At 71.3% G+C, this 56,786-nt stretch carries 50 protein-coding genes and 1 pseudogene (2 of these 51 only partly in view); 16 read left to right on the forward strand and 35 right to left on the reverse strand.

Annotated features, from left to right (window positions below; genetic code table 11):
* Positions 1-179 carry the beginning of a glycine--tRNA ligase gene (locus tag ACIQGQ_RS05025; RefSeq protein ID WP_366291175.1) on the reverse strand. 1,204 nt of this gene lie to the left of the window's left edge, so 179 of the gene's 1,383 nt are visible here — the first part of the coding sequence; its start codon is at positions 177-179; the stop codon falls past the left edge of the window.
* A 154-nt stretch (positions 180-333) separates the two neighbouring features.
* Here ACIQGQ_RS05025 and ACIQGQ_RS05030 point away from each other — a divergent pair, with 154 nt between their 5' ends.
* The 4 genes from ACIQGQ_RS05030 to ACIQGQ_RS05045 are packed head-to-tail and all read left to right on the forward strand — an operon-like array spanning position 334 to position 3,516.
* A complete protein-coding gene (locus ACIQGQ_RS05030; protein ID WP_402390796.1) occupies positions 334-1,287 on the forward strand; it encodes a metal ABC transporter substrate-binding protein in 954 nt (317 codons plus the stop codon).
* Between the two features lie 38 nt (positions 1,288-1,325).
* Positions 1,326-2,108: a metal ABC transporter ATP-binding protein gene (locus tag ACIQGQ_RS05035; RefSeq protein ID WP_402391963.1), complete on the forward strand. Its 783-nt coding sequence runs from the start codon at positions 1,326-1,328 to the stop codon at positions 2,106-2,108.
* Between the two features lie 2 nt (positions 2,109-2,110).
* A complete protein-coding gene (locus ACIQGQ_RS05040) occupies positions 2,111-3,010 on the forward strand; it encodes a metal ABC transporter permease (protein WP_402390799.1) in 900 nt (299 codons plus the stop codon).
* 59 nt (positions 3,011-3,069) lie between these two features.
* Positions 3,070-3,516, forward strand: a complete 447-nt coding sequence (locus ACIQGQ_RS05045; protein ID WP_402390801.1) for a Fur family transcriptional regulator — start codon at positions 3,070-3,072, stop codon at positions 3,514-3,516.
* Between the two features lie 40 nt (positions 3,517-3,556).
* Here the strand turns inward: ACIQGQ_RS05045 and ACIQGQ_RS05050 are convergent, their stop codons facing one another.
* The 4 genes from ACIQGQ_RS05050 to leuA form a co-directional block, all read right to left on the reverse strand.
* A complete protein-coding gene (locus tag ACIQGQ_RS05050) occupies positions 3,557-4,375 on the reverse strand; it encodes an isoprenyl transferase (protein WP_402390804.1) in 819 nt (272 codons plus the stop codon).
* A 36-nt stretch (positions 4,376-4,411) separates the two neighbouring features.
* On the reverse strand, positions 4,412-5,158 hold the full coding sequence (gene recO, locus ACIQGQ_RS05055) for a DNA repair protein RecO (RefSeq protein ID WP_402390807.1): 747 nt from the start codon (positions 5,156-5,158) through the stop codon (positions 4,412-4,414).
* 46 nt (positions 5,159-5,204) lie between these two features.
* Entirely contained in the window at positions 5,205-5,903 is a 699-nt protein-coding gene (locus ACIQGQ_RS05060) for a TerB family tellurite resistance protein (RefSeq protein ID WP_366291156.1), read from the reverse strand.
* A 181-nt stretch (positions 5,904-6,084) separates the two neighbouring features.
* On the reverse strand, positions 6,085-7,836 hold the full coding sequence (leuA, locus tag ACIQGQ_RS05065) for a 2-isopropylmalate synthase (RefSeq protein ID WP_402390810.1): 1,752 nt from the start codon (positions 7,834-7,836) through the stop codon (positions 6,085-6,087).
* Between the two features lie 295 nt (positions 7,837-8,131).
* Between leuA and ACIQGQ_RS05070 the strand changes: the two genes are divergently transcribed.
* Both ACIQGQ_RS05070 and ACIQGQ_RS05075 read left to right on the forward strand, forming a co-directional pair.
* Complete coding sequence (locus ACIQGQ_RS05070) at positions 8,132-9,208, forward strand: M4 family metallopeptidase (RefSeq protein WP_402390813.1); 1,077 nt, start codon at positions 8,132-8,134, stop codon at positions 9,206-9,208.
* 35 nt (positions 9,209-9,243) lie between these two features.
* On the forward strand, positions 9,244-9,510 hold the full coding sequence (locus tag ACIQGQ_RS05075) for a protealysin inhibitor emfourin (protein WP_366291148.1): 267 nt from the start codon (positions 9,244-9,246) through the stop codon (positions 9,508-9,510).
* A 29-nt stretch (positions 9,511-9,539) separates the two neighbouring features.
* Here ACIQGQ_RS05075 and era read toward each other — a convergent pair whose 3' ends face one another.
* The 9 genes from era to ACIQGQ_RS05120 form a co-directional block, all read right to left on the reverse strand.
* The gene (gene era, locus ACIQGQ_RS05080) at positions 9,540-10,514 is read right to left on the reverse strand and encodes a GTPase Era (RefSeq protein WP_352275215.1); all 975 of its coding nucleotides are present in this window, start codon (positions 10,512-10,514) and stop codon (positions 9,540-9,542) included.
* A 72-nt stretch (positions 10,515-10,586) separates the two neighbouring features.
* Entirely contained in the window at positions 10,587-11,567 is a 981-nt protein-coding gene (locus ACIQGQ_RS05085) for a WxL protein peptidoglycan domain-containing protein (RefSeq protein ID WP_402390816.1), read from the reverse strand.
* 92 nt (positions 11,568-11,659) lie between these two features.
* Positions 11,660-13,042, reverse strand: coding sequence for a beta-xylosidase (locus ACIQGQ_RS05090; RefSeq protein WP_402390818.1), 1,383 nt, complete (start codon positions 13,040-13,042; stop codon positions 11,660-11,662).
* Between the two features lie 165 nt (positions 13,043-13,207).
* Positions 13,208-13,561, reverse strand: a complete 354-nt coding sequence (locus ACIQGQ_RS05095) for a cytidine deaminase (RefSeq protein ID WP_402390821.1) — start codon at positions 13,559-13,561, stop codon at positions 13,208-13,210.
* A 68-nt stretch (positions 13,562-13,629) separates the two neighbouring features.
* Positions 13,630-13,983, reverse strand: a complete 354-nt coding sequence (locus ACIQGQ_RS05100; protein ID WP_402390824.1) for an MmcQ/YjbR family DNA-binding protein — start codon at positions 13,981-13,983, stop codon at positions 13,630-13,632.
* Positions 13,980-15,272 (reverse strand): hemolysin family protein, encoded by a 1,293-nt coding sequence (locus tag ACIQGQ_RS05105; RefSeq protein ID WP_402390827.1) that lies wholly within the window; start codon positions 15,270-15,272, stop codon positions 13,980-13,982. The genes ACIQGQ_RS05100 and ACIQGQ_RS05105 overlap by 4 nt, the downstream gene beginning before the upstream one ends.
* Complete coding sequence (gene ybeY, locus ACIQGQ_RS05110; protein ID WP_402390829.1) at positions 15,269-15,766, reverse strand: rRNA maturation RNase YbeY; 498 nt, start codon at positions 15,764-15,766, stop codon at positions 15,269-15,271. The genes ACIQGQ_RS05105 and ybeY overlap by 4 nt, the downstream gene beginning before the upstream one ends.
* Positions 15,767-15,775: 9 nt before the next feature.
* Positions 15,776-17,884, reverse strand: a complete 2,109-nt coding sequence (locus tag ACIQGQ_RS05115) for a PhoH family protein (RefSeq protein WP_402390832.1) — start codon at positions 17,882-17,884, stop codon at positions 15,776-15,778.
* Positions 17,885-18,026: 142 nt separating this feature from the next.
* Complete coding sequence (locus ACIQGQ_RS05120; RefSeq protein ID WP_402390834.1) at positions 18,027-19,133, reverse strand: carbohydrate kinase family protein; 1,107 nt, start codon at positions 19,131-19,133, stop codon at positions 18,027-18,029.
* Positions 19,134-19,487: 354 nt separating this feature from the next.
* On the opposite strand from ACIQGQ_RS05120, the gene ACIQGQ_RS05125 reads away from it, so the two are divergent.
* Positions 19,488-20,843 (forward strand): MFS transporter, encoded by a 1,356-nt coding sequence (locus ACIQGQ_RS05125; protein ID WP_402390837.1) that lies wholly within the window; start codon positions 19,488-19,490, stop codon positions 20,841-20,843.
* Here ACIQGQ_RS05125 and ACIQGQ_RS05130 read toward each other — a convergent pair.
* From ACIQGQ_RS05130 to hrcA, 9 genes are all read right to left on the reverse strand, one after another.
* On the reverse strand, positions 20,807-21,799 hold the full coding sequence (locus tag ACIQGQ_RS05130) for an adenosine deaminase (RefSeq protein WP_352275227.1): 993 nt from the start codon (positions 21,797-21,799) through the stop codon (positions 20,807-20,809). The genes ACIQGQ_RS05125 and ACIQGQ_RS05130 overlap by 37 nt on opposite strands.
* Before the next feature lie 43 nt (positions 21,800-21,842).
* Positions 21,843-22,751: a ribonuclease Z gene (locus ACIQGQ_RS05135; RefSeq protein ID WP_402390839.1), complete on the reverse strand. Its 909-nt coding sequence runs from the start codon at positions 22,749-22,751 to the stop codon at positions 21,843-21,845.
* Between the two features lie 3 nt (positions 22,752-22,754).
* On the reverse strand, positions 22,755-23,114 hold the full coding sequence (locus tag ACIQGQ_RS05140; protein WP_402390842.1) for a histidine triad nucleotide-binding protein: 360 nt from the start codon (positions 23,112-23,114) through the stop codon (positions 22,755-22,757).
* Positions 23,115-23,188: 74 nt separating this feature from the next.
* Positions 23,189-26,431: a S41 family peptidase gene (locus tag ACIQGQ_RS05145; RefSeq protein WP_402390845.1), complete on the reverse strand. Its 3,243-nt coding sequence runs from the start codon at positions 26,429-26,431 to the stop codon at positions 23,189-23,191.
* Positions 26,432-26,513: 82 nt separating this feature from the next.
* Positions 26,514-27,050, reverse strand: a complete 537-nt coding sequence (locus tag ACIQGQ_RS05150) for a hypothetical protein (protein WP_402390848.1) — start codon at positions 27,048-27,050, stop codon at positions 26,514-26,516.
* A gap of 110 nt (positions 27,051-27,160) precedes the next feature.
* The gene (locus ACIQGQ_RS05155) at positions 27,161-27,907 is read right to left on the reverse strand and encodes a 16S rRNA (uracil(1498)-N(3))-methyltransferase (protein WP_402390851.1); all 747 of its coding nucleotides are present in this window, start codon (positions 27,905-27,907) and stop codon (positions 27,161-27,163) included.
* A complete protein-coding gene (locus ACIQGQ_RS05160; protein WP_366291108.1) occupies positions 27,904-28,977 on the reverse strand; it encodes a nitronate monooxygenase in 1,074 nt (357 codons plus the stop codon). The genes ACIQGQ_RS05155 and ACIQGQ_RS05160 overlap by 4 nt, the downstream gene beginning before the upstream one ends.
* A 123-nt stretch (positions 28,978-29,100) precedes the next feature.
* Positions 29,101-30,237 (reverse strand): molecular chaperone DnaJ, encoded by a 1,137-nt coding sequence (gene dnaJ, locus ACIQGQ_RS05165; RefSeq protein WP_376689498.1) that lies wholly within the window; start codon positions 30,235-30,237, stop codon positions 29,101-29,103.
* Positions 30,238-31,254 (reverse strand): heat-inducible transcriptional repressor HrcA, encoded by a 1,017-nt coding sequence (gene hrcA / locus ACIQGQ_RS05170; RefSeq protein ID WP_366291102.1) that lies wholly within the window; start codon positions 31,252-31,254, stop codon positions 30,238-30,240.
* Positions 31,255-31,465: 211 nt separating this feature from the next.
* Here hrcA and ACIQGQ_RS05175 point away from each other — a divergent pair, with 211 nt between their 5' ends.
* Together ACIQGQ_RS05175 and ACIQGQ_RS05180 are read left to right on the forward strand one after the other, a co-directional pair.
* Positions 31,466-32,200, forward strand: a complete 735-nt coding sequence (locus ACIQGQ_RS05175) for an MBL fold metallo-hydrolase (protein ID WP_402390855.1) — start codon at positions 31,466-31,468, stop codon at positions 32,198-32,200.
* Between the two features lie 32 nt (positions 32,201-32,232).
* Positions 32,233-33,057 carry a DUF3097 domain-containing protein gene (locus ACIQGQ_RS05180; protein ID WP_402390858.1) on the forward strand — a complete coding sequence of 275 codons (825 nt, stop codon included), beginning with the start codon at positions 32,233-32,235 and terminating at the stop codon, positions 33,055-33,057.
* Between the two features lie 15 nt (positions 33,058-33,072).
* Here the strand turns inward: ACIQGQ_RS05180 and hemW are convergent, their stop codons facing one another.
* The 4 genes from hemW to lepA form a co-directional block, all read right to left on the reverse strand.
* Complete coding sequence (gene hemW, locus ACIQGQ_RS05185; protein WP_402390861.1) at positions 33,073-34,305, reverse strand: radical SAM family heme chaperone HemW; 1,233 nt, start codon at positions 34,303-34,305, stop codon at positions 33,073-33,075.
* A 72-nt stretch (positions 34,306-34,377) separates the two neighbouring features.
* Positions 34,378-36,333 carry a SpoIIE family protein phosphatase gene (locus tag ACIQGQ_RS05190; protein ID WP_402391966.1) on the reverse strand — a complete coding sequence of 652 codons (1,956 nt, stop codon included), beginning with the start codon at positions 36,331-36,333 and terminating at the stop codon, positions 34,378-34,380.
* A 254-nt stretch (positions 36,334-36,587) separates the two neighbouring features.
* On the reverse strand, positions 36,588-38,477 hold the full coding sequence (locus tag ACIQGQ_RS05195; RefSeq protein WP_402390863.1) for an AMP-dependent synthetase/ligase: 1,890 nt from the start codon (positions 38,475-38,477) through the stop codon (positions 36,588-36,590).
* A 330-nt stretch (positions 38,478-38,807) separates the two neighbouring features.
* Complete coding sequence (gene lepA / locus ACIQGQ_RS05200) at positions 38,808-40,682, reverse strand: translation elongation factor 4 (protein WP_352275247.1); 1,875 nt, start codon at positions 40,680-40,682, stop codon at positions 38,808-38,810.
* A 217-nt stretch (positions 40,683-40,899) separates the two neighbouring features.
* On the opposite strand from lepA, the gene rpsT reads away from it, so the two are divergent.
* Complete coding sequence (gene rpsT, locus ACIQGQ_RS05205; RefSeq protein WP_352275249.1) at positions 40,900-41,166, forward strand: 30S ribosomal protein S20; 267 nt, start codon at positions 40,900-40,902, stop codon at positions 41,164-41,166.
* Positions 41,167-41,443: 277 nt separating this feature from the next.
* Here rpsT and ACIQGQ_RS05210 read toward each other — a convergent pair whose 3' ends face one another.
* On the reverse strand, positions 41,444-42,145 hold the full coding sequence (locus ACIQGQ_RS05210) for an SDR family oxidoreductase (protein ID WP_402390866.1): 702 nt from the start codon (positions 42,143-42,145) through the stop codon (positions 41,444-41,446).
* A gap of 55 nt (positions 42,146-42,200) precedes the next feature.
* On the opposite strand from ACIQGQ_RS05210, the gene ACIQGQ_RS05215 reads away from it, so the two are divergent.
* Positions 42,201-42,638 carry a MerR family transcriptional regulator gene (locus tag ACIQGQ_RS05215; protein WP_402390869.1) on the forward strand — a complete coding sequence of 146 codons (438 nt, stop codon included), beginning with the start codon at positions 42,201-42,203 and terminating at the stop codon, positions 42,636-42,638.
* 38 nt (positions 42,639-42,676) lie between these two features.
* On the opposite strand, the gene holA is transcribed toward ACIQGQ_RS05215, so the two are convergent.
* The gene (gene holA, locus ACIQGQ_RS05220) at positions 42,677-43,663 is read right to left on the reverse strand and encodes a DNA polymerase III subunit delta (RefSeq protein WP_402390872.1); all 987 of its coding nucleotides are present in this window, start codon (positions 43,661-43,663) and stop codon (positions 42,677-42,679) included.
* Positions 43,664-43,757: 94 nt separating this feature from the next.
* Between holA and ACIQGQ_RS05225 the strand changes: the two genes are divergently transcribed.
* Positions 43,758-44,003: a hypothetical protein gene (locus ACIQGQ_RS05225; RefSeq protein WP_366291079.1), complete on the forward strand. Its 246-nt coding sequence runs from the start codon at positions 43,758-43,760 to the stop codon at positions 44,001-44,003.
* A 35-nt stretch (positions 44,004-44,038) separates the two neighbouring features.
* On the opposite strand, the gene ACIQGQ_RS05230 is transcribed toward ACIQGQ_RS05225, so the two are convergent.
* Together ACIQGQ_RS05230 and ACIQGQ_RS05235 are read right to left on the reverse strand one after the other, a co-directional pair.
* Positions 44,039-44,920, reverse strand: coding sequence for a YceI family protein (locus tag ACIQGQ_RS05230; protein WP_366291077.1), 882 nt, complete (start codon positions 44,918-44,920; stop codon positions 44,039-44,041).
* Positions 44,921-45,066: 146 nt separating this feature from the next.
* Positions 45,067-45,846: pseudogene (locus ACIQGQ_RS05235) on the reverse strand (ComEC/Rec2 family competence protein); the annotation flags it as partial.
* Between the two features lie 199 nt (positions 45,847-46,045).
* On the opposite strand from ACIQGQ_RS05235, the gene ACIQGQ_RS05240 reads away from it, so the two are divergent.
* Positions 46,046-47,236, forward strand: coding sequence for a hypothetical protein (locus tag ACIQGQ_RS05240; protein ID WP_402390876.1), 1,191 nt, complete (start codon positions 46,046-46,048; stop codon positions 47,234-47,236).
* Positions 47,237-47,655: 419 nt separating this feature from the next.
* Here the strand turns inward: ACIQGQ_RS05240 and ACIQGQ_RS05245 are convergent, their stop codons facing one another.
* A complete protein-coding gene (locus ACIQGQ_RS05245; protein WP_402390879.1) occupies positions 47,656-48,762 on the reverse strand; it encodes a hypothetical protein in 1,107 nt (368 codons plus the stop codon).
* 463 nt (positions 48,763-49,225) lie between these two features.
* On the opposite strand from ACIQGQ_RS05245, the gene ACIQGQ_RS05250 reads away from it, so the two are divergent.
* The 3 genes from ACIQGQ_RS05250 to ACIQGQ_RS05260 are packed head-to-tail and all read left to right on the forward strand — an operon-like array spanning position 49,226 to position 52,555.
* Entirely contained in the window at positions 49,226-50,242 is a 1,017-nt protein-coding gene (locus ACIQGQ_RS05250) for an ABC-three component system protein (protein ID WP_402390882.1), read from the forward strand.
* A complete protein-coding gene (locus ACIQGQ_RS05255; protein WP_402390885.1) occupies positions 50,185-50,700 on the forward strand; it encodes an ABC-three component system middle component 2 in 516 nt (171 codons plus the stop codon). The genes ACIQGQ_RS05250 and ACIQGQ_RS05255 overlap by 58 nt, the downstream gene beginning before the upstream one ends.
* Positions 50,693-52,555 carry a hypothetical protein gene (locus tag ACIQGQ_RS05260; protein WP_402390887.1) on the forward strand — a complete coding sequence of 621 codons (1,863 nt, stop codon included), beginning with the start codon at positions 50,693-50,695 and terminating at the stop codon, positions 52,553-52,555. The genes ACIQGQ_RS05255 and ACIQGQ_RS05260 overlap by 8 nt, the downstream gene beginning before the upstream one ends.
* Before the next feature lie 79 nt (positions 52,556-52,634).
* On the opposite strand, the gene ACIQGQ_RS05265 is transcribed toward ACIQGQ_RS05260, so the two are convergent.
* The 3 genes in view from ACIQGQ_RS05265 to ACIQGQ_RS05275 are tightly spaced (each overlapping or abutting the next) and all read right to left on the reverse strand, a layout consistent with a single transcriptional unit that may run on beyond the window.
* Complete coding sequence (locus tag ACIQGQ_RS05265) at positions 52,635-53,066, reverse strand: hypothetical protein (protein WP_402390889.1); 432 nt, start codon at positions 53,064-53,066, stop codon at positions 52,635-52,637.
* Positions 53,063-55,162, reverse strand: coding sequence for an integrase (locus ACIQGQ_RS05270; RefSeq protein ID WP_402390892.1), 2,100 nt, complete (start codon positions 55,160-55,162; stop codon positions 53,063-53,065). The genes ACIQGQ_RS05265 and ACIQGQ_RS05270 overlap by 4 nt, the downstream gene beginning before the upstream one ends.
* Positions 55,159-56,786 carry the 3' portion of a hypothetical protein gene (locus tag ACIQGQ_RS05275; protein ID WP_402390895.1) on the reverse strand. The gene runs 127 nt beyond the window's last position, so 1,628 of the gene's 1,755 nt are visible here — the last part of the coding sequence; the start codon falls outside the window, past its right edge; its stop codon occupies positions 55,159-55,161. Before ACIQGQ_RS05275 ends, ACIQGQ_RS05270 begins: the two co-directional genes overlap by 4 nt.

A 56,786-nucleotide genomic window follows, 5' to 3' on the forward strand; every position in this document is an offset into this window, starting at 1 on the left:
TCCTCGCGGGAGGTGACCATGTAGCGCCACCACTGGCGCTTCAGGTTCTCCTTCATCTCGACACCCAGCGGCCCGTAGTCCCAGGCGGCTCGCTGACCACCGTAGATCTCACTACAGGGATAGACGAAGCCTCGGCGCTTGCTCAGGCTGACGATGGAGTCGATCTTGTCGGCGGCCACGGTGCTCTCTTCTACGACGGCGTGCTGCTCCTGCGGGCTTCAGATTACCGGCGGGCACGCCCTGTCGAACAAATTGGGACCGGCCCCGCCGGTCGCGCGGTCATCTCATCATCCTTGTTGACAATCGTTTCCAGCTTTGTTGAAAATGACTGTCATGAACATAAGCCGCCTCGTCCCCGTCTCCGCCGCCGCCACGGCGGCCGCCCTCGGTCTCGCCGCGCTCACCGGCTGCTCCACCGCCGACGGCGCGGACGCCAAGAAGGGCGACGGGCTGGACGTGGTGGCCTCCTTCTATCCGATGCAGTTCCTCGCCGAACGGATCGGCGGCGAGCACGTCTCCGTCACCACGCTCACCAAGCCCGGCCAGGAACCGCACGACCTGGAGCTCAGCCCGCGGCAGATCGGCGGCCTCACCGACGCCGGCCTCGTCCTCTACCTCAAGGGCATCCAGCCGGCCGTCGACGACGCCATCGGGCTCTCCGGCGCCAAGCACGTCCTCGACGCCTCCACGCTCACCACGCTGGAGGACCACGGCACCGAGGTGGGCGCGGACGACCACGGCCACGAGCACCACGGCGACGGGGCCGGGGCCGACCCCCACGTCTGGCTGGACCCGGTCAAGTACGCCGAGGTCGCCAAGGGCGTCGGCAAGAGCCTGGAGAAGGCCGACCCGGCCCACGCCGCGGACTACCGGAAGAACACCACCGCCCTGGTCACCGACCTCGACGAGCTGAACACCGCCTTCGAGGACGGCCTGCGGTCCACCGCGACCCGGACGTTCATCACCACCCACTCCGCCTTCGGCTACCTCGCCGAGCGCTACGGCCTCACCCAGGAGGGCATCGCCGGCGTCGACCCGGAGGCCGACCCCAGCCCCGCCCGGATCAACGAGATCCACGCCATAGCCAAGAAGGACAAGGCCACCACCGTGTTCTTCGAGACGCTCGCCAGCGACCGGACCGCCAGGACGCTCGCCAAGGACACCGGCCTGCGCACCGACGTCCTGGACCCGCTCGAAGGCATCACCAAGCAGTCCAAGGGCACCGACTACCTGGAGGTCATGCGGTCCAACCTCGCCGCCCTCCAGAAGGCGCTCGGCACGAAGTGACGTCCACCACCCCCACCCCCGCAGCACCGGAGGCCCCCATGCCCGCGACCGGGAGCACCACCCCCGAACCCGTCATAGCCCTGCGCGGCGCCTCCGCCACGCTGGGCGCCCGCCGGGTGCTGCGGGGCATCGACTTCACCGTGCACCGGGGCGAGGTCGCCGCCCTCCTCGGCGCCAACGGCTCCGGCAAGTCCACCGCGGTGCGCTCCGTCATCGGCCAGGTCCCGCTCACCGGCGGCTCCGTCGAACTGTTCGGCACCCCGCTGCGCCGCTTCCGGCAGTGGGCGCGGATCGGCTACGTGCCCCAGCGCACCACGGCGTCCGGCGGCGTCCCCGCCACGATCCGCGAGGTCGTCACCTCCGGACGGCTGTCCCGCACCCGGCTCGGGCTGCTGCGCCGGGCCGACCGGGCCGCCGTCGACCGGGCCATCGGGCTGGTCGGCCTCGCCGACCGGGCCGGGGACCCGGTGGAGGCGCTCTCCGGCGGGCAGCACCAGCGGGTGCTGATCGCCCGCGCGCTGGCCGCCGAACCGGAGCTGCTGATCATGGACGAACCGATGGCCGGCGTCGACCTGGCCAGCCAGGAGATCCTCGCCGCCACCCTGCGCGAGCAGGTCGCGGCCGGCACCACGGTCCTGCTCGTCCTGCACGAACTCGGCCCGCTGGAGCCGCTGATCGACCGCGCGATCGTGCTGCGCGACGGCTGCGTACTGCACGACGGGCCGCCCCCGGAGGCGCGGGGCCAGCACGCCCTGCCCGGCCACGACCACGTACACCCCCACGCGGCCTACGAGCCCGCCCGGACGGGACTGCTGAGCTGACCATGGAATTCCTGAACCCCCCCTTCATGCAGCGGGCCCTGCTCGCCGCCGTTCTCGTCGGCGTCATCGCCCCCGCCGTCGGCGTCTACCTCGTCCAGCGCCGCCAGGCCCTGATGGGCGACGGCATCGGCCACATCGCCATGACCGGTGTCGGCCTCGGCTTCCTCCTCTCCACCAGCCCGGTCTGGATGGCCACGGCGGTCGCGGTGGCCGGCGCGGTCGTCATGGAGCTGATCCGCTGGTACGGCCGCACCCGCGGCGACATCGCGCTGGCCATGCTCTTCTACGGCGGCATGGCAGGCGGGGTGCTGCTGATCAACCTCTCCGACACCGGTTCCAGCGCCAACCTCACCTCGTACCTCTTCGGCTCGCTGTCCACCGTCTCCACCGGCGACATCACCTCGATCTGCCTGCTGGCCGCCTTCGTGCTGCTGGTGACCCTGGGGCTGCGCCGCCAGCTCTTCGCGGTCAGCCAGGACGAGGAGTTCGCCCGGGTCACCGGTCTGCCGGTGCGCGCGCTGAACCTGCTGGTCGCGGTCACCGCGGCGGTGACCGTGACCGTCGCGATGCGGGTCGTCGGACTGCTGCTGGTCAGCGCGCTGATGGTGGTGCCGGTCGCCGCCGCGCAGCAGATCGCCCGCTCCTTCCGGGTGACGTTCGTCCTCGCCGTCGTCATCGGTACGGCGGTGACCCTGGCGGGCACCGTCACCTCCTACTACCAGGACGTCCCGCCCGGGGCGACGATCGTGCTGCTGGCCATCGCCGTCTTCGTCGGACTGACGGCGGTGGCCGCCCCGCTGGCCCGGCGCCGTGCCCGGCGGGACGAGGCGGACACCGGCGGATGCACCCTGGAAGTACCGGCCACCCGGGCCGCCGGGGACGATCTCGTGGTTCGGCCCTGAGACCGGGCCGGGCTGGCACAATGGCCCGACACAGGTACGGGCGACACGAGGAGGCTGCTGTGGCGACGGCGCCGATCAGTGGAACGAACGCGGCCCCGGTACGCGGCCGGTCGACCCGACAGCGGGCGGCGGTGGCCGCGGCGCTCGACGAGGTGGACGAGTTCCGCAGCGCCCAGGAGCTGCACGACGTGCTCAAGCACCGCGGCGACTCGGTCGGCCTGACCACCGTCTACCGCACCCTCCAGTCCCTCGCCGACGCGGGCGAGGTGGACGTGCTGCGCACCACGGAGGGCGAGTCCGTGTACCGCCGCTGCTCGACCGGGGACCACCATCACCACCTGGTCTGCCGGCTGTGCGGCAAGGCCGTGGAGGTCGAGGGCCCTGCGGTCGAGCAGTGGGCGGAGACCATCGCCGCCCAGCACGGCTACGTCAACGTGGCGCACACCGTGGAGATCTTCGGCACCTGCGCCGAGTGCGCTGGCAAGCAGGACGCCCAGAAGGCATGAGCGACGAGGTCCGGGGGCACCGCCCCCGGACCTCCCGCCGTCACTGCGCGGACTGCTGCGTCTCCACCGCACCGCCGAAGCGCCGGTCCCGCTGGGCGAACTCCAGGCAGGCCCGCCACAGGTCGCGGCGGTCGAAGTCCGGCCAGAGCACGTCCTGGAAGACCATCTCGGCGTAGGCGCTCTGCCAGATCAGGTAGTTCGAGGTGCGCTGCTCCCCGCTGGGGCGGACGAACAGGTCCACGTCCGGCATGTCCGGGTAGTAGATGTACTTCTGGAAGGTCTTCTCGTTGACCTTCGACGGGTCGAGCCTCCCGGCCGCCACGTCCTGGGCGATCCGCTGCGCGGCATCGGCGATCTCGGCCCGGCCGCCGTAGTTGACGCAGAAGTACAGCGTCATCCTGTCGTTGTCCTTGGTCTGCTCCTGGGCGACCTGGAGCTCCTGGACCACGGACTTCCACAGCTTGGGCATCCGGCCCACCCAGCGGATGCGGATGCCCAGCGCGTCCATCTCGTCGCGGCGGCGGCGGATCACGTCCCGGTTGAAGTTCATCAGGAACTTCACCTCTTCCGGGGACCGCTTCCAGTTCTCCGTGGAGAACGCGTACAGCGAGAGGTTCTTGACGCCCATCTCGATGCAGCCCTTGAGCACGTCCATGACGACGCCCTCGCCGACCTTGTGGCCCTCCGTGCGCGGCAGACCGCGCTCCTTGGCCCAGCGGCCGTTGCCGTCCATCACGACGGCGACGTGCTTGGGCACCAGCTCGCCGGGGATTCTCGGGGGCGTGGCACCGGACGGGTGCGGTTCCGGGGTCTTGTAGTCGCGCTTGTTACGGCCGCCGAGCATCCCGCGTACTGCCATGAAACTGTCCCGCTCCCTGTGCCTGATCCGCCTGTGTCACTTCTCTACATACCGCAGTGAGCGCAGCCCGCGCTCCAGATGCCAGTGCAGATACGCGGACACCAGCCCGCTCGCCTCCCTGGCATGACGCGTCTCGCACGCGTCCGCCGTCCCCCAGTCGCCGCTGAGCAGCGCGCTGAGCAGCGTGACGGCCTCAGCCGAGGGTACGACGCTGCCGGGCACCCGGCAGTCGCCGCACACCACTCCGCCCGCCGCGACGGAGAAGAACCGATTCGGCCCCGGCAGTCCGCACCGGGCGCAGTCCTCGAAGCTGGGGGCGTAGCCGTTGACGGCGAGCGAGCGCAGCAGGAACGCGTCGAGGATGAGATGCGGTTCGTGCTCGCCGCGGGCCAGGGTGCGCAGCCCGCCGACGAGCAGCAGGTACTGCTGGACCGCGGGCTCGCCCTCGTGGTCGGTGAACCGCTCGGCGGTCTCCAGCATCGCGGTGCCGGCGGTGTAGCGGGCGTAGTCGGTGACGATGCCGCCGCCGTACGGGGCGATCGTCTCGCTCTGGGTGCAGAGCGGCAGCCCGCGGCCGACCAGCTCGCTGCCCCGGGCGAAGAACTGCACGTCGACGTGGGAGAAGGGTTCCAGCCGGGCGCCGAACTTGGACTTGGTGCGCCGCACCCCGCGGGCGACGGCGCGCACCCGGCCGTGGCCTCGGGTCAGGATCGTGATGATCCGGTCGGCCTCGCCCAGCTTCTGCGTGCGCAGCACCACGCCGTCGTCCCGGAACAAGCTCATGCGTCCATTGTCCGGTACGGGGACGGGGTGCGGGGCCGCCGGGCGGTCAGGAAGGGGTGCGGGCGGCCTCGGCGAGGAGCCGGGCGGTGTCCTCGGCGCGGAGCTGGAGGGCGCCGCCGATGGTGGTCAGCACCTCGCGCTCGGCCGGTCCGTACGGGCCGTCGGCGAGCGCGATCCGGGCGCCCTGGAGCAGGACCGCCTCGCGCCCGGCGGGGGCCAGGTGCGGGGCGAGGGGCTCCAGCGCCTCGTGGAGTTCGATGGCGAGGGCCGCGCCGCACGCCTCGGCGGCCGGTCCCGTGCCGTCCCCGACGTCGGCGGCGAGGACCTCGGCGACGGTACGGAGCTGCTCCTCGGTGCAGTCGTCGAACCCGGCGCCGCGCACGGTGGCGGTCGCGGCCTCCAGGACGGGGCGGGAGGCGGTGCCGCCGGCCACCAGGACGCCGAGCGCCACGGTGTGGACGGCGTCCCGGAGCATGGTGGAGAGCCGGGTGGTGGTGGGGTGGTCGAGCGCGTCGATGCCGAAGTGCTCCCGGCAGGCGGCGCATTCGACGACGGGGCCCACGGTGCCGCGGCCCACCATCGGCACGCCGAGCACCGCGAAGCGCCGACGGCCGGTGAGACGGCGGTAGTTCCGGTCGCCGCCGCAGCCGGGGCAGAAGAACTCCCCGTCGCCGACCGGGTCCCAGGTGGTGCGGATGCCGCAGATGCGCAGCTTCCTGGCGCGTCGTCCCAGCGCTGACCGCACGTCGCACACCTCCGTAACACTCCGGCAACATTGCCGTGTGCACGTGATGTTAACCACAGTCATGAGGCGGCGTCAGCACCTCGCCCGCCACAACCGCCGCGGAGATGGCCGAACCCCGCCCTCCTGGTACGGGAGGACGGGGTCCGGGCGGTGCTCCCGCGCGCCCCGTGGGGCGCCGGGGTCAGCGGCTGGCGCGGTTGACGGCGGAGACGACGGCCTTGAGCGAGGCCCGGGTGGTGTTGGCGTCGATGCCGATGCCCCACAGGACCTTTCCGTCGATGGCGCACTCGATGTACGAGGCGGCCTGGGAGCTGGCGCCCTCGCTCATGGTGTGCTCGGTGTAGTCCAGCAGCCGGGCGTCGATGCCGATGGCCTGCAGCGCTTCGAAGAACGCGGAGATCGGGCCGTTGCCGGTGCCGCTCAGCACCGTGTCGGTGCCGTCCACGGTCGCCTCGACGGTGATCGTGTCGCGGCCGTCGGTGCCGGTGGTGGTCTGGCCGGTGCGCAGCTGCACGCGGCCCCAGGCGTCGTCCGGGTTGGGCAGGTACTCGTCGTGGAACGTGGACCAGATCTGCGTCGGCGTGACCTCGCCGCCCTCGGCGTCGGTCTTGGCCTGAATGATCCGGGAGAACTCGATCTGCATCCGGCGCGGCAGGTCCAGCTTGTGGTCGTTCTTCAGGACGTAGGCGATCCCGCCCTTGCCGGACTGCGAGTTGACCCGGATGACGGCCTCGTAGCTGCGGCCGACGTCCTTCGGGTCGATCGGCAGGTACGGCACCGCCCACTCGATGTCGTCGACCGTCCGCCCCTGGGCGGCCGCGTCGGCCTCCATGGCGTCGAAGCCCTTCTTGATGGCGTCCTGGTGGGAGCCGGAGAAGGCGGTGTAGACCAGGTCGCCCGCGTAGGGGTGGCGCGGGTGGACCTCCATCTGGTTGCAGTACTCGCTGGTGCGGCGGACCTCGTCGATCTGCGAGAAGTCGATCTGCGGGTCGACGCCCTGGGAGAACAGGTTCATGCCCAGGGTGACCAGGTCGACGTTGCCGGTGCGCTCGCCCTGGCCGAACAGGCAGCCCTCGATCCGGTCGGCCCCGGCCATCAGGGCCAGCTCGGCGGCGGCCACGGCGGTGCCGCGGTCGTTGTGCGGGTGGACGGAGAGGCAGACGTGCTCGCGGCGGGTCAGGTTGCGCGACATCCACTCGAACCGGTCCGCGTGCGTGGACGGCGTCGAGCGCTCCACGGTGGCGGGCAGGTTGAGGATGATCTCGCGGCCCTCCTCGGGCTGCCAGACGTCGCAGACGGCCTCGCAGACCTCCAGGGCGAAGTCCAGCTCGGTGTCGGTGAAGATCTCCGGGCTGTACTGGTAGCCGAAGATCGTCTCCGGGCCCAGCAGCTTCTCCGCGTACTCCATGACCAGCCGGGTGCCGTCCACGGCGATCTGCTTGATGTCGTCCTTGGAGCCGCGGAAGACGACCCGGCGGAAGGTCGGCGCGGTGGCGTTGTACAGGTGGACGGTGGCGCGGCGGGCGCCGACCAGGGACTCCACGGTCCGCTCGATCAGGTCCTCGCGGGCCTGGGTCAGGACGGAGATCGTCACGTCCTCGGGGATCGCGCCCTCTTCGATGATGGAGCGGACGAACGCGAAGTCGGTCTCGCCGGAGGACGGGAAGCCGACCTCGATCTCCTTGTAGCCCATGCGTACCAGCAGGTCGAACATCTCGCGCTTGCGGGCCGGCGACATCGGGTCGATCAGGGCCTGGTTGCCGTCGCGCAGGTCGGTGGAGAGCCAGCGGGGGGCCTTGGTGATCCGCTGGTCGGGCCAGGTGCGGTCGGGGATGTCGACCGCGTCGTAACCGCGGTACTTGTGGATCGGCATCCCGGACGGCTTCTGCAGCCGCGTCGCGTTGGTGATCGGCGTCGGGCGGGTGGCGGTCATGGCGTACGGCTCCTCGGGGTCCAGCGGTGGGACGGCCGACTGTGTCGCTGCAGCACCAGACTCCGCGGGGAGGGGGTCGGCCTACGACTTACAGGCCCTCGCCGCGGCAGCTAAGGAGAAGCAGCCCGAAACGCATGATGCGACGAGCGTAGCCGAGAGGTACCTGATGCGTCCGTCCCGTATCAGTATGCGGGACCGGGCACCGGAAACGCCCAACGGTGACCGATCACTCCATTTCGTCAATCCTCGTCGCAATGGGTGACATCGTGGTGACGGCGGTGCCACAGTCGGTCGTATGCAGCCTCAGTCACCCGACGGGTTCCACCCCGTCTTCTGCACGATCGTGCCGCCCCACGTTCTCGACAAGCTCTCGCAGTCCGAGAACCCCGACCTCGCCGGGCCCTCCCGCCGCACCCTGGAGGGCGACGCGGCCCGCCGCACCCGGCGCCAGATGACCACGCTGGTCGCCGTGGCGCCCCGCCCCACGGACGGTGCGGAGGAGTCCGACAAGCCGAACCGGACGATCTACGACTGCCGGCAGGGCACCGATCTCCCGGGCACCGAGGTCCGCGCCGAGGGCGCCGACCCGACCCAGGACGCCAGCGTCAACCGCGCGTACGCCGGGCTCGGCTCCACCTTCGAGCTGCTCCTCAAGGCCTACGGCCGCCGTTCGATCGACGGCAACGGGCTGCCGCTGATCGGCTCGGTCCACTACGACAGGAAGTACAACAACGCCTTCTTCGACGGCGAGCAGATGGTCTTCGGCGACGGGGACGGGGTGGTCTTCCTCGACTTCACCGTCGCGATCGACGTGATCGGCCACGAGCTGACCCACGGCCTGACCCAGTACACCGCCAACCTGAGCTACTACGGCCAGTCCGGCGCGCTCAACGAGTCGGTGTCCGACGTCTTCGGCTCCCTGGTCAAGCAGTACACCCTGGGCCAGACCGCCGACCAGGCCGACTGGCTGATCGGCGCCGGCCTGCTGGCCCCCGACGTCCAGGGCGTCGCGCTGCGCTCGATGAAGGCCCCGGGCACGGCGTACGACGACGACGTGCTCGGCAAGGACCCGCAGCCCGCCTCGATGGACGACTACGTCCGCACCAGCCAGGACAACGGCGGGGTGCACATCAACTCCGGCATTCCCAACCGCGCGTTCTACCTGCTGGCGACGGCGCTCGGCGGCCATGCGTGGGAACGGGCCGGTCAGCTCTGGTTCGATGTGCTCACAGGTGGTCAACTGGCTACGGACGCCGAGTTCTCGGACTTCGCCCGGCTGACGGTCGAGGCCGCCCGCAGCCGCTTCGGTGAGGGCGACGAGGTCGAGGCCGTCCTGAAGGCGTGGTCGGAAGTGGGTGTTCCGACCACGTAGAACCCAGTCAGCCCGCCCGGCCCGGAGGTCGTCGCATGCGTATTCAGGTCAGCAGGACCGGTGGTTTCACCGGCATCGCACGCGATCGCGAGATCGACACCGCCGGGCGGGACGACGGGGCGGAGTGGGAGGCGCTGGCCGCGTCCGCGCTCGCCGAGGGCCACGAGGCGCCTCCGCAGGGGGTGCCGGACGGCTTCCGCTACCGGATCACGGTCGGCGGCCGCACGGTGCACTGCGCGGACCCGAAGCTGACCGACGCCCAGCGGGCCCTGATCTCACGCGTCCTGAAGGAGGGCGCGTGAGACCGGCCGGCGGCGGATGAGGAGCGGGCTCAGAAGCCGAGCTTGCGCAGCTGCTTGGGGTCGCGCTGCCAGTCCTTGGCGACCTTCACGTGCAGGTCCAGGAAGACCGGCGTGCCGAGCAGCGCCTCGATGTGCTTGCGGGACTTCGTGCCGACGTCCTTCAGCCGCTTGCCCTTGGGGCCGATGATGATGCCCTTCTGGCTGGGGCGCTCGATGTAGACGTTGGCGTGGATGTCGAGCAGCGGCTTGTCGGCCGGGCGGTCCTCGCGCGGCAGCATCTCCTCGACGACGACCGCGATGGAGTGCGGCAGCTCGTCCCGTACGCCTTCGAGCGCGGCCTCGCGGATCAGCTCCGCGACCATGACCATCTCGGGCTCGTCGGTGAGGTCGCCCTCCGGGTAGAGCGGCGGGCTCTCGGGGAGCAGCGGCACGATCAGGTCGGCCAGCAGCCCGACCTGCTTGTCCTCGACGGCGGAGACCGGGACGATCTCCGCCCACTCGAAGCCGAGCTCCTCGGCGAGCCGGGAGACGGCGATCAGCTGCTCGGCGAGCTGCTTGGAGTCGACCAGGTCGGTCTTGGTGATGATGGCGAGCTTGGGCGTCTTCCTGATCGCCGCGAGCTCCTTGACGATGTACTTGTCGCCGGGGCCGAGCTTCTGGTCGGCGGGCAGGCAGAAGCCGATGACGTCGACCTCGGCCCAGGTGGTGCGCACGACGTCGTTCAGCCGCTCGCCGAGCAGGGTGCGCGGCTTGTGGAGGCCGGGCGTGTCGACCAGGATCAGCTGGGCGTCCTCGCGGTGCACGATGCCGCGCACGGTGTGCCGGGTGGTCTGCGGCCGGTTGGAGGTGATCGCCACCTTCTGGCCGACCAGAGCGTTCGTGAGAGTGGACTTGCCCGCGTTGGGGCGGCCCACGAAGCAGGCGAAACCGGCCCGGTGGGGGGCTGTGCCCGGGGCCTGCCGCGCGGCGGCGTCTGTGTCAGGTCGAACGCTCATGGCGCCCATTGTCCCCGATCCCGGCGGCCCCGCCGTACGGCGGGGCCGGTGGGTGCCGGCGCCGGACCTGCCGGGTGGCCCTCAGGCCGTACGGTTCCGGGCGCGGCGGGCCCGTACCCACAGCGTGGTCCCTGCGGCGACGGCCATCAGCAGGACCCCCGCCACCAGCCAGGGCAGCGCGAAGTACGAGGCGGTGGCGGACTCCCTGGTGCGGTCGGCGCTCGCGGTGAGCCGGACCTCGCCCCATTCCAGCTGCGGGGCGCCGGCCCACTTCTCGGTCAGCCGGACCTGCTGGCGGGGCAGCAGCTCGGAGGGGACGCGTTTGAGGTCGCGGGCGAGCAGGGTGCGGCCGAAGAGCCCCTCGGCACGGAGCGCGACCTTGGGGCTGAGGGTGACGTTGCCCCGGTTGCGGAGCGTGTACGAGATGACCGCCCGGCTGCTTCCGGTGCCGGGGACCAGTGGCTGGGTGTGCTCGATGCGGATGTCGTCCACCGAGAGCGCGGGCACGGTCGGCCCGTTCACCCGCAGGTAGATCCGGGCGCCGACGGCCCGCCGGATGCCGACGGCGACGGATCCGTCGCCGGCCGGGTCGACCTGCTCGTCGAGGGCGACCAGCGCGCCGGGGTGGTCGCCCGGTTCGGCGTCCTCGGGGACGGTGACGGTGATCGGGACGTCCACCGAACCGCGCGGGGGCACGGTGACCCGTTGGCGGCCGGTCCGGGCCCAGGCGCCGACCGAGCGCTGCCGCTCGTCCTCGCCGCGTACGGCGAAGCCGCCGTCGCGGGCGGTGTTGTAGGCGTCGGCGGCGTAGAGGCGGTAGGTCCGCGGCCGGTCGCCCTTGTTGGTGACGGTGACCTTGTCGTGGAGCGTGGCCCCGGGGTCGGCCGACAGGTAGAAGTACGGGCGCTGGCCGAGGCGGGTGGTGGCCGGGTAGACCGACCAGCTGCCGTTGTCCGCGGCGTGGGCGGCGGGCGCCTGGGCCGACAGGAGGAGGCCGGCCAGGAGGAGGCCGGCCAGGCGGGAGCCGGTCGGCAGGAGCGGGCGGATGCGGATGCGGCGCACGGTACGGGACCCCCGGGTGGTGGGCGGGACGGAACGTGCCGGTGGTCCGGGCGGGTGCGCGCCCGGACCACCGGCTGCGGGAGGACGCTCGGTCACGTGAGGGTGAGGGTGAGCACTCCGGAGTACGCGCCGGGGGCGGTGTACGCCGGTACGGTCAGCGCGAGCCGGGCGTCGACGGTGAACTCCCCGCCGGTCACCGTGCCGTTCGGGGCGGACGCCAGGGTGGCGCCCCCGCTGCCGACCGGTCCGGCGGAGCCCGCCAGGCAAGTGCTCGGGCTGCCGGCCTTCGTCGTGCAGGCCGGGGTCCAGCCGAGCGCCGACGCACCGATCGTCGCGCCGCCGGGGCCCTGGAAGTCGGTGACCTTCCCGGTCAGGGACCAGCCCGCGGGGCCGCCGCGGTAGTCCTCGACCGTGACCGTCCGCAGGGAGCCCCGGGAGGCGCCGCCGCGGCCGAGGTCGACCGCCGACATCTCGACGGTGTCCCCGTCCTGGACCATGGAGAGGGTGCCCGCCCGGACGGAGGTCTTCAGCTGCTGGCTGCCGTCCGGAACCCCACCGCCGCCGGTCGTGACGGTGTACGCCTGGGGGCCCGCCCCCTTGGCCGGGTCCCAGGAGCCGCCCTCGTACGCGACGATCCCGGTGGTCGCCGGGTCGGTGACGGTGAGCCGTCCGTCGAAGCCGCCGGAGCCGTCCGCGGTGACGGTGGCCGTGTCGGCGGTCTGCCGGTCGCCGGCCCGGCCGGCCAGGGTGACGGAGACGCCCGGGGTGAACTTCGACCCGGTGACGGAGACCGCCCCGCCCGCCGGGCCGGAGGCGGCCCCGAGCCGGATGGCGCGCTCGTTGACCTGGCCGCCCTCGTCCGTCGCGATGATCGTCTCGGAGACGGGGGCGGGCGGATCGGTCACCGTGCAGGGGGTGTCCAGCTCCATGATGTAGCTGGTGTGGATGTTGTAGTCACCGGGCGAGAGCGTGATCTGCCCGGGGGCGGTGACCGTGAAGGTGCCGGTCATCGAGAACGACGGGAAGACGCCCTTGCCGGGCACCGGGTCGTTCTTCTTCGGGCCGGTGACCGTGACGCTCGCGCTCTGCGCGCCGCCGACGGTGACCTTGCCGGTCGGCGTCATGATGTCGGCGGGCAGGGCCAGGTCGACCGGGTTGCTCGCGGCGGCCTCGATCACGGTGTAGGTGACGGTGACCGTCTCGCCGACCTTCGGGGCGGCGTTGTCGACCGTGATCTCGGCCTTGGTCGTCCCGTCGATCGGCGGGATGCCCGCGATGGCCGGCGGGATGCAGTGGGTGGGGAAGTCCACCGGGACCGAGGCGGTCGCCAGGGCCTGCGCGGGGCCCGCGAGCCCTCCTCCCCCGGCGACGACGAGCGCGCCGACGCCCAGCGCGGCGGCCCAGCGGCGGGCGCGGGCGGGATGCCTGCGGGCGCCGGATCTTCGCGTACTGACTCTGCGGACGGTCGAACGCATGGAGCCCCCTCCTGCGGATGCGGCGCAGCGGCTCTTCCGCGCCCGCGCCGACGGGGGGCCATTGACGGCTCCGCCCCCGAAGAAGTCAATGGGGACGGAGCACGTTCACTGATGGACCATCAGATACTGTCAAGATCCGTACACGCGTACGGATATGCGGCCGGGTCAGCCCGCCGTGACGCTGACCCGCAGGATGCCGTCCGGCCCGGCGAGCAGGACCGGGGTATCTGGACCGCCCAGGTCGCGCACGGCGGCCCGGTCCTCCTCGGACGGGGCCTGCGCCTCCGAGACGACCGCGGCCGCCTCCAGCGAGGTGGCCCCGCTGGCGACGGCCATCGCCACGGCGGTCTGGAGCGCGCTCAGCTTCAGCGACTCCAGCCGTACCGTGCCCGCGACGTAGGTGCGCCCGGTCTCGTCCCGTACGGCCGCGCCCTCCGGCACACCGTTGCGGGCACGGGCGCTGCGGGCCAGCGTGACGATCTTGCGGTCCTCGGGGCCGAGGTCGGTGCTCTCAGTCATGTGCCGAGCATACGAACCGGCACCGCGTCCGTGCGCGAGACCCCGCGCACGGGCCGCCGGGACCTGGCCTACGGGCGGTCGAGCCGGAGCCGGTCCGCCCGGGGCAGCCCGGCCACCACCAGGTCGTAGGAGTCCTCGACCAGTTCGCGCAGGACCCGGTCGGGGACGCCGGAGACCGTCACCGTGTTCCAGTGGCGCTTGTTCATGTGCCAGCCGGGCACCACGGCCTCGTACTTCTCCCGCAGCCGCACCGCCTCGTCCGGGTCGCACTTCAGGTTCACCGTCAGCGGTCGGGCGTCCAGCGCGCTGAGCGCGAACATCTTGCCGAGCACTTTGAAGACGGAGGTCTCGGGCCCGAACGGGAACTCCTCGACGCTCGCGTTGAACCCCAGGCAGAACGCCCGCAGCTTCTCCGGGGTCACGCGGCCTCCTCCGGCTCGGACGCCACCGGCTCCACCAGCACCGTGACGATCTTGTTCCGGCGGCCGGCCGGGGACTCCGCGGTAAGCCGCAGCCGGCGCCCGTCCGGCAGGTCGACCACGGCCGAGGCACCGGCGATCGGCACCCGCCCCAGCGCCTTGGCCAGCAGCCCGCCGACGGTCTCCACGTCCTCGTCGTCGTACTCGTCGAAGCCGAACAGCTCCCCGAGGTCGCCGATGTCCAGGCGGGCGGTCACCCGGAAGCGGTCGTCCCCGAGCTCCTGGACGGGCGGGAGCTCGCGGTCGTACTCGTCGGTGATCTCGCCGACGATCTCCTCCAGGATGTCCTCGATGGTGACGATGCCCGCCGTGCCGCCGTACTCGTCGATCACGACGGCGACGTGGCTGCGCTCCTGCTGCATCTCGCGCAGCAGGTCGCCCGCGTTCTTCGTGTCGGGCACGAAGGCGGCGGGGCGCATCGCGGTGGAGACCGGGTCGGCCTCGGACTCGCGGTTGATGTGGGTCTTGCGGACCAGGTCCTTGAGGTAGACGACGCCCACGATGTCGTCCTCGTTCTCCCCGGTGACGGGGATGCGGGAGAAACCGGAGCGCAGGGCCAGCGTCAGCGCCTGCCGGATCGTCTTGTAGCGCTCGATGCAGACCAGGTCCGTACGGGGCACCATGACCTCGCGCACCAGCGTGTCACCGAGCTCGAAGACGGAGTGCACCATGCGGCGCTCCTCGTCCTCGATCAGCGACTCCGCCTCGGCGAGGTCGACCATCGCGCGCAGCTCGGCCTCACTGGCGAACGGTCCCTTGCGGAAGCCCTTGCCGGGGGTGAGCGCGTTGCCGATGAGGATCAGCAGCTGCGGGATCGGGCCCATGACCCGGGCCAGCGGCAGCAGGACGTACGCCGCGGCCGTGGCGGTGTTCAGCGGGTGCTGGCGGCCGATGGTGCGCGGCGAGACGCCGATGGCGACGTAGGAGACGAGCACCATCAGCGCCATGGCGACGGCCAGCGCCTGCCAGGTCTCCGGGAACTCCTTCAGGCAGGCGTACGTGACGAGCACCGCGGCCGACATCTCGCAGGCGACCCGGACCAGCAGGGCCACGTTGAGGTAGCGGGTCGGGTCGGCCGCGACCTGCTCCAGCCTGGCGCTGCCGCGCCGGCCGGAGCGGACCGCCTCGGCGGCCCGGAAGCTGGAGACCCGGGCGATGCCCGCCTCCGCGCAGGCCGCCAGCCAGCCGACGACGACCAGCAGCACGGCGCCCAGGACGAGGGGAACGCTCACGAGACGGTGGGGGCGGGCGACGGGCCTTCCATGCCCCGCTCTCCGCGCCAGCCGTCGACGATCGCGGCCTGGAGCCCGAACATCTCGGCCTTCTCGTCCGGCTCCTCGTGGTCGTACCCGAGGAGGTGCAGCACCCCGTGGACGGTGAGGAGCTGGAGCTCCTCGTCCATGGAGTGCCGGGTCTCCGCCTCGTCGCCCTGCTTCTTGGCGACCTCCGGGCAGAGCACGATGTCACCGAGGAGCCCCTGCGGGGGCTCCTCGTCGTCCTTCGACGGCGGACGCAGCTCGTCCATCGGGAAGGACATGACATCGGTCGGACCGGGAAGGTCCATCCACTGGATGTGGAGCTGCTCCATGGCGTCGGCGTCGATCACGATCACCGAGAGCTCGGACAGCGGGTGGATCCGCATCCTCGCGAGTGCGTAGCGGGCGATGTCGAGGATCGCCTGCTCGTCGACCTCGGTTCCGGACTCGTTGTTGACATCGATCGACATGGTGCGCTGCTACTGCTTCCCGTTGTGGCTGTCTCGGCTGTCGTACTTCTCGTACGCGTCGACGATACGGCCGACGAGCTTGTGCCGGACGACATCCTGGGAGGTGAGCCTGGAGAAGTGGACGTCCTCCACCCCGTCGAGGATCTCCTGGACCTGGCGCAGACCGCTCTTCGTGCCGTTCGGCAGGTCGACCTGGGTGATGTCACCGGTGATGACGATCTTCGAGTCGAAGCCGAGCCGGGTCAGGAACATCTTCATCTGCTCGGCGCTGGTGTTCTGCGCCTCGTCGAGGATGATGAAGGCGTCGTTAAGGGTGTTGTGCGTCAGCAGGTAGTCCTGGGTGACGTACAGCGAGTCCTCCGCCGCCACCTGGATGCACACGGCCTCTTCACGACCGGCCGGCTCGATGCTGTCGATGAAACGCATCGGACGGCCGCCGCCTGCCGCGCGGTACTTCTCCGCCTTGCGGGCGAGGCGGAAAGGCTCGATGCCCTCGGGGAGGCGGATGTCGACGATGTGCGCGTCGTAGCGGTGATGGACCTCGCGGCCCTTCGCCAGACCCGGTGCGCGTCCTTCGGCAGCCCTGCGCCGGGTGTAGGCGACACCGCCGAGCGACTGCACAAGGGCGATCACGTCGTCCCGCAGCATGATCGATGCCGTCGAGTACTGGACGCGGCACGTACGGCCCGCCTGGGTGACCGGGCCTCCGTCCGCGTCGAGCAGTCCTTGGAGAACGGCAAGTCGGATGTCGGCGGAGTTGTAGAGGTACGCGTCCGGTACGAACTTGGAGTGCGAGCGTGTGCCCACCAGGTCGAGTTCACGCAGGGAACGGGTGACCGGATTCTCCAGCGTGACCACGTCACCCGGCGCCTTCACCCTGTTCAGCACGTAGTCGGCCCCGCCCTTGTGCCGTACGGAAACGCCCGGGAGAGAGCCTTCCAGCGCCTCGGCGAGCTCGGGATCCTCGGTGGCGAAAGAGGGGGTGGTCGACCCGGTCAGGCAGCCGTCGCCGAGCAATAGCCCCAGCGCATACGCGTCCATCGGGACTTCCCGCTCGGGAAAGCTGACCGGCGCCGTGAGCATCGGCAGCTCGTAGCGACGGGCGTGCGCCGCGCGGAGATCACCGATCATCTCCTTGGTCTCCAAGACCCGCCACGGCTTGTCGCGGCGCTTGTCCGAGGCCGTACGGACCGTCCACAGGTGCTCACCGCAACACAAGGTCCACGAGCCGTCCTGGGCGGTGACGCGGTAGATGTCCTTCTCGCCCTGCGGATAGACACCGAGGACGGGCGTCGGCTCACCGTTCGACCCGATGACGAGGTCGCCGACGCGCAGATCACCGATCGGGCGCCAGCCGTCCGGTGTGAGGACGTTAGTAAAGACCGGCTGCGCCCGGCCCCGCATGTAGGCCAGGGGCGCCACCTCGATCGTGCCCGCCGCCATGAGGCGCGGGATCGAGTCGGGGTCGAGCATGTCGTGCAGCGCGTCGTAGAGGGGGCGCAGGTACGGGTCGATCTTCTCGTAGAGCGTTCCGGGCAGGAAGCCGAGCCGCTCGCCGGCCTCGACGGCGGGGCGGGTCAGGATGATCCGGTTGACCTGCTTGGACTGGAGGGCCTGGACGGCCTTGGCCATGGCGAGGTAGGTCTTGCCGGTGCCCGCAGGGCCGATGCCGAAGACGATCGTGTGCTTGTCGATCGCGTCGACGTACCGCTTCTGGTTGAGCGTCTTGGGGCGGATGGTGCGGCCGCGGCTGGAGAGGATGTTCTGCGTGAGCACCTCGGCGGGGGTCTCCTCGCCGTCCTTCTCCCCGCGCTCCGCCGCCCTGAGCATGGCGATCGAGCGTTCCACTGCGTCCTCCGTCATCGGCTGACCGGTGCGGAGCACCAGCATCATCTCGTCGAACAGGCGCTGGATCAGGGCGACTTCCGCCGCATCCCCGACGGCGCTGATCTCGTTTCCCCGGACGTGGATGTCGGCCGCCGGGAAGGCCTTCTCGATCACGCGCAGCAAGGCGTCGCCCGAGCCCAGGACCGTCACCATCGGATGGCTGGCGGGGACGGTGAAGTGGGCTCGCGCCTGCCTCGGCGCAGGGGTCTGGGCTGTGGGTGTCTGAGTCATGGGCCGGCTCTGTGGCCTGCGCATACCTCCCGTTGCAAGGTTCTCGCCGATCGACAACCTCTCGGATTACCAAGCGTACGGCCCCGCACCCGCAACACCGAGAGCTTTTTCGCACAGGCGGGCGAGCCCGTTCCCGCAGCCGTCAGGCGTGGTGCCGGAAGCCGATCGTCGGGACGGCGCGGCGCAGTGGCCAGGGCCGGGCGGCGGCGGGCAGCAGGTCGTCGAGGAAGGCGTAGCGGCGCAGTGCGGCAGGGTCCTGGTCGTCGAAGGTGCGGACCCTCTGCCACCAGGCGGCGATCTCCGTCCAGCCGGGCGCCGAGAGCGAGCCGCCGAACTCCTGGACGGAGAGGGCGGCGGTGAGTCCGGCGAAGGCCAGCCGGTCGGCCAGCGGCCAGTCCGCCAGGGTGCCGGTGACGAATCCGGCGACGAAGACGTCCCCGGCTCCGGTGGGGTCGAGCGCCTCGACCTCGATCGCGGGCACCTCGGCGCTCTGCCCGGTCGCCGCGTCCACCGCGTACGCGCCCTCCCGGCCCAGGGTGACCACGGCGAGCGGCACCCGTTCGGCCAGGGCGTGGGCGGCGGCGCGCGGGCAGTCGGTGCGGGTGTAGCGCATCGCCTCCTCGGCGTTGGGGAGGAAGGCCTGGCAGTGCTCCAGGTCGGTGAGGGCGTCCAGGTCCCAGCGGCCGGTCTCGTCCCAGCCGACGTCGGCGAAGATCCGGGCGCCGGCGCGGGCCGCGGCGGCGACCCACGGTTCGGCGCGGCCGGGGGCGAGGGAGGCGACGGCGGCGCGGGCCCGGGGCGGGCAGCGGGGGACGTCCGGGGCGCCGTCGGGGTCGGCGGGGCCGGGGGCCTCGTGGCCGTGCGAGACCATCGTCCGCTCGCCCTCGTAGGCCATCGAGACGGTCACCGGCGAGTGCCAGCCGGGGACCGTGTGCGACATGGACAGGTCGATGCCCTCGCCCTGTTCCAGGGCGTCCCAGCAGTACTCGCCGTAGTGGTCGTCGCCGAAGGCCGCGGCCAGGGAGGTGTGCAGGCCCAGCCGGGCTAGGGCGGTGGCCATGTTGGCGACGCCGCCGGGGCTGGAGCCCATGCCGCGTGCCCAGGACTCGGTACCGCGCACCGGGGCGCTGTCCAGGCCGGTGAAGATGATGTCGAGGAAGACGGTGCCGGTGAGGAAGACGTCGCAGTCCGGGTCCTGCGGGGCGCGCAGCCCGTCGAGTGGGTCGATGCCTGGAATGTCCGTGCTCACCTTGCACTCCCGGTCGTGGTGGATCCGGCCAGTGTGCCCGATCGGGAGGCGTGACCGGAGGGCGCGCGCCGCCGGTCGTACGAGCCGGTCGCAGCACGTCGTGGCACGGCGTGGACCAGCGCAAACGTCAGCTATTACCCGCGCACTGGGAGCGTAAACGCAACTGTGACCCAGATCACTTGATGCCACCTTTCGGGGGACTGTCCGCGGTTGATACAAATTGGCTCGCGAGCCCCTTCGGTGACGGTTGCCGACGAGTGGCACGAATTCCCCGTACGTCCCGTACATCTCGCATTTCCCGTATTGCCCTCCCCTTGCCTTCTGCCGTATCCCGGCATGTCTTCAGGAACGCCCATGTCCTCGCGCCCGCGCGCCGCGTGGCCCCTGGTCGCCGTGTTCACCGCCGGTTACCTCGCCTCCTACCTGCTCCCCACCATCGTCGGGCGGCTCTCCGTCCATCTCGGCCTCAGCACGGCCCAGGCCGGTCTGGTCGGCAGTGTCCTGCTGCTGGGCTCGGCGAGCGCCGGGTTCACCCTGGCGGGCCGGGTCGAGAGGTACGGGCCGCGGCGCCCGGCCCGGATCGGGCTGCTGCTGGCGATGGCCGGGTACGGCTGCGCCGCGCTGGCCGGATCGGTGCCGCTGGTGGTGGCGGGCGCGGTGGTCGGCGGCATCGGTTCGGGGACGGCGACCGCCGTCGCCGCCTCGGGCATCGCCGCCCAGCGCGACCCGCACCGGACGTCCTCGCTCGGGCTGCTGAGCGTCTCCGCCACGGCGGGCGCCCTCTATCTGACGATCCCGCACCTGGGCGGCGGCCACCGGCTGCCGTTCGCCTCGATCGCCCTGGTCGCGCTGCTCGTCTGGCCCGCCACCGCCCGGCTCGGCGGCCCCGCGCCCGCCGCTTCCGGCGCCCCGGCCGGCGGCCGGCTGCCGCACCGCAGGTCCGGGCTGGTGCTCGCGGGCGGGATGCTCGTCTGGTCCATGGCGCAGAACGCGCTGTGGGGGGTCAGCGGCCGGATAGGGGTCGCCCAGGTCGGGCTCTCCGAGGTCGTCATCGGCGCGGTGTTCGCCGCCGCGCTCGGCGCCGGGCTGCTCGGGGTGGCGGGGGCCGGGCTGCTGGGGGCCCGGGCGGGCCGGGCGGTGCCGATCGGGCTGGGGACCGTGGTCATCGCGGTGAGCATCGTGCTCAGCTCCTCGGCCGGGAGCCTCGGCTCGTTCGCGACCGGCGAGATCCTCTGGAACACCGTGTACCCGGTGGTTCTGTCGTACCTGATCGGACTGGCCGCCTCACTGGACGCGCGCGGCCGCTGGGCGGTGCTCGCGGGCTCCGCGTCCTCGGTCGGGGTGGCCTGCGGTCCGGTGCTCGGCAGCGTGCTGTCGGAGCTGGCGGGCTACCCGGTGATGGGGCTGGTGCTGGGCGCGGCCACGCTGCTGATCGCCGCCCCGTTCACCGCCGTCGCCCTGCACACCGGCGGCCGCCCGCTGGTGCCGGGGTCGGTACGGCGCCGGGGCGGCGCACCGGCCGCGCTGCTCGCCGTCACCACCGGGGCGGTGCCCGGGGCCGTGCCCCGGCTGGGCTCGCCCGAGCAGGCCGTCACGGAGATCAGCCTGCCGGTGCGGCGCAGGCGGCCGGTGCGGGGTGCGTTCCGCACGGCCGGTCCGGCGGGCGGCGCCGGTCAGTCGAACGCGTACGCCTCGACCTCGGACAGGTAGCGCGCCCGGCGCTCCTCGTCGTGGTCGAGGAAGGCCGCCTCGAAGGAGTTGCGGGCCAGCGTGCGCAGCTGCTCGCGGTCGAGTCCGAGCGCCTCGTGGACGGCGTGGAAGGTGTCGCCGACGTAGCCGCCGAAGTAGGCGGGGTCGTCGGAGTTGACCGTGCACAGGAGGCCGGCGGCCATCATCTCGCGCAGCGGGTGCTCCTCCAGTACGTCGATGGCGCGCAGCCGTACGTTGGACAGCGGGCAGAGGGTGAGCGGCACCCGCTCGGCGACCAGCCGCTCCACCAGCTCCGGGTCCTCCATGCAGCGCAGCCCGTGGTCGATCCGCTCGACGCCGAGGACGTCCAGGGCCTCGCGGATGTAGGCGGGCGGGCCCTCCTCCCCGGCGTGGGCGACCCGGCGCAGCCCGAGCGCGGCGGCCGCCTCGAAGACCTCGCGGAACTTGGCGGGCGGGTGGCCGACCTCCGCGGAGTCCAGGCCGACCGCGCTGATCCGGTGCAGGTGCGGCCGGGCCGCCTCCAGGGTCTCCAGCGCCGAGTCGGCGGACTCGTCGCGCAGGAAGCACATGATCAGCTGGGTGGAGATGCCGTGCTTCTCCTCGCTGCGCTCCAGCGCCCGGCCGAGCCCCTCGACGACGGTGCCGATCGGGACGCCGCGGGCGGTGTGCGCCTGCGGGTCGAAGAAGATCTCGGCGTGCCGGACGCCCTGGGTGGCGGCGCGGGCGAGGTAGGCGTCGGCCAGCTCCTCGAAGTCGCGCTCGGTGCGGAGCACGGCCATCAGCGCGTAGTAGAGGTCCAGGAAGCTCTGGAGGTCGTCGAAGAGGTAGGCCTTGCGGAGTTCCTCGGTGTCCGCGTACGGCAGGTCCACGCCGTTGCGCGCGGCGAGGGCGAAGGCCAGCTCGGGTTCGAGGGTGCCTTCGATGTGCAGATGGAGTTCGGCCTTGGGGAGGTGCACGGGTTCTTCACGCTCACAGACGATGGTGCTGGTACGGGGGTGGTCAGAGGTGCCGGGTGGGCACGGGGACCCTGGAGAGGTCCTGGGCGACGGTCAGTTCGCCCTCGAACCCGGCCGCGCGGGCCTGGGCCCCGAAGACGGCCGGATCGTCGTAGCGCTGCGAGAAGTGGGTCAGCACCAGGTGCCGTACGCCCGCGTCCCGGGCCACCCGGCCCGCCTGGCCGGCGGTCAGGTGGCCGTGGTCGGTGGCGAGCCGCTCGTCCTCGTCGAGGAAGGTCGACTCGATGACCAGCAGGTCGCAGTCCTCGGCGAGTACGTGGACGCCGTCGCAGAGCCGGGTGTCCATGATGAACGCGAACCGCTGGCCGCGCCGGCGTTCGGAGACGTCGTCGAGGGTGACGCCGCCGAGGGCGCCCTCGCGCTGGATGCGGCCGACGTCCGGCCCCCGGATGCCGTGCTCGGCGAGCTTCCCGGGCAGCATCCGGCGCCCGTCGGGCTCGACGAGCCGGTAGCCGAACGACTCGACGGGGTGCGAGAGGCGGTGGGCGCTGAGGGTGTACGCGCCGGTGGTGGCGAGCACCCCGTCGGCGGCGACGGGTGCCTCGGTCAGGGCGACGGACTCGCGGTAGGCGGTGGCGTACCGGAGCCGTTCGAAGAAGTGCTGCCCGCTCGCCGGGTAGTGCGCGGTGACCGGGTGCGGGACCTGGTCGAGGTTGATCCGCTGGATCACCCCGGCCAGGCCCAGCGAGTGGTCGCCGTGGAAGTGCGTGACGCAGATCCGGTCGATGTCGTGCGCGGCGACACCGGCCCGCAGCATCTGGCGCTGGGTGCCCTCGCCGGGATCGAAGAGGATGCCCTCCCCGTCCCAGCGCAGCAGATAGCCGTTGTGGTTGCGGTGCCGGGTCGGGACCTGGCTGGCGGTGCCGAGGACGACGAGTTCGCGTACGGACACGTCTCAGCCGGGGGGCCACTGGAGGCCGCGGCCCCCGAGGACGTGGGCGTGGGCGTGGAAGACGGTCTGGCCCGCTCCGGCACCGGTGTTGAGGACGATCCGGTAGCCGGTGTCCTCGATCTTCTCGTCGGCGGCGACCTGCCCGGCCTCGCGCAGCACGTCGGCGGCGACCGCAGGCTCGGCGGCGGCCAGCGCGGCGGCGTCGGGGTGGTGGAGGCGCGGGATGACGAGGACGTGGACGGGGGCCTGCGGGTTGATGTCCCGGAAGGCGACGGTGGTCTCGGTCTCCCGGACGATGGTTGCCGGGACCTCGCCCGAGACGATCTTGCAGAACAGGCAGTCGGGCTGCGGTTCTCCCGCCATGGGACTGGCTCCTCGGTAGCTGGTGATCGTTGTACGGCATGGTAGCGGGGCGTTTCGCCCCGCCACCTCGGCGGCTATGCCCCGGGCAGTGCGGGCAGCCCGGGTGCGCGGACGGCCGGGTTGCGGGTCAGCGCTTCGAGGGCGGTCCGGACCGCCTCGTCCAGCTGCGGGTCGCGGCCCGCCACGTGGTCCTGCGGGGTGACGACGACCTCGACGTCGGGGTCGACCCCGTGGTTCTCCACGTCCCAGCCGTACCGCTCGAACCAGAACGCGTACTTGGGCTGGGTGACCAGGGTTCCGTCGACGAGGCGGTAGCGGCTGTCGATGCCGATCACGCCGCCCCAGGTGCGCGTGCCGACGACCGGGCCGATGCCGAGCGCCTTGACCGCGGCGGTCACGATGTCGCCGTCCGAGCCGGCGAACTCGTCGGCGACGGTGACCACCGGGCCGCGCGGCGCGTCCAGCGGGTAGCTGTGCGGCTGCGCCCCGCGCGGTACGTCCCAGCCGATCACCCGGCGGGCGAGCTTCTCCACGATGAGCTGGGAGGTGTGGCCGCCGCGGTTCTCCCGGACGTCCAGCACCAGCCCCTCGCGGGCCATCTCGATCCGCAGGTCGCGGTGGAGCTGTGCCCAGCCCGCGCCGCTCATGTCGGGGACGTGGAGGTAGCCGAGGCGGCCGCCGGAGAGCTCGTGCACCCGGGCCCGCCGGCCGGCGACCCAGTCGTGGTAGCGCAGCGCCTCCTCGTCGTCGACCGGTACGACGACGACGTGGCGGGGGTCCGAGCCGTCCGCCGGGGCGACGGTCAGCTCGACCGGGTGGTCCGCCGAGCCGGTGAGCAGCGGGGCGGGCCCGGTCACCGGGTCGACCGGGGTGCCGTCGACGGCGAGGAGGGTGTCCCCGGCGCGTACCGCCACGCCGGGCGCGGCGAGCGGTGAGCGTGCCTCCGGGTCCGAGGTCTCCGAGGGGAGGACCCGGTCGATGCGCCAACTCCCTTCCTCCGTACGGGAGATGTCGGCGCCGAGCAGTCCCTGCCGGGTCGCCCCGTCGCACCAGCCGGAGGACGGGCGGACGTAGGCGTGCGAGGTGCCGAGCTCGCCCTGGACCTCCCACAGCAGGTCCACCAGGTCGTCGTGGGTGGCGACCCTGTCCAGCACCGGCCGGTAGCGGTCCAGGACGCCGTCCCAGTCGACGCCGCCCAGGTCGGGGCGCCAGAAGTTGTCGCGCATGAGGCGGCCGGCCTCGGCGTACATCTGGCGCCATTCCGCGGCCGGGTCGAGGAGCCGCCGGACGCGGGAGAGGTCGACGGTGGTCCCGCCGTCGCTGCCGCCGTCCTCGTCGTCGGCCGCGACATGGCTGTCGGACGGGACGACGCGGAGGGCGCCGCGGGTGTGCAGGACGAGCCGCTTGCCGTCCCCGCTGACCTCGAAGTCCCTGACGTCCGAGGCGATTTCCTCGGAGCGCAGCTTCTCCAGGTCGTACCGCTCCAGGGTGGTCTCGGGGCGGGCGGCGTCGGGGGTGGCGGCGCCGGTGCCGAGGACCCCGGTCGTCGGATGGCTCAGCCAGAGCAGCCCGTCCTTCGCGGCGCGGAGCGTGGAGTACCCGGCGGCCGCGACGGGCAGCGGCACGATCCGGTCGGCGAGCCCTTCGAGGTCGATCCGGGTGATGGGCAGCGCGGTCGGGTTGTCCTGGTCGCCCTCGCCGCCGCTCTTCTCCTTCTCGACGGGCAGGCCGTGGCGCTGCGGTCCGAACGGGGAGGGAGTGGTGGCGGCGAGCGTCAGCAGGTGCGGGCGGCAGGAGGCGGGGAACGTCAGGTCGAAGACGTGGCTGTCGTAGACCGGGTCGAAGGAGCGCTCGGAGAGGAAGGCGAGGTGCTTGCCGTCGGCGGTGAACGCGGGCGAGAAGTCCCGGAAGCGCAGCGGGGTGGCCTCGGCGACCGACAGGTCGGTGAGGTGGGCGAGTTTGAGCCGGCTCAGCGGGCGGGGGCCGGGGTGGGACCAGGCGAGCCAGGCGGAGTCGGGCGAGAAGACGAGTCCGGAGGCGTCGCCGTGCTCGCTGCGGTCCACCTCGTGGACCTCGCCGCTCTCCCGTTCGACGATCAGGACCCGTCTGTCGTGCGTGGCGACGGCGAACCGGCTGCCGTCGGGGGCGGCGGCCAGTTCGTGGACCCGGCCGAGCCGGCCGGCGGCGAGCCGGTGCGGCGCGGTCCCCGGGGCGGTGCCGGTGGCGGGGGCGCACTCCAGCGCGTCCTCGCCCTCGGCGTCGGTGACCCAGACGACGTGCGGGTCGCCCTCGGCCTGGAAGGTGCGGGCCAGCCGGGCGCGTACGCCGGGTTCGGCGGCGAGCGCGCGGGCCGGGCCGCTGCGGTGGGTGACCCAGTGGACGGCGCCGCGCGTCACGACGGCGCTGCCGCGTCCGGTGCGGTCCGGGGAGAAGGACTCGACATGGCTCTCGGCGTGCACGGGGAACGGCTGGAGGTCGGTGCGCTGGCCGCCGAGCCGGATGTCCGGGCGGCGGGGCTCACTGCCCGTCAGATCGTCCAGGATCCAGAGCTCACCGGCCGAGGCGTAGACGACGCGGGTGCCGTCGGTGCTCGCGTGGCGGGCGTAGAAGCCGTCGAGGCCGGTGTGGCGGCGCAGTCCGGAGCCGTCGGGGAGGGAGGAGTAGACGGCGCCGGTGCCCTCGTGGTCGGAGAGGAAGGCGACCCGGTCGCCGACCCACATGGGGCATTCGATGTTGCCGTCGAGCTCCTCGTGGAGCCGGGCGAACCGCGCCGGGCCGTCGGCCGGGGCCTCCCCCTCGATCCACAACTTGCCCGCCGCGCCGCCCCGGTAGCGCTTCCACCAGGCGGCCTCGCGCCCCATGGTGGCGGAGAGCAGCAGGGCCCGGCCGCCGGGCCCGTACGCGAGCGAGCCGAGCCGCCCGTACGGGAGGACCCGCGCCGGGCCGCCGTCGGCCGGGACGGCGTGCGCCCGGGTGCGCCGGAACGACGGCTGCCCCTGGGCGCTGACGACGAGCACCTCGCCGCCGGGCGTCCAGCCGTGGACCTCGGTCCGGCTGTCGCCCCAGTACGTGAGCCGGGTGGCGGGGCCGCCGTCGGCCGGGGCGAGGTGGACCTCCGGCGCCCCGTCCCGGGTGGTCGTCCAGGCGACCCGGGTCCCGTCCGGCGATATCCGCGGCGGGCCGACCGGCCGGTTGTCGGCGCTGACGCGCCAGGCCCGGCCCCCGTCCAGCGGAGCGAGCCAGACGTCGTCCTCGGCGGTGAAGGCGACCGTGTCGCCGTGGACATGGGGGTACCGGAGGTAGGAAAGCTGCGTCACACCGCTCACCCTAGGACGCCGCCGTGCCGCCCGTAACCGGGTTGGCCGGAGTCCGACGGGTGGGCCGGGCTCCGGTTCGCACTCACTTTCCCCAGGGGGTCTCGGTCACCGTGACGGTGACCGTGACGGTGGGCCGGAATCCGTTCCCGCCCGCGGCGGGCGGGGCCGGGGTGATCACGGAGGTCGGCGGCGGGGCGTTGCAGTCGCCGAGCACCTCGGCCCGGAAGACGGACCGCCCGCCCGTCTTCGCGGTCAGATCGCCCCGTACGCACCGGCCGCCGAGCTCCTGGGTCACCTTGCCGGTGAGCGTGATGTCCTCGCCGCTGCCGGTCCGGCCCGTGCAGTCGACGTTCGCGCTGCGGGGTACGGACGCGGCGGACGAGGCGCCCCAGGCGCGGGTGCCGTCGACCCCGGCGGAGCAGTTCAGCCACCGCACGTTCACCCCCTTGCTCTCCAGCGCGCCGGTGCCGACCCGGTCGGTGGTCACGGCGATGGAGGCGGAGTTCAGCCCACCCGCGGGTTCGCAGGCGGCGACGCCCAGGACGGCCGCGACCACGAGTGCGGACGCGGCCGGAACACGTCGGCCCCGCCTCTGAATCCATGCCCTTGTTGTCCCCATACGGGCAGCTTCCCACCGATCGCCCGCCGGACGGTAGACGGCGTGCGGGCGCGCCGGAAATGGCGCCGGAGCGCACGCCGGGTATCGGGCGGCACCCGACCGGAATCCGACTACGACCAGCGGCCGGTGCGCCCCAGGAGCAGGGCCGTCGCCGCCGTGCCCGCGGTGGAGGTGCGCAGCACGCTCGCACCGAGCCGGCAGGTCCGGGCGCCCGCCTCGGCGAAGACCGCGAGCTCCTGCGGCGACACCCCGCCCTCGGGCCCGACGACCAGCACGATCTCGCCCCGCTCGGGGAGTTCGACGGTGGCCAGCGGTTCGCTGTCGTGGTCCCGGTCCTCGTGCAGCACGGCCGCGAACTCCGCCCCGGCCAGCAACGCCGCGACCTGCTTGGTCGTCATCGCGTCGGTCACCTCGGGGAAGCGCACCCGGCGGGACTGCTTGCCCGCCTCCCGGGCCGTAGCTCGCCATTTGGACAGGGACTTGAGGCCGCGGTCGCCCTTCCACTGGGTGATGCAGCGGGCCGCCTGCCAGGGCACGATCGCGTCGACGCCGGTCTCGGTCATGGTCTCCACGGCGACCTCGCCCCGGTCCCCCTTGGGCAGGGCCTGGACGACGGTGATGCGCGGGGCGGGCGCCACCTCCTCCCGGACCGGGGCCAGTTCGGCGAGGACGAGGCGGTCCTTGCCCTCGGCTGCGGCCACGACGCCCTCCGTCCAGCGGCCCCGCCCGTCGGTGAGCACGACGGCCTCGCCCTCGTGCAGCCGCTTCACCGACACGGCGTGCCGGCCCTCGGGGCCCTCCAGGACGAACCCGGGCCCGTCGGGGACCTGTTCGACGACGAAGACGGGTGCGGTCACTTGGTACTCCCGGTGCTCAATGCCGTACGTGCGGCGTCCAGTTCCTCGGCGAGCAGTCCGACCAGCCGGCCGGCCGGCAGCTCGCGGGCCATCCGGTGGCCCTGCCCGGCCCACAGCGCCATGCCCTGCGCGTCCCCGGCCTTCGCCGCCGCCCGGCGCAGCCCGGCGGTCAGGTGGTGGACCTGCGGATAGGCGGCGGGGGCGTACGGGCCGTGCTCGCGCATGAAGCGGTTGACCAGGCCCCGGGCCGGGCGGCCGGAGAACGCCCGGGTCAGGGCGGTCCGGACGAACAGCGGGTTGGTCAGCGCCTGCTTGTGCAGCGGGCTCGCCCCGGACTCGGGGCAGACGAGGAAGGCCGTGCCGAGCTGGGCCGCGTCGGCGCCCGCGGCGAGGACCGCGGCGATCTGCGCGCCGCGCATCAGCCCGCCACTGGCGAGGACCGGGATCTGCACGGTCTCGCGGACCTGGGACACCAGCGAGAGCAGCCCGATCCCGGAGCCGTCGGCCTGCGGGTCGTCGCGGTGGGTGGACTGGTGGCCGCCCGCCTCGATGCCCTGGGCGCAGACCGCGTCGGCCCCCGCCCACTGGGCGGCCTGGGCCTCCTCGGGCGTGGTGACCGTCACGACGGTGTACGTGCCGACGCCGGCGAGGGCGTCCAGGGTGTCCCGGGTGGGACAGCCGAAGGTGAAGGAGACGACCGGGACCGGGTCGTCCAGCAGGATGGCCAGCTTGGCCTCGTAGCCGTCGTCGCCGTCGACGTCCATGTCACCGAGCGGGGTCTCGTACCAGGCGGCCTCGCCCGCGAGCTGGTGGCGGTAGACCTCGACGGCGCTCGGGTCGGCGAGCCCGGGCTGCGGCAGGAAGAGGTTGACGCCGAAGGGCCGGGCGGTCAGCCCGCGCACCTGTTTGATCTCCTGGTACATCCCGTCCGCCGTCTTGTAGCCGGCGGCGAGGAAGCCGAGACCGCCCGCCCCGGAGACGGCCGCGACCAGCGGGGGGCAGGACGCGCCGCCCGCCATCGGGGCCTGCACGATCGGATACCGGCAGAGATCGGTCAATGCGGATGACATGACCGCATCGTGTCACGTCCGGGCCGGGCCGGACCCGCCGGGACGCACCCGCCGCGGCCCCGGTACGCGCGGACGCCGGGCGGCCCTGTGGAAGGGGCCCGCCCGGCGTCCGGATGCCGCGGGTCAGCGGCCGTTGAAGGCGTCCTTCAGCCGGGAGAACAGCCCCTGCTGGCCGGGCTGGAACTGGCCGGTGGGCCGCTCCTCGCCCCGCATCTTCGCCAGGTCCCGCAGCAGCCGCTCCTGCTCCGGGTCCAGCTTCGTCGGGGTCATCACCTCGACGTGCACGATCAGGTCGCCGCGCCCGCCGCCGCGCAGATGCGTGACACCGCGGCCGTGCAGCGGGACGGACTGGCCGGACTGGGTGCCGGGCCGGATGTCGACCTCCTCCAGTCCGTCGAGCGTCTCCAGCGGCACCTTGGTGCCGAGCGCGCCCGCCGTCATCGGGATGGTGACCGTGCAGTGCAGGTCGTCGCCGCGGCGCTGGAACACCGCGTGCGACAGCTCGTGGATCTCCACGTACAGGTCGCCGGCCGGGCCGCCGCCGGGGCCGACCTCGCCCTCGCCCGCGAGCTGGATGCGGGTGCCGTTGTCGACACCGGCGGGGATCTTCACCGTGAGCGTGCGCCGCGAGCGGATGCGGCCGTCACCGGCGCACTCCGGGCACGGCGTCGGCACGACCGTGCCGAAGCCCTGGCACTGCGGGCAGGGCCGCGAGGTCATGACCTGGCCCAGGAAGGACCGGGTGACCTGCGAGACCTCGCCGCGGCCGCGGCACATGTCACAGGTCTGGGCGGAGGTACCGGGCGCGGCACCTTCGCCGCTGCACGTGGTGCAGACGACGGCCGTGTCGACCTGGATGTCCTTGGTCGTTCCGAACGCGGCCTCGGCGAGGTCGATCTCCAGCCGGATCATCGCGTCCTGGCCGCGCCGGGTGCGGGACCGGGGTCCGCGCTGCTGCGACGTGCCGAAGAACGCGTCCATGATGTCGGAGAAGTTGCCGAAGCCGCCCTGCCCGAAGCCGCCCGCGCCACCGCCGCCGGAGGCGGACAGCGGGTCGCCGCCGAGGTCGTAGACCTGCTTCTTCTGCGGGTCCGACAGCACCTCGTAGGCGGCGTTGATCTCCTTGAACCGCTCCTGGGTCTTCGGATCGGGGTTGACATCCGGGTGCAGCTCGCGGGCGAGCCGACGGAATGCCTTCTTGATCTCGTCCTGGGACGCGTCGCGGCGTACGCCGAGTACGGCGTAGTAGTCCGTGGCCACTTACGACTCCGCCAGGATCTGTCCGACGTAACGTGCCACTGCGCGTACCGCTCCCATCGTTCCGGGGTAGTCCATGCGGGTCGGTCCGACCACGCCGAGTTTGGCGACTGCCTCGTCGCCCGAACCGTAGCCGACCGCGACGACGGACGTGGAGTTGAGCCCCTCGTGGGCGTTCTCGTGCCCGATGCGTACGGTCATGCCCGAGTCCTTGGCCTCGCCGAGCAGCTTCAGCAGCACGACCTGCTCCTCCAGAGCCTCCAGCACCGGCCGGATCATCACGGGGAAGTCGTGCCCGAAGCGCGTGAGGTTGGAGGTGCCGCCGATCATCAGCCGCTCCTCCGTCTCCTCGACGAGGGTTTCGAGCAGGGTGGAGAGCACGGTGGAGACGGTGCCCCGGTCCTCGCTCTCGAAGGATTCCGGCAGGTCCTGCACCAGCTGCGGGACGTCCGTGAAACGGCGTCCCACCACCCGGCTGTTGAGCCGGGCCCGCAGGTCGGCGAGAGAGGTCTCGCCGAACGGGGCGGGGCAGTCGATCATGCGCTGTTCGACCCGGCCGGTGTCCGTGATGAGCACGAGCATCAGCCGGGCGGGCGCCAGCGACAGCAGTTCCACGTGCCGCACCGTCGACCGGGTCAGCGAGGGGTACTGCACGATGGCGACCTGCCGGGTCAGCTGCGCGAGCAGCCGCACGGTGCGGCCCACGACGTCGTCGAGGTCGACCGCTCCGTCGAGGAAGTTGTGGATCGCGCGGCGCTCCGGCGACGAGAGGGGCTTGACCCCCGCGAGCCGGTCGACGAAGAGCCGGTAGCCCTTGTCCGTCGGGATGCGTCCGGCGCTGGTGTGGGGCTGGGCGATGAAGCCCTCGTCCTCCAGCACGGCCATGTCGTTGCGGACGGTCGCCGGGGAGACCCCCAGCTTGTGCCGCTCGGTGAGCGCCTTGGAGCCGACGGGCTCCTCCGTACCGACATAGTCCTGGACGATGGCGCGGAGCACTTCGAGTCTGCGTTCACTGAGCATCGCGCACACCTCCAGCTGTCTTTCCTCGGTGGTTCCCGGGCCGTTCCCGTGTCCCTGTCCAGTGTCCCTGTCCAGGAATTCGCCTGGCACTCTGTCACCCCGAGTGCCAGCAATCCCCCGCCAGTGTACGGCGGCCGAGTGGGGGCCTAGCAAGGGCGACCGGCCAGCCCGTCACGAGACCCCTCGGGTGTTTTGCCGATAGCGTCGCGGTATGGACGCTTCTTGGGAAGAGTTCGGGTGGGAACGGATCGGCCACGGAGTGGGCCGACGGCGCCTTCCCGGATGGGATGCGACGGTCGCGCTGGTCGTCGGGGCGGACGGCGCGCTGCTCTTCGACACCGGCTCGACGCTCCGCGAGGGGGCCGAGGTGCGGGCCCAGGCCGAGTCGCTGCTGGGCCGGAGGGTGACACATGTCGCACTCAGCCATCCGCACTTCGACCACGTACTGGGCACCGCCGCGTTCTCCGGCGTCCAGGTGTACGGGGCGGCCGGGCTGGCGGAGTTCCTGCGGAAGGACGGGGCCGCGGAGCTGCGCGCCTCGGCGGTGCGCCACGGGGTCGCGGAGCGCGAGGCGGCGGAGGCGGTCGACGCGCTGGTGGTGCCGGGGCACCCGGTGCGCGGCGAGTGGACGGTCGGCCTGGGCGGCGGGCGCGAGGTGGTGCTGGCCGAACTGGGCCCCGCGCACAGCGGCCACGACCTGGTGGCGGTCGTCCCCGGCTCCCCCGGATCGCCCGCCGTCGTGCTCTGCGGCGACCTGGTGGAGGAGTCCGGCGAGCCCCAGGCCGGCGAGGACGCCCATCCGGGCCGCTGGCCGGGCGCCCTGGACCGGCTGCTGGCGCTGGGCGGCGAGGACGCGGTGTACGTGCCGGGGCACGGGGCGGTGGTGGACGCGGCGTTCGTACGGGAGCAGCGCGGGCGACTGGCCGGACGTTTCGGCGTGTCGTGACCCCCGGGGTCCGGTCGTCCTATCGTCGTGCGATGCGCAGCTACCAGCCGGACCTGACCCCGCCGTGGAAGAGGTCCGCCCCCGTTCCCGAGGTCCCCGCCGAGCCCGATCTGGTGGTGGAGGAGGTGTCCACCGGATTCTGCGGTGCGGTGATCCGGTGCGAGAAGACGGCCCAGGGTCCGACGGTGACCCTGGAGGACCGCTTCGGAAAGCACCGGGTGTTCCCGATGGAGCCGCGCGGCTTCCTGCTGGAGGGCAGGGTGGTCACCCTCGTCCGCCCGGCGGCCGCCGCCCCGGCGCGCCCGGCCCGTACGGCCTCGGGGTCGGTCGCGGTCCCCGGGGCCCGGGCGCGGGTCGCGCGGGCCGGGCGGATCTACGTGGAGGGGCGGCACGACGCGGAGCTGGTGGAGCGGGTCTGGGGCGACGACCTCAGGATCGAGGGCGTGGTCGTGGAGTACCTGGAGGGCGTCGACGACCTGCCGGGCATCGTGCGCGCCTTCTCCCCCGGCCCGGACGCCCGGCTGGGCGTGCTGGTCGACCATCTGGTGCCCGGCTCCAAGGAGTCCCGGATCGCCGAGCGGGCGGCGCAGGCGGACGTGCTGGTGGTGGGGCATCCGTACATCGACGTGTGGGAGGCGGTGAAGCCGTCCTCGGTGGGCATCCCGGCGTGGCCGGCGGTGCCGCGCGGGCAGGACTGGAAGACCGGGGTGTGCCGGGCGCTGGGCTGGCCGGAGAACACCGGCGCGGCCTGGCAGCGCATCCTCTCCTCGGTCCGCTCCTACCGGGACCTGGAGCCGTCGCTGCTGGGCTCGGTGGAGCACCTGATCGACTTCGTCACGGCGCCCGTCGAGCGGTAGCCGGCGTGCGGGGCCTCAGTCGACCAGGTCCCGCACCACCGCGTCCGCCAGGAGCCGCCCGCGCAGGGTGAGCACCGCCCGCCCGTCCTCGTACGGGGCGGGCTCCAGGAGGCCGTCGGCCAGGGCGCGGCGGGCGGCGGCGAGACCGGCCGGGGCCAGCAGCGACAGCGGGCAGCCGTCGGCGAGCCGGAGCTCCAGCAGGATCCGCTCGACGCGCCGGTCCTCGGCGGAGAGGACCTCCCGGCCGGCGCCGGGCGAGCGCCCCTCGGCGAGGGCCTGGGCGTAGGCGCCGGGGTGCTTCACGTTCCACCAGCGGACCCCGCCGACGTGGCTGTGCGCCCCGGGGCCGGCGCCCCACCAGTCGGCGCCGCGCCAGTACAGCTCGTTGTGCAGGCAGCGGCCCTCGGGGGTGCGGGCCCAGTTCGACACCTCGTACCAGGAGTAGCCCGCCGCGGCCATCGCCTCCTCGGCGATCAGGTAGCGGTCGGCGTGGACGTCGTCGTCGGTCATCGGGACCTCGCCGCGCCGGATGCGGCGGGCCAGCTGGGTGCCCTCCTCGACGATCAGGGCGTACGCCGACACATGGTCGGGTCCGGCGCCGATCGCCGCGTCCAGCGAGGCCCGCCAGTCGTCGTCGGACTCGCCGGGGGTGCCGTAGATCAGGTCGAGGTTGATGTGCTCGAAGCCCGCCTGCCGGGCCTCGGCGACGCAGGCCTCGGGGCGCCCCGGGGTGTGCGTGCGGTCGAGGATCTTCAGGACGTGCTGCCGGGCGCTCTGCATCCCGAAGGAGATCCGGTTGAAGCCGCCCTCGCGCAGCTCGGCGAGGTAGGCCGGGCCGACCGATTCGGGGTTGGCCTCGGTGGTGATCTCGGCATCGTCCGCGAGCCCGAACTCCTCGCGGATCGCCGCCAGCATCCGGACCAGGTCGGCGGCGGCGAGCAGGGTCGGGGTGCCGCCGCCGACGAAGACCGTGCGGACCGGGCGCGGGTCGTCGCCGAGGACCTTCCGGGCCTGGCGGACCTCGCCGATCAGATGGGCGGCGTAGTTGTCCCGGGAGGCCAGGGCGCCGCCGGAGCCGCGCAGCTCGGTCGCGGTGTAGGTGTTGAAGTCGCAGTAGCCGCAGCGGGTCGCGCAGTAGGGCACGTGCAGGTAGAAGCCGAGCGGCCGGTCGGCGGCGCCTTCCAGGGCATGGCGGGGCAGCGCCCCGTCGTCGGGCACGGGTTCACCATCGGGCAGTACGGAAGGCATACCGCCCATTGTCGCGCGCCGCCGGGGCGTTCCCGGCCACGCGCGGTCCGCTCCCCTCTCCCCCGCGCGGGATCAGCCGGCCTGGAGGACCAGCAGGGCCAGGTCGTCGTCGGGCGGCCGCTCGGCGAATTCGTGCACCGCCCGCTTGATCCGGTCAGCGATGCCGTCCGCCGACAGTCCGGCACATCCGGCCAGCGCCAGGGCCAGGCCGTCCCCGTCGTCGAACATCCGCGTGCCGGAGCGCCGCTCGGTGACCCCGTCGGTGACGCAGAGCAGGCTGTCGCCGGGCGCCAGCTCGAAGCTCTGGCTCTCGTACGCGACGTCGTCGAAGATCCCGAGCAGCATCTGCGGTTCGGCGGCCGGGCGCACCTCGCCGTCGGGCCGCAGGTGCAGCGGCAGCGGATGGCCGGCACTGGCCAGCGTGCAGCGGGCTCCGCCGCCGGGCAGCGGGACGAGCTCGCCGTACAGCAGGGACAGGAAGCGGGACTGGCCGGTGTCCGCGGTCTGCTGGCCGCCGGCGGCGGCCACCATCAGCGCGGCGGCCTCGGCGGCCTCCATCGCGTCGTCGAGGAGGAGCCGGTTGAGCCGGTCCAGGACCTCGCCGACGCCGAAGCCCTCCCGGGCCAGCAGCCGCAGCCAGGGCCGGGCGAGGCCGGTGACGACGGCGGCCTCGGGGCCGCTGCCCTGGACGTCGCCGAGGACGAAGCACCAGCGGTCGCCGGGGCAGGGGAAGATGTCGTAGAAATCACCGCCGACCACCCCGTCGTCGCTGGGCTCGTACACCAGTGAGCTGGCGACGCCGGGTATGTCGGCGACCTTCCCGGGCAGCAGGGCCCGCTGGAGGATGCGGCTGATGGTGGCCTGCCGGGTGTACTCGCGGGCGGCGCCGACGGCGAGGCCGACCCGGCGCACGAAGTCCTCGATGAGCGCGGTCACCTCGTCGGGGACGCGGGCGAGCCCTTCCCTGCCGAGGAGCACCGCGCCCAGGGTCCGGCCGCCGGAGGTGATCCGGTAGGCGAGGGCGGAGACGGCGGGGCCGTCGCCCTCCTCGTCCTTCCCGGTCTTCTCCGTACCGCCGGGCCAGGGCTCCTCGCCGCCGGGCCAGGGCATGGAGACGGGGCCGGTGCCGACCCGCTCGGGCAGCCGGATCGGGCCCTGCTCCAGCAGGGCGCGGAGCCCGCCGGTCTCGGTCTCGTCCCGGTGCCAGACGCTGGCGAGCCGGGGAACCGCCGAGGGGCCGCCGTTCTCCGGCTCCAGCCAGATCGCGCACCAGTCCGCGAGGCGGGGTACCAGTAATTGCCCGGAGAGCGCGGCAACGATGTCTTCGTCGAGCTGACCGGCCAGCAGGTCCGAGGCCTCGGCGAGGAAGGAGAGCGCGCCCCGGCCGGCCCAGTCCGCGTCGTCGCGCAGCGCGCGCCGGGCGGAGGGGGCGAGGAGTTCGGCCTCGCGCAGCCCGTGCGGGAGGACGGGATCGGCGGGCGCCTGCGGGAAGGGGTTCCAGTCGTCCACCGGGAGCCGGGCCCAGACGGTCTTGAGGCCGGTGCGGTAGGTGATCCCCCAGCGTTCGGCGAGGGTGCCGACGAGCTGGAGGCCCCGGCCGTACTCGGCGGGCTCGTCGGGACCGACGGCGCGGGTGCCCTCCGCCGCGTCGGCCGCGCTTCCGGACTCGGGGCGGTCGCTGCGCACCGCGCGGGCCGGGTGGTGGTCGGAGACCTCCAGCGACAGGGCCGCGGCCTCGTCGTCGTCGGCCTCCTCCAGCCGGACGACCAGCTCCACGGTGGTCCCGGCGTGCACGACCGCGTTGGTCACCAGCTCGCTGACGACGACCTCCGCGTCCTCCGCCAGGCGCCCGCTGAAGCCCACGGCCGCCGGGAGCCCGAGCCCGGCCCACTCCTCCAGCGCGGCCCGGACGAACCGGCGGGCGGCGGAGGGGGCGAGGAGGTTGCCGGGCAGGGACGTGTGGGCGGTCGGCCGCGTGTCCGCGCGGTCTGCGGGATTTCCGGGACGCTGAACGATGTCCCGCTGCAAGGGAATGGACCCCACGGTGCAGCTCCTGACCTGTCTCGCTCTGTCTGTTCTCGTTGCTGTCTGTCGGTTCTCGTCTGCGCGGGCGACACCGACAGCGTGACAGATGGACCATGCCCATAAGCAACGAGTTGCCGAAGTGGGCGGAGAAAATGAGCGGGACGGAACGGGCGCGGCCGCAAGATCCGTACTCGCGACCGCGCCGGTGGGGCGTGGTGGGCCAGGGGGTGCCCGGCGGACCCTGGCCGGGGGACGCCCTACGCCTCGCGGGTTCCCGCGTACATGTCGTCGATCAGGTCCTTGTACGCGCGCTCGACGACCGGCCGCTTCAGCTTGAGGCTGGGGGTCAGCTCGCCGTGCTCGATGTCGAGGTCGCGCGGGAGCAGCCGGAACTTCTTGATGGTCTGCCAGCGCTGGAGGCCCTCGTTGAGCCGCTTCACGTAGCCCTCGACGAGCGCGACGGTCTGCGGGGCGGCCACCACGTCGGCGTACGACTTGCCGCCCAGGCCGTTCTCGGCGGCCCAGCCGAGGAGGGTCGGCTCGTCGAGGGCGATCAGCGCGGTGCAGAAATTGCGGTCGGCGCCGTGCACCAGGATGTTGGAGACGAACGGGCAGACCGCCTTGAACTGCCCCTCGACCTCCGCCGGGGCGATGTACTTGCCGCCGGAGGTCTTGATGAGGTCCTTCTTGCGGTCGGTGATCCGGAGGTAGCCGTCCACGGACAGCTCGCCGATGTCGCCGGTGTGGAACCAGCCGTCCGGCTCCAGGACCTCGGTGGTCTTCTCCGGCTGCCCGTGGTAGCCCTCCATGATCCCGGGGCCGCGCAGCAGGATCTCGCCGTCGTCGGCGATCCGCACCTCGGTGCCGGGGAGCGGCTTGCCGACGGTGCCGGTGCGGTAGGCCTCGCCCGGGTTGACGAAGGAGGCGGCGCTGGACTCGGTGAGTCCGTACCCCTCCAGGATGTGGATCCCGGCGCCGGCGAAGAAGAGGCCGATGTCCGGGGCGAGCGCGGCGGAGCCGGAGACGCAGGCCCGCAGCCGGCCGCCGAAGGCCTCCCGGATCTTGGCGAAGACCAGGGTGTCGGCGACCTTGTGCTTGGCGCCGAGCGCGAAGGGGACGGAGGCGGTGCCGGTGCGCCGGAAGTTGTCCTGCGAGACCTTGGCGTGCTCCCGGGCGACCCCGGCCGCCCACTGGAAGATCTTGTACTTGGCCCCGCCCCCGGCCCGCGCCTTGGCGGCGACGCCGTTGTAGACCTTCTCGAAGATGCGGGGCACGGCCGCCATGTACGTCGGCTGGACGACCGGCAGGTTCTCGATGATCTTGTCGACCCGGCCGTCGACGGCGGTGACGTGGCCGACCTCGATCTGGCCGGAGGTGAGGACCTTGCCGAAGACGTGCGCGAGCGGCAGCCAGAGGTACTGCACGTCCTCGGAGGTGATGAGGCCGGTGGAGACGGTCGCCTTGGCCATGTACGACCAGTTGTCGTGCGGCAGGCGCACGCCCTTGGGTCGGCCGGTGGTGCCCGAGGTGTAGATCAGGGTGGCGAGCTGGTCCGGGGTGATGGCGGCGACCCGCTCCTTGATCGCCTCGGGGTGCTCCGCCAGGTACGCGGTGCCGCGGGCCTCCAGCTCGGCCAGGGTGAGCAGCCAGCCCTCGGGGTCGCCCTCGGCTGCTTCGGCGCCCTCCGGGTCGATGACGACGACATGGGCGAGATCGGGCAGCTCGGCGCGGCGCTCACGGGCCTTGGCGAGCTGGCCGGCGTCCTCGGCGATCAGCACCCGGCTGTCGGAGTCGGAGAGGATGAACGCCGACTCCTCGGCGTTGGTCGACGGGTAGACCGTGGTGGTCGCGGCGCCGGCGCACATCACGCCGAGGTCGGCGAGGATCCACTCCACCCGGGTGGAGGAGGCGAGCGCGACCCGCTCCTCGGGCCGTACGCCCAGGGCGATGAGCCCGGCGGCGATGGCGTAGACCCGCTCGGCGGCCTGCGCCCAGCTCAGCGACTTCCACTCGTCGGGGCCCTGACCGGCGGCCGACGGGACGGGGTAGCGGTACGCCTCCCCGTCCGGGGTGGCCGCCACGCGGTCGATGAAGAGGTTCGCCACGGAGGGCGGTCGGTTCTCGATCAAGGTCAGTGTGTCGCTCACGACGTCCTCCGGGCCTGCGGCAGTGCTTCACGACCGGCTGCTGTTTGCTGCTGACTGCTGTTGCTGCTGCTTGTTCCTGCTTCTTCTTCGTCCTGCTGCGCTCGGTGTCCCGCGTACGGTGTGCTCCGCGTACGGCCGTCCGCCGGTCCGGTGGCTCCCGGTCCCGCTTGTTTAACTGGCGAGTAACTACGAGGCCGTGATCAGGGTAGAGGGCCCGGGTCCGCCGCGTAAGGGGCAAGGGGCCGCCGCTTGATAACGAACGGGCCCCCGCCGCCGCAGGGTGCTGCGGTGCGGGGGCCCGTCCGGACGGCCCGGGGGCTGGGCGCGGGCCTACTTCTTGCCCTTGCCCTCCGCACCGGAGTCGTCCGTGGACAGCACGGCGATGAAGGCCTCCTGCGGGACCTCCACGCTGCCGACCATCTTCATCCGCTTCTTGCCTTCCTTCTGCTTCTCCAGCAGCTTCCGCTTACGGGAGATGTCACCGCCGTAGCACTTGGCGAGAACATCCTTTCGGATGGCGCGGACCGTCTCACGGGCGATGACCCGGGAGCCGATGGCGGCCTGGATCGGCACCTCGAAGTTCTGCCGGGGGATCAGCTCGCGCAGCTTGGCGACCAGCCGCACGCCGTACGCGTACGCCTTGTCCTTGTGCGTGACGGCGGAGAACGCGTCGACCTTGTCGCCGTGGAGCAGGATGTCGACCTTGACGAGCTGGGCGGTCTGCTCGCCGGTGGGCTCGTAGTCGAGCGAGGCGTACCCGCGCGTCTTGGACTTCAGCTGGTCGAAGAAATCGAAGACGATCTCGGCGAGCGGCAGGGTGTAGCGGATCTCGACCCGGTCCTCGGAGAGGTAGTCCATGCCGAGGAGGGTGCCGCGGCGCTGCTGGCAGAGCTCCATGATCGCGCCGATGAACTCGCTGGGGGCCAGGACCGTGGCGCGCACGACGGGCTCGTGCACCTTGTCGATCTTGCCCTCGGGGAACTCGCTCGGGTTGGTGACGGTGTGCTCGGTGCCGTCCTCCATGTCGACGCGGTAGACCACGTTGGGGGCGGTGGCGATGAGGTCGAGGCCGAACTCGCGCTCCAGCCGCTCGCGGATCACGTCGAGGTGGAGCAGGCCGAGGAAGCCGACGCGGAAGCCGAAGCCGAGGGCCGCGGAGGTCTCCGGCTCGTACACCAGGGCGGCGTCGTTGAGCTGGAGCTTGTCCAGGGCCTCGCGCAGGTCCGGGTAGTCCGAGCCGTCCAGCGGGTAGAGCCCGGAGAACACCATCGGCTTGGGGTCCTTGTAGCCGCCCAGTGCCTCGGTCGCGCCCTTGTTGAGGGAGGTGATCGTGTCACCGACCTTGGACTGCCGGACGTCCTTCACACCCGTGATGATGTAGCCGACCTCGCCGACGCCGAGACCGTCGGCCGGGGTCATCTCCGGGGAGGAGACCCCGATCTCCAGCAGCTCGTGGGTGGCGCCGGTCGACATCATCCGGATGCGCTCGCGCTTGTTGAGCTGCCCGTCGACGACCCTGACGTAGGTGACGACGCCCCGGTACGAGTCGTAGACCGAGTCGAAGATCATCGCGCGGGCGGGGGCGTCCGCGACGCCGACCGGGGCCGGAACGTCCCGGACCACCCGGTCGAGCAGCGCGTCCACGCCGATGCCGGTCTTCGCGGAGACCTTGAGCACGTCCTCCGGCTGGCAGCCGATGAGGTTGGCCAGCTCCTCGGAGAACTTCTCCGGCTGCGCGGCCGGCAGGTCGATCTTGTTGAGCACCGGGACGATGGTGAGGTCGTTCTCCATCGCCAGGTAGAGGTTGGCGAGCGTCTGGGCCTCGATGCCCTGGGCCGCGTCGACCAGCAGGATCGTGCCCTCACAGGCGGCGAGCGAACGCGAGACCTCGTAGGTGAAGTCGACGTGGCCCGGGGTGTCGATCATGTTGAGGACATGGGTGCGGCCCTGTCCCTCGCCCGTCTCGGGCGTCCAGGGCAGACGGACCGCCTGGGACTTGATGGTGATGCCGCGCTCGCGCTCGATGTCCATACGGTCGAGATACTGAGCGCGCATCTGCCGCTGGTCGACCACCCCGGTCAGCTGGAGCATCCGGTCGGCAAGGGTCGACTTGCCGTGGTCGATGTGCGCGATGATGCAGAAGTTGCGGATCAGCGCCGGGTCGGTACGGCTCGGCTCGGGCACGTGGGTAGGGGTCGCGGGCACGCAGGGTCCTGATTCTTGAGACGCCGAACGCCGTGTCTCGGGTCGATGTCGGGTCGGTCGGATCGATACGCAGCCTCCATCGTCCCATGGTTGCCGGGCGGAGACCGGTTTGGGCCGGTCGGAGTGGTGCTGGTACCGTTGACAGCTGTGTCTCGCGACTCTTTACGGGCCGCGGGGCGCACACCGAAGATCCAACGAACCTGAAAAGGCTCTTTTCGTGGCGAACATCAAGTCCCAGATCAAGCGGAACAAGACGAACGAGAAGGCGCGCCTGCGCAACAAGGCCGTCAAGTCCTCGCTCAAGACCGCTATCCGCAAGGCCCGCGAGGCCGTCGCCGCCGGTGACGTCGAGAAGGCCACCGTGGCCACCCGCGACGCTTCCCGTGCGCTCGACAAGGCCGTCTCGAAGGGTGTCATCCACAAGAACGCCGCCGCCAACAAGAAGTCGGCGCTGGCCTCCAAGGTTGCCACCCTCCAGGGCTGAGCATTCTGATGTGATCGCCGGAACGGACCCAGCGGGCCCTCTCTCCCGCTCCTGACCGGCACCCCGCGCCGCACACCGAACCTGCGTTCGCCACGCGGGTGCGGCGCACCGAAGCGTGAACCGAAGGCCCCGGCCTCCGCCCTCCCCCAGGGCGGCTGCCGGGGCCTTCGGCGTGCGTACATGTGGCTCCCCGGGACCTGCGGGGCCGGGGCCGGACGGGACTGCGGGGCGCGCGTCCCCCAGATGCCGGCGGCCCGGCCCCGGCCCGCCGCCTGCGTCAGACCGGCTGGCCGATCGGGCGGATCACCAGCGTGTTGACGTCTGTTCCGGGCGGCTGGCCGACCGCCCACACGATCGACTCCGCGACCTGCTCCGCGGTCAGCATCGGCCTCTCCGGCCGCCCGCCCAGGTTGTCCCAGAAGGTGGTGTCCATACCGCCCGGCGCGACCAGTGTCACCCCCACGCCATGCCCCGTCAGCGCCCGGCGGGCGTTCTCGGCCAGGCCGGTCAGCGCCCACTTGGTCGCGCCGTAAAGGCTGCCGGGAGCGTGGACGAAGCCCGCGACGCTGCCCACCAGGACGATCCGGCCCCGGGTCGCCTTCAGCGCCTCCACCGAGGCTCGCACGACGACGGCCGGTCCCAGGACGTTGGTCAGCACCATCTCCCGCCAATGGGAGGGGTCGCCGTCGACGAGACTGTCCGACCTGGCGAAACCCGCGTTGGCAACGACTACGTCCAGCCGCCCGTACCTCTGGAGGGTGGCGTCCACCGCGGACTGCGTCGCCTCCGGGTCGGCGGCGTCGGCGACAAGGCCCAGCAGCCGATCAGGACTTCCGCAGTTCTCGGTGAACCGGTCGAGCCGGAGGCGGTCGCGTCCGGTAACAGCGACCCGGTGGCCGCGCTCGAGCAGCAGACGCGCGGTGGTCGCCCCGAGTCCTCCGGAGCCGCCGGTGATCAATGCGACAGGGGAATAGGTCATGGCTCCGGACGCTAGATCCTGGAGTCGGCTCTAGAGCAAGCCGTACGCTCGGCGCATGCCTCACCCGCCGTCCCTCACGATCGGCCAGGTCGCGGAGCGCACCGGTCTCAGCGTGCACACCCTGCGCTTCTACGAGAAAGAAGGACTCTTCGCTTTCCCGGTTCGCCGCGTTCACGGCAACCGCGTCTACGGAGAGAAAGACCTTGAGTGGCTCCATCTGTGCACCAGGCTCCGCGCGTCCGGCATGCCCCTCCCCGCAATCCGCGAGTACGCGACCCTCGTGAGAGAGGGGCCCACGACCCTCCGAGCGCGGCTCGCCCTCCTGCACACCCACCAGCAACGGCTAGCCGCCCGGATCGAGGAACTGTCCTCCTGCTCGGCGCTGATCTCCCACAAGGTGGCCCTGTACGAGGAACAGATTTCCGGAGGTGGCGACGATCCTCTCCTGCCCGGTTCGCTTCCCCATCAAGAGGAACCGCCGGGCCGCGGGTAGGCGGCAGTGCCCAGACGGCGCTCCTTTCGAAACACGCCCTAGCGGCCCGACCTGGCGGCCCGGGCCACCGCGACCACGGCCTTCTCCAGCGCGTACTCCGGGTCGTCGCCACCGCCCTTGACCCCGGCGTCCGCGTCCGCGACCGCGCGCAGCGCGAGGGCCACCCCGTCCGGCGTCCAGCCGCGCATCTGCTGCCGCACCCGGTCGATCTTCCAGGGCGGCATGCCCAGCTCACGGGCGAGGTCGGCGGGGCGGCCGCCGCGGGCCGAGGACAGCTTGCCGATCGCCCGCACGCCCTGGGCCAGCGCGCTCGTGATGAGTACGGGCGCCACGCCCGTCGACAACGACCAGCGCAGCGCCTCCAGCGCCTCCGCCGCCCGGCCCTCCACCGCGCGGTCGGCGACCGTGAAGCTCGACGCCTCGGCGCGGCCCGTGTAGTAGCGGGCGACGACCGCTTCGTCGATGGTGCCCTCGACGTCCGCGACGAGCTGCGAGACCGCGCTCGCCAGCTCCCGCAGGTCGCTGCCGATGGAATCGACCAGGGCCTGGCACGCCTCGGGCGTGGCCGACCGCCCCAGCGCCCGGAACTCCGACCGTACGAAGGACAGCCGCTCGGCCGGCTTGGTCGTCTTCGGGCAGGCGACCTCCCGCGCCCCGGCCTTGCGTGCCGCGTCGAGCAGCCCCTTCCCCTTGGCGCCGCCCGCGTGCAGCAGGACCAGGGTGATCTCCTCGACCGGGTCGCCGAGGTACGCCTTGACGTCCTTGACCGAGTCGGCGGAGAGGTCCTGCGACCCGCGGACGATCACCACCTTGCGCTCGGCGAAGAGCGAGGGGCTCGTCAGCTCGGCGAGGGTGCCCGGCTGGAGCTGGTCGGAGGTGAGGTCGCGGATGTCCGTGTCGGGGTCGGAGGCGCGGGCCGCCGCCACCACCTGCTGCACGGCGCGGTCCAGGAGCAGGTCCTCCTGGCCCACGGCGAGCGTGAGGGGAGCGAGCGGGTCGTCGGTGGAACTCTTTCTGGTGGCCATCGCCGTCCAGCATCCCACGCACCTCCGACAACGGCCCCGGGCTCCCTCCCCCACCGCTTCCCCCGGCACTTCCCGGGTACAGGAGAATGGCCCGGTGAGCGATGTGAGACATGTGCTGGTGCTGCCCGACCGCGACGCGGCGGAGGAGGTGGCCGAGGAACTCGGCCTGCGCTTCGGGGTCGCCGAGGAACCCCAGCTCGTACGCGACGCGCTGGCCGGCGAGGACGACGCCGAGGACGCCCAGTGGCTGGTGGTCGTGGAGGACACCGCCGCACGGCTGGACGCCACCGCGCTCGACGCCCTCGCGGCGGAGTACGAAGGGTGGCTCGAAGCCCCGTAGCCCTGTAGCCCCTGCCCTCGGGGAGACCCGGTGGCTCAGCCCTTGGGGACTATCTGTATGTCCAGGTCGATGGCGATGCTGGAGCCGACGGCCGCGATGCCCCGGGCCAGCATGGTCTGCCAGGTCAGGGTGAAGTCCTCGCGGTGCAGTTCGGTGGTGGCCCGGCAGGCGGCGCGGGTCTCGCCCTCCAGGCCGCTCCCGAGACCGAGGTACTGGCTGTCCAGCGTGACCGTCCGGCTGACACCGTGCAGGGTGAGCGCGCCCGTCACGCCCCAGCGGGTGCCGCCCCGGTGGACGAAGCGGTCACTGTAGAACTCCATCGTCGGGTACCGCCCGACATCGAGGAAGTCGCTGGAGCGCAGGTGGTCGTCGCGCATCTGGACGTTGGTGTCGATCGACGCGGCGTCGATGATCACGTGCATGGCCGAGTCCTCCATGCGATCGGCGATCCGCACGGCCCCGGCGAAGGTGTTGAACCGGCCGTGGATCCGCGCGAGGCCGATGTGCCGGGCGGTGAAGCCGATCTGCGAGTGCATCGGCTCGATCGCCCACTCGCCCGGGGCGGGCAGCTGCGGGGGCGGGGACAGTTGGAGGGTCACGTCGCCGAGGTCGGCGTGACCGCCCTCGACCACCGTGGCGGAGCCGTGGAACGGGGTGAAGCCCTCGGCCGTGACGACCAGCCGGTACTCACCGGCCGGGACGGTGGCGAGCACACTGCCGAACGGGTCCGTCTCACCGCTGAAGATCCGGTGTCCGGACCTGTCCATGACGGCGAACTCGGCCATTGGGACGATCTCGTTGACGGGGTCCAGCACACGGCAGCTGAGCAGCCCGGCGGTCCGCGGCACCTTGAGTCCGGCGAGGGCGTTGCCCTGCCCGGGCCCCGCCGCTCGGTTCTTCAGCCAACGCCCGAACATCTTCCACCTCTCCCCAGGAACGGTTCGCCTGGGCCCGGCGGCTGAACCTTCCTGTCGGAGCAGCGGCCCACCGACGACCATGCATTCGACCACCATTGTGGCGTTCGAGGCAAACGGAGCGACTGGTAGCGACTGGTTACGAGACATCACCAAAGCCCCGAATCGCCGACCGCCCGCAGCCCCGGTCCGGCGCCCGACACCGCGATCGCCCCCTCGGTGTCCGTACGCAGCACCATGGCCCCGCCCGCCCGGAGCGCGTCGACGGTACGCGCGGCCGGATGACCGTACGGGTTGTCCCGGCCCACGCTCACCAGAGCGAGTCTCGGGCGCACGGCACGCAGCAGGGCGGGATCCTGATAGGCCGATCCGTGATGGGCGACCTTGAGCACGTCCACCCGCGACAGCGTCGGGTATCTGCGCAACAGCCCCTGCTGGGCCGGGGGTTCGAGGTCTCCGGGCAGCAGCAGGGTCAGGCCGCCGGCCCGGACGTACAGGGTCACGCTGGCGTCGTTCGGGTCCCGGGGCGGGGGCTCGGTACCGGATGCCGCCCAACCACTGCCCGGTCCGGCCGTGTCGGCGGGCCAGAGGACCCGCCAGTCGAGCGCCCCGATCCTGCGGTGCTCCTCCGGGACGGCCCGGACCAGCCGCACGTGCGCCGAGGCCGCCGTTCTGCGTACGAAGGCGGCCTGGTCCGGCGGTTCGTCCAGGCTCGTCGTCTCGATCGCGCCGACCGCCCTGCCCCGCAGCACCCCGGGCAGCCCGCGCACATGGTCGGCGTGGAAGTGGGTGAGGATCAGGAACGGCACCTCGTTGACACCGAGTTCGCGCAGACACCGGTCGACGAGCAGCGGGTCCGGCCCGGCGTCGACGACCACCGCCGCCCCCTCCCCCGCGGCCAGCACCAGGGCGTCCCCCTGCCCCACGTCTTCTCTGTCAAGTTCAGCGTGTTGAAGTTCTTAGAGCCTGACCGGGCTCTGTCGGGTGGGGCCCGTCCGGGAGGCGCCTTGCACCCTGTAACCAGGGTTCGGATTACTCACAAAGGTCAGCTCAAGGCAATCTCCATCTGGCCTGCTCCAGATGGAGCATGGATAGTGACCAGCCCCTTCCCTACGCGTTGGGACCGTCGTGCCGAAGAATGCATCCAGCTCCAGCAATATCAGCGCCACCCCGGCCACAGTGCCGCAGGCGTTCTTGTTGAGTTCCCAACAAGGGGAAGCCGCGCGCACGCTGCTGAGTTACGCGTGCTCCCTCGCGCTACCCGGCCCTGATGCTCAGCTCGTCGCCGTGGTGGTGGCCATCCGGGCCGCCCGTGGTGGTGTCGGAAACCTCACCGGGGCGGACCTGTCCGCTCTGCGGCTCGGTGACGCACGCGAAGCCGTCCACGCCCTTCGCTGCCTGGGCTGGCAGATCGGCGACGCTCTCTTCAGCAACGATCCCGCGACTCCGGTACCAATCACGGTCCCCGACATGGCCCGGACAGATGATCACCCGCTCCCTTTCGGGAAGAACGTACGCTCGCGGGTGTCCGGATGGACCACGCGCGCCATGTCCGCCAAGCCGGTCAAGAAGCTTCCTCCTGCGGCGCGGCTGGCCGGTCTGTTCCTCGCGGCGCACAGCACGTCCAAGCTTCTCGGGCAGATCCCGCCCGACTTCACCGATGCCTGCCGAGCCGCCCTACCCGACCTCCTACGAAAGGGGTTCCTCACGGAGTTGTCCGAGGATCGCTACCGCCTTGACCCGGCCGTACGCCACTTGTCGGGATTGCACCGTCCAACCGAAGACGAGCGGACGGCCGAGGCCGCGAAGGCCGAAGGTCAAGTCGAGTGCCGCATGAGGCCGGCGGTTCGGTTTGACGCCGCAGCCTGGTCCCAGTGGAAGAACGCGGCAACCCCCGCGTTGCGGCGGCACGCCGAGGCTGTCGAGTACTGCGCCGTGTGCACGCTCGAACCGGGACAGGTCGCTGCGGCGTTCATGGAGCGGGTCCGCCCGCAGTTCGTCCCCAAGTGGATCAAGAACGCCTACGGCGAGTGGAAGGAGGCCCACCCTGACCGCGGACCGCAGGCAGCCGAGTTCACTGTGGTCTTCCGGGCAGAGCACGGCCACGGTCCCTCCTTCAACCAGCTGTGCTCGGGCCTGGGGTGGGACGTGTGCAGATCTGTGCGTAGCTTCATCGTGCAGCGGCTGCTGTCGAACGAGTGGCTGATGGACACGAGCCCCGTGCCGTGGACGCTACGGCCGGGGGTGATGGCTCAGGCCCAGGGCATCTCGTTGCCGAAGGCGCGGGCCTCGGCCGTCGCCGTACGCCCTGGCGCATAACCCCGGCGGCCCCAGGGGCTGCGGGAGGCTCTGGTGTGTTCATGGGCCCGTCTATAGGTTCGCTGACCGTCGAGGAATCAGAGCCCGGACGCCGACCTACGGCATGGGTGACTGGGGACACGTCACCGTGGGAGCGATCGGCGACGAGACACCGTTCGCAGATCACGGGGAGAGCCTTCTTGGATGCGGGAAGAGCACGAAGCGATCACCGGACAGGCTGCCTTGGAGTTCTCATTCCTTGGCGGTCTCGTCTGCTGCAAGCGATGAGCCGGGGACCTCCGCCTGATCCCGATTTGATGATCTTGGTGTGGCTGTGTGATGACGGCGTCGGAGCCGTTGGCTTTGTTCACGAGAATGGACAGCAGATGTTCACCACTTCGGAAGGCACGAGAGTCTGGTGCTGTTCGATTGCCGGACGGCTAGAAGAGGCCAGCCGAGGTGCTCTGCGTGAGGTTCTCGAGGATCGTGCGCAGACACGGGCTGCGCACAGCTGGTAGCCGGACCAAGGTGTGTTGGAACGTTCCCCGGTCGGCCCGGAACAGGTGGTTGGGCAGCAGCGGAAGCGGGTAGTCGCGGAGGACGTCTTGGGCTATGCGGCCCGACGCGGGAACCGGCAAGTTCGGTTCGGGAGAGACCAGCCACAGCCACACCCCCAGCGGCAGGGGCACCAGGTATGCCGGTGTGGTCGGGTCTGCAGGGGTCCAGGTCCGGCCCGTCTGGGGATGGACGGGGACGAGGAGGATGTCGACGCCTGCGTCCGGGGAGGGCTGTCCCGGTCCGGCCAGGACGGCATGCCGCTCCCGGGTGCCTGCCGGAAGCAAGGCGTCGAGCGTGCGTTGGAACACGTCCGCGGTCAGGCCGTCCGGAACCTTCACCGGCTGCCCCTCGGAGGCAATCAGAAGGTGGGCGAGCGCCTGGCCAGCTGCCGCCTCCCACTGCGGACTCCACGACCAGTAGTGGTTCGGCCCCAGCCTTCCTCCCCACGTGGCGATGGGCTCGAACGGGGGCGTTTTCTCCCCCTTCTCTGCCAACTCCGCCCAGGACAGGGGTACAGCGTGGATACCGTCGACGGGGACGCGGTGCACGACGTCTGAGCCGAGTCTCACCATCTGCCAGAGCGAGCAATCGTCGACCCTGGTCGCCACGGGGAGATCGCATGCCTCGCAGGCCATGTTGGGCCCGTCGGCCCCGTCGAGGCCACAGCAGGCACCGCCACGCTTCTCGGGAATCAACCGGGTTCCACGGATATCACCGGGCGCAATGACACTGGCCCCGGGCGTGCCGTCGGACAGGGCATGGACTGGCGCGTAGATGCCGCGTGCCTCAGCCTCGCCCGGATCAATCTCGTCCCACAGCCGCCACGGCCCTCCCCAAGGGTCCGGGTCCACGGCAAACGTCCCGGATTCCATGAGCACCGGAAGCTGGGCCCCGTTCCCGTACTGCTGACGGGCGTGTACTGGCAGTGAGACCTGGGACAGCGGGGCGGTCAGCTCGGCGCCGCATCCCGCACACACGAAAACGAACAAACTTCCTCCGCCTGGGAAACAGACGCATCGTCGCAGCTCACCGGCGGGCGGCCAACATGTTTTCTCATCTGCTGTGGGAACGGCACCTGCCACCGTCGCGGAGTGTCAACGCAGCGCGAGCAGATGCCAGCCGCCGCCTCGGACCCCGGCAAGCGACTCACTCGGTGTTCGAATTCCCGGTGTGCTGAGGTGCCTTCCGAAGTGGTGAACATCTGCTGTCCATTCCCGTGAACAAAGCCAGGAGGACCGGTCACTGCTGGTTGCGGCGTACTGGCGAACAAACCTGGCCATCTGGCAGCTCGCACCGCTGTTCGGGTCTGGATGCGGCTGCCTCCCGGTGATATCTCTTGAGATCGCCAAGCACAGCAGGGGGGATGGCGTGACGGGCCAGCATGACGGTCAGCCGGGGGGTGAAGAGCAGCGGGCACTGACAGTGCTGCCGCCTAGGCTCAGCATGCCGAGGATGGCGACGCCGAAGCAGACGGTCACTTTCCTGATGGACCCCGACGATTTCGAGGAGTTCGTGAAGGAATGGGTGCCGACGCAGGGGGCGAAGTACGACCTCGTTGAGCGGCAGGGAGGCGCGGGGGACCACGGGATCGACGTGGCGGGCTTCCTGACGCAGGCGAAGCTGGAGGGGGAATGGCACAACTACCAGTGCAAGCAGTACAAGCGGGATCTGTCCTGGACCACAGCGGCCCAGGAGATGCGGAAGATGTTCGTGGCCGCTGCGGCCGGTCATTTCACCGTCCCGAGCCGTTACGTCTTCGTTGCTCTCACCTTCGCTGCCAGCCTGAAGCGCCTCATCTCGAAGCCGTCCGAGTGCCGGACAAAGTTCCTGGCGGACCTGACCACGACCAGGGACAAGCTCGTGACCAGGCTCGATGATGACGAGCGCCGCAAGGTCAAGGAACTGGCGGAAGGCACCGACTTCGGCATGTTCTCGTGCGTCGATCTTGATCAGGTGCTCGAAGAGCACATGACCACGCCGCACTGGCTCGCGCGTTTCCCGCACGTTCCACCGGCGAACGGGCCGATCAAGCTGACTCCTCCCGAGCGGCCCCGGCACGACGAGGCGCGGTATGTGCAGCGCTTAGTCGATGTCTACCGGGAGCGGTTTCCCGACAAGATCAACACTCTGGAGCAGGTCGAGGACGTGGCCGAGGCCAAGGGGCACCTCCTGCGGCAGCGGGTGGCCTTCTTCGCCGCCGAGTCCGTGCGCGTGTTCGCGCGGGACTCGACCACGCCGGAATATTTTGACCAGGTCAAAGAGGATATCTACACGATTGTCGTGGAGGAGTCGGAGCGGGCTCACTCGAACGGCTGGGAACGCCACGCAGCCGTCATGATCTGCGCGGGAACCGTGGAAGTGACCGAGACGGTCCTCAAACCCTACGTGGGGCCGGAGGTCCGCAAGGGGGTATGTCACCACCTGGCGAACGACAACCGCCTTATCTGGTGCCGGGAGGGAGAACAGTGACCCCGCTTAACAGCCCGCTCGAGGTGGGCGTGCGCGCTCTTGTCCTCCTGGTCGAAAGTCACCCCCGGCCCTTGGACCTCGCCCAGCTTGTCGCGCTGGACTACCTCATGCTCCACAGCGGCGAGTTCGACGGCCCGCGCAGCCTCCACCCCGATCTGCCAGCCCGGGAGGGCGAACTCGGCAGGAAGCGAGAACTCCTCGAACAAGGTCTTCTCGTGCTGATCCGGGCCGGGCTGGCCGACCTCGTCAGCAGCGACGACGGCCTCGTGTACGCGGCCGCGGAAAACGGCCCCACCTTCATCGAAGTGCTGGAAGCCCCTTACGTTGCATCTCTGCGCGAACGGGCCGAGTGGGCCCTCAACCGCTACGCCTCCCCGGCGCACGCCCGCAGTGTGACCCATCAGATCATCAACCGCGCCACAACAGGCTCCGCATCCGAAGGGGCTGGCCATGGCTGACCTGCGTCTGACACATCTCACCTACGCCTCCGCGGCCAAGCCGCTCGCGACAGTGGACTTCGACCCGTCCCTCACCGTCGTCTACGGTGCCTCGGACACCGGCAAGTCGTTTGTCGCGGAGTCAATCGAGTACATGCTCGGCGGCAGCAAGCTCGATCTCGTCTCCGAGGCCGAGGGATACAGCCAGATCCTCCTCGGCCTCGAACTCGACGACGGTACCCCGCTCACCCTGCTGCGCGTCCCGGAATCCAACACCGTCCACGTGCACTGGGCGGACCTGCGGGAGCTGGTCACCCGCCCCTCCGACTTTGACGTCACGGCCAAGCACACCGCGCGCAGCAAGAACAGCCTCTCCCAGTTCCTCCTGGGCCACCTGGGATGGGACGACCTGCGCATTCGCACGAACGACGCAGGCGGCACGCGCGAGCTGCGCCTGAGCGACCTGGTTCACCTCTCGGTCGTTCCTGAAAACCGCATGGTCGACAAACGCTCCCCGGTCCTGCACTCCTCCTCGGCCAACGGGAAGACCGCGGCGGCCTCCGTCATGCGGCTGCTGCTGACCGGAGAAGGCGACGCCGAGGTCACTACCGGCATGAACGCCGGCCAGCGCCGCGTCAACAAAGGGCAGATCAGCCTCCTCGACCGGATCATCGTCGACCTGCAGAACAAGCTCAGCACCTCCGAGAACGTTCACGAACTCCGCGACCGGCACCGGCGCCTGCAGACAACCATCGATGGCTACTCCCGCGCAGTCGAGACCATCACCCAACAGCACCTGAACTCCGTGACCGAACGCATGTCGGTCACGGAGGAGCTGGCCGGGATAGAAGCACGCCTGGCCGAGGTCGGCGACCTCATGTCCCGGTTCACTCTGTTGGAAAAGCAGTACCGCTCCGACATTGACCGGCTCGTCATGGTCACCGAGGCCGGCAACCTCCTGGGGTTCTTCAAGGTCGGCACCTGCGTCTTCTGCGGTGCCGAACCCGAACACCAGCACCCCGACCACAGCGAACGCGAGACGACCCAGCTGCATCTCGCAGTGGAGACCGAGATGGCCAAGACCACCTCCCTCCTCGATGACCTTCGGCCGACCATGCGCGACCTACTCAGTCAGATCGAAGAGCTCAGCAGCCGCAGGGAGGAGCTGAAGGCATCCGCTGCTCGCCTCGACGCGGACATCTCCGTCACCCGGGGACGGCTCGCCCCGCTGCGCGAGGACATGGACCAGCATCTTGAGGTCCGCTCAGCCATCGAACGCGACCTGGACCTTCACCAGCGCATTGAGGAACTGGAAGAACGCCGGTCGCAGCTGGACGGTGAAGCCGCAACGCCCGTCCACCGGCCCACCGACTACATTCCGAACCGGGCACTCTCCGCCTTTGACCAGGTCCTCCAGCACACGCTGGAGGCGTGGAAGGTGCCCTCCGTCGAGTACGCGGAGTACGACCAGTACCAGATGGAGATCAGGGCAGGTAACCGACTGCGGGCCTCTCGGGGCAAGGGCGTCCGCTCCGTGCTGCACTCCGCATTCACCACGGCCCTGGCCCACTACTGCCGTGAGCACGACCGGCCGCACCCCGGGCTCGTCGTCCTCGACTCGCCCGTCGTCACCTACCGCGGCCCCCACAGCGACCCCCAGAGCGACGCCCCAGGCGACGACGTACCGATGACATCGACCGTCGTCGATCACTTCTACCGGAACATGCTCACCTTCCCAGGACAGGTGATCATCTTCGAGAACGGTGACCCGCCCCACGACGTCATCGCCCAAGCCCGCACCCACCGGTTCGGCCTGCAAGAAGGCGACCGTTCCGGCTTCTTCCCTTCAAGGCGGGAGAGCCAGTCAGGTCCGTGAGCGGCTGAGATCACGAGCTGCGAGCCACAGGAGCGGCGACGGCGTACGCCTCGACGTGCTCGGCCTCCGGTGTTACCGCTCAGGAACGCCTGCGGTCGGCTCGCGGCCGGGGCTGCGTGGGCAGCGAACGCACAGTGGGATCAGGGGCGGCGAGCCGCTGACGCAGTTGCCGGTTCTCCATCTGTGCCTGGTGCAGTGCGCCGACCAGGGTTTCGACGTCGGACCGCAGGACCTCAAGCTCCTTGGCGTCCGCCGCCCGCAGTTCCTTGAGCTTGGTCATTTGCCGCCGTAGCCGCTTTTCACTGTCCGGCATGGCGCCGCGGGCGCGGACCTTCTCGTAGAACTCGTTCTTCAGGTCCAGGTGGCGCTGGGTGAGTGCATTGCGCGGGACCTGTGCCTCCTGGGCGAGGGCCACGATGGTCAGGGCGCCGTTGGAGTGTTCGGGGGTGTCGGCCAGGATCCGGTCCATGGCGGCCCGGATGCGGTCGCGTTCATCAGGCGCGGGGCTCATGACGGGTCCTCCTGAACGGTGACGCGGTTGCGGTAGTGCTCGTCGGCAAAAGATCGCAGGTGGCTGGCGCGGCGGCGGAATCGGTCGGCCAGCGGGACGGGGACAAGTTCGGAAAGGGCCTGCTTCTCCAACTGCTCTGCCAATGCGATGAGTTGTTCAGCGTGGTGGTCGGTGCGGGTGATGTTCGCGCAGGACGGCTGGCATCGCTCCAGGCTGGGGGCCTCCTGCTGGCCCTCCAGTCGGTGGCACAGGGCTTTGTCGCGGTTGTAGACGCACATCAGGTAGCTGCCGGGGTTGTCGTAGACGGACAGCTGCGAGTTGTCCAGGATGTCTTGAGCGGTCCGTACGCTGATCACGGTGCCGATGAACTCTGGGGCGTGGGCGGCTGCGTTGATCGCGCGGCGGGCTGCTGGGCCGGAGATTCCGACTCCTTCGCTCAGGTCGGCGTTGAGTGTGGCCAGGGTGTCGACGGTCGCCCGGGCGGTTTCGATGTCGAGGAGGTCGTGAATACCGTCGCGGCTGCGCGAGGCATAGCCGACGCTGACCACCGTACGCATGTGGCCGTACTGGATCGCCAGGGCTACCAGGCCGCCGGGGCGGCGGGCGATGTGCCAGGCCAGGGTCCGTCTGAACCGTTCGGTGCCGATCGCTCCGTGCGGGTCGGCGGGGACGGTCTCCTGCGGCCGCTTCAGGCGGGTGGCCTGGTCAGATGCCCAGGTGGCGAAAGCTTCGATGCGCTCGCTCATCGTCGCGTAGGTGATGGATCCAGTGAATTTGCGCCGCAGGCGGAAGTCGTGGGCGTGCGCGTCGAACAGCAGGTTGCCTTCGGGGACGATCTGCTCCAGGACCCGGATGGCGCTGACGGCGGGGGCGATGGCGACCCACGGCATCTCGCGCAGCGTCCCCTTGGACAGGTAGTTGCCGTCCTCATCGCGGGCGGTCTTGTAGACGTTTCCGTAGATCAGGTGCGGTCCTGAGTCGGGTTCGGGGCAGCTTCCGCTGTGCAGGCTCAGCACCTCTCCCGGCCGCATGCCGGTCAGGTAGGCCAGCACGATGAAACAGGCCGTGCCCAGGTGCCGCATCAACGAGTCGACGTCGCCGAAGTCGATCGCCTTGGTCCAGGGGGTGCCGTCGATACGGCCTTTGATCTTGAGTTTCAGTGAGCTGGGGCCGAGGTTCGCGCGGGCGTACTCACTCCGGTAGCCCCTCCTGAGCACCCTGTCGACCTGGCCCATGGAGGCGCCGGTCAGAGCGGAGATGTAGGGGATGCACTCCGTGGGCCCGTGCGATTGGACCCAGCTGGGGATGGGCTCGCCGCGGTCGCGGCGGGCGTCGACATAGTCCTTGATGCGGGCCAGGCCCAGCTTGTTGGTGACCGTGGCCTCGGCCCGGGCGGTCATCTCCGCGGCCTTCTCCCAGGCACTCATGATGTCTTCGGCGAAGTCGTCGACGACCCGCAGGGCCCAGATCAGCAGCGGTCCCATCGTGGCCGCCGTAATCGGCTCGGTCGCGTTCTCCCCGCGCGCGGTCGCCGCCGGCAGGAAGTCGTCGATCCCCTCCCAGTGCCACGGTGGTTCACCGATCCCCAGCGGCTGGGCGCCGTAGAAGTCGAAGGCCCATAGCCGAGAGATCGACGTCAGGAACGATCCTGCGTACTCGCGTGACTTCGGGGTGCGCAGGTTGTCGAGCGCGAACGCCCGCACGTCCTCTGTCGTGCACTGCGCGAGGGTGGTGATGTCCCGTTTGACCAGCCACTCGGCCAGGGCTCGCCAGCGCTGCACGGTGGCGTAGAGCTTGCCGGGGCTCTGTCGGGTCCGCCAGGTGGGGACACGGCCGACCAGGAAGTCGTCCGGCAGGGCCCGGTTGATCATCGACCAGACCAGGTAGGTGAACTCCTCCCGCAGCGGCTCGGGAAAGGCGTCGAGGTGTAGTGCGTTCCGGGATGCGCTCGGGTTCGCGTTGAGGGGAGACAGCGGCCAGATCATGTCGCTGTAGCGGGCGTTGGGGGCTTCCGGGTTGACGATCAGGTCAGCGGCGATGACGGGCGTATCGGGGCCCGGGCGGTCGGGAAGGCTTTCCAGAAGAGCGGCGGTCACAGGTCGTAGAGTCCGTTCAGCAGGTCGCCGACGACCTCTCGGTCCTCGGCGGTGACGTTGGCCAGGGCCCGGCGCCAAAGGGCAGGTCCCAGGCGCCTTTTGAGGTCGGACAGCCGGGCATGGGGCTCGGACCACTCCGCGTCCCAGACCGCCTTGGTCAGCACGTCCTCCAGTTCCCCAATGGCTCGGTGCAAGTGGGCCAGGCGGGCGTGGTGGGCGGGGTGAACGCGGGCGTTGGGGCATGCGGTGCAGAGCAGAAACGATGCCTCGCAGCTGGCGCCGGGCCCGGTGATGGGGCTGTTCTCGTAGTCCGCACAGCCGTTGGTGGCGGCCTCCACCTCGCCGTCCTCTGGAGTGTCGGTGAGCTTGGCCGTGAACACGGTGCGCAGGGCGGACTCCAGGGCGTCCTCGGCTCCTGCTGCGATGACCGGGATAGCGGCCTGCTGGGCCTGCGGTTCGGGGATGACGTAGACGCTGTCGTGGGTGTCCTGGCTGTTCTGCCCCGGCTCCCGCCGGTGCACCACGTTCGCCGTCTTGCGGGTCCGGCGCATGACGCCGCCCCCGTCAGGGCCGAAGTTGGTTCCGTAGTCGTCGAAGTCCGGCTTGGTCAGGCCCAAACCGAAGGGGCCCTCCCGGATCAGAGCCTCGTTGGTGTCCTGCCAGTGGCGTGGGCGGGTTTCGTGCCAGATGAGAAACCTGTCGGCGGTGCAGCCCACGGACGCCAGGTAGGCGCGGGCCGGGGCGGTGGCCTCCAGGGCCTCGGTGATCAGACGTCCCGGCGAATCGGCGCCGAAGTCGGCAAGGTTGCGGGTCTCGAAGTGATCGGCCTCGCCCTTGCGTCGCTTCTCCAGCTCCATCCGGTAGACCGGGAAGCGGCCCTCGCCCGAGTCCGGCGTCGCCCTGGGCGTGCGCATCTCGCCGACCGTGGTGGCGTTCAGGCCGTGCTCCGCCGCGAGCAAGACCCCCAGCGCGGTGGCCTCCCGACGTGAGAGATACAGACGCCTCCAGGTGTAAATGGCACCGTCACCGCCCATAGCCTTCGAATAGCGGAAGACTGGACGCATCCGGCCGTCACCTCTCGGATAGCGGGGAATTTGGCCGGTGCGGGCGAGGCAGTCCAGCCCCTCACCGATCAGCCAGTTCTGCAAATCCTGGGGCTCGATGGCGCCTGAGCGCCAGGACTCCAGCAACTGGACGTTCTCCCGGATCCGCAGCAGGGCGGAGCGAAACATCTGCCGGGCCGAGCGGCGGATCTCCTCGAACTCTTCGGGAGCGAAGGCATGTTCCTCAACCTTCACCCGAGGCACCCGCTTGGCCATGGCCACCCGTACCGGCCGTGCCAGGCGCGGGTCCAGCCGCAAGAAGCCCCCCACCGCGGTGATCTGGACATACCCCATCTGGGTCTCCGGGCGGCTCAGCCGCCATGCCTTCCAGGTCGCGGACGTCAAGTCCGCTATGCCGTCCGGCTGTTGGTCGGTCTCGGTCAGATACTCACCGAAACCTCTCAGCAGCCGCCAGATGTGGACGGAGGAGTCGTGACTGTCCCAGCCACCGCCGGGAGCGCACTTGGCCGCGAACACCGCGGCCAAGGACCGCCGCATCGCCGGGGCGAACGACAACTCGG

This window comes from Streptomyces sp. NPDC092952 (genome assembly GCF_044754785.1).
In the GTDB taxonomy this organism is placed as follows: Bacteria; Actinomycetota; Actinomycetes; order Streptomycetales; family Streptomycetaceae; genus Streptomyces.

What these genes read in the sequence shown, in the direction of transcription:
- leuA (WP_402390810.1), bottom strand. Translation starts at nt 7,836, where the DNA reads ATGACCGCCACCCGCCCGACGCCGATCACCAACGCGACGCGGCTGCAG.
- hemW (WP_402390861.1), bottom strand. Translation starts at nt 34,305, where the DNA reads ATGCCTTCCGTACTGCCCGATGGTGAACCCGTGCCCGACGACGGGGCG.
- recO (WP_402390807.1), bottom strand. Translation starts at nt 5,158, where the DNA reads ATGAGCTTGTTCCGGGACGACGGCGTGGTGCTGCGCACGCAGAAGCTG.
- ACIQGQ_RS05035 (WP_402391963.1), top strand. Translation starts at nt 1,326, where the DNA reads ATGCCCGCGACCGGGAGCACCACCCCCGAACCCGTCATAGCCCTGCGC.
- ACIQGQ_RS05070 (WP_402390813.1), top strand. Translation starts at nt 8,132, where the DNA reads ATGCAGCCTCAGTCACCCGACGGGTTCCACCCCGTCTTCTGCACGATC.
- ACIQGQ_RS05075 (WP_366291148.1), top strand. Translation starts at nt 9,244, where the DNA reads ATGCGTATTCAGGTCAGCAGGACCGGTGGTTTCACCGGCATCGCACGC.
- ACIQGQ_RS05115 (WP_402390832.1), bottom strand. Translation starts at nt 17,884, where the DNA reads ATGACTCAGACACCCACAGCCCAGACCCCTGCGCCGAGGCAGGCGCGA.
- ACIQGQ_RS05210 (WP_402390866.1), bottom strand. Translation starts at nt 42,145, where the DNA reads ATGACCTATTCCCCTGTCGCATTGATCACCGGCGGCTCCGGAGGACTC.
- ACIQGQ_RS05125 (WP_402390837.1), top strand. Translation starts at nt 19,488, where the DNA reads ATGTCCTCGCGCCCGCGCGCCGCGTGGCCCCTGGTCGCCGTGTTCACC.
- ACIQGQ_RS05050 (WP_402390804.1), bottom strand. Translation starts at nt 4,375, where the DNA reads ATGGCAGTACGCGGGATGCTCGGCGGCCGTAACAAGCGCGACTACAAG.
- ACIQGQ_RS05250 (WP_402390882.1), top strand. Translation starts at nt 49,226, where the DNA reads ATGGCGACGCCGAAGCAGACGGTCACTTTCCTGATGGACCCCGACGAT.
- ACIQGQ_RS05180 (WP_402390858.1), top strand. Translation starts at nt 32,233, where the DNA reads ATGCGCAGCTACCAGCCGGACCTGACCCCGCCGTGGAAGAGGTCCGCC.
- ACIQGQ_RS05160 (WP_366291108.1), bottom strand. Translation starts at nt 28,977, where the DNA reads ATGTCATCCGCATTGACCGATCTCTGCCGGTATCCGATCGTGCAGGCC.
- ACIQGQ_RS05265 (WP_402390889.1), bottom strand. Translation starts at nt 53,066, where the DNA reads ATGAGCCCCGCGCCTGATGAACGCGACCGCATCCGGGCCGCCATGGAC.
- ACIQGQ_RS05150 (WP_402390848.1), bottom strand. Translation starts at nt 27,050, where the DNA reads ATGGGGACAACAAGGGCATGGATTCAGAGGCGGGGCCGACGTGTTCCG.
- ACIQGQ_RS05095 (WP_402390821.1), bottom strand. Translation starts at nt 13,561, where the DNA reads ATGACTGAGAGCACCGACCTCGGCCCCGAGGACCGCAAGATCGTCACG.
- hrcA (WP_366291102.1), bottom strand. Translation starts at nt 31,254, where the DNA reads ATGCTCAGTGAACGCAGACTCGAAGTGCTCCGCGCCATCGTCCAGGAC.
- ACIQGQ_RS05140 (WP_402390842.1), bottom strand. Translation starts at nt 23,114, where the DNA reads ATGGCGGGAGAACCGCAGCCCGACTGCCTGTTCTGCAAGATCGTCTCG.
- ACIQGQ_RS05175 (WP_402390855.1), top strand. Translation starts at nt 31,466, where the DNA reads ATGGACGCTTCTTGGGAAGAGTTCGGGTGGGAACGGATCGGCCACGGA.
- ybeY (WP_402390829.1), bottom strand. Translation starts at nt 15,766, where the DNA reads ATGTCGATCGATGTCAACAACGAGTCCGGAACCGAGGTCGACGAGCAG.
- ACIQGQ_RS05260 (WP_402390887.1), top strand. Translation starts at nt 50,693, where the DNA reads ATGGCTGACCTGCGTCTGACACATCTCACCTACGCCTCCGCGGCCAAG.
- ACIQGQ_RS05230 (WP_366291077.1), bottom strand. Translation starts at nt 44,920, where the DNA reads ATGTTCGGGCGTTGGCTGAAGAACCGAGCGGCGGGGCCCGGGCAGGGC.
- ACIQGQ_RS05040 (WP_402390799.1), top strand. Translation starts at nt 2,111, where the DNA reads ATGGAATTCCTGAACCCCCCCTTCATGCAGCGGGCCCTGCTCGCCGCC.
- ACIQGQ_RS05215 (WP_402390869.1), top strand. Translation starts at nt 42,201, where the DNA reads ATGCCTCACCCGCCGTCCCTCACGATCGGCCAGGTCGCGGAGCGCACC.
- holA (WP_402390872.1), bottom strand. Translation starts at nt 43,663, where the DNA reads ATGGCCACCAGAAAGAGTTCCACCGACGACCCGCTCGCTCCCCTCACG.
- ACIQGQ_RS05030 (WP_402390796.1), top strand. Translation starts at nt 334, where the DNA reads ATGAACATAAGCCGCCTCGTCCCCGTCTCCGCCGCCGCCACGGCGGCC.
- ACIQGQ_RS05255 (WP_402390885.1), top strand. Translation starts at nt 50,185, where the DNA reads ATGTCACCACCTGGCGAACGACAACCGCCTTATCTGGTGCCGGGAGGG.
- ACIQGQ_RS05090 (WP_402390818.1), bottom strand. Translation starts at nt 13,042, where the DNA reads ATGCGTTCGACCGTCCGCAGAGTCAGTACGCGAAGATCCGGCGCCCGC.
- era (WP_352275215.1), bottom strand. Translation starts at nt 10,514, where the DNA reads ATGGGCGCCATGAGCGTTCGACCTGACACAGACGCCGCCGCGCGGCAG.